Here is a 56247-nt window from a genome sequence, read left to right on the forward strand (position 1 = left end):
TTCCGGCGATGGCCGGCATTTTCACCCAGTTCAGTGATCAGAAGAGCTATGTCACCGAGGAGGCCGATCGTTTCATCTACGTGATCGAGCGGTGTCCGGTGTGCTGGGGGCGCAAAACCGATCGCCCGGTCTGTTACGCGGCCATCGGCCTGCTTCAGGAGGGCCTGCGCTGGGTCAGCGGGGGGAAGGAGTTCCGGGTAGAGGAGATCTCCTGTATTGCGATGGGGGATGACACCTGCTCTTTCGCGATTTACAAGGAGCCGATCGGTTGAGGGAAGCTATGGCAGGGCATGACGCCTCTCGGCGCGGGGGTGAGGATGAGCAGAGCCGCGACGCTGCTGATTGTCGAGGATGAGCTGGAGACCGCCAGCCTGCTGGAGACGTACTTCCGGGCCCAGGGCTATCAGGTGTTCACCGCCGCCTCCGGGGAGGAGGCGCTGTCGATGGCCCAGGCGCATCCGATCGATCTCATCGTGCTGGATATCCGGCTGCCGGATATCGATGGGTTTGAGGTCTTCCGGCAGCTGCGCGCCCATCGACGCACCCGGGAGATCCCGGTGATCTTCCTGACGGAGAAGCGGGAGCGGGAAAGCCGCCTGACGGGCCTGGAGATGGGCGCCTACGATTACATCCCGAAGCCTTTCAGCCTTCAGGAGCTGCGGGCGCACGTTCAGAACATCCTGCGCCGATCCCGGGCAGAGCCCGCAATGGACAGCCTCACCGGGCTGCCGGGCCGTCCGCTGATCCTGGATCATCTGAGGGAGCAGCTGGGGCAATCCGACTGGGGCGCTTTGTTGATCGGCTTGCACGGGCTAGAGGCCTTCGGAGAGCGCTATGGATTTGTGGCCCGGGATGACGCCATCCGCGCGGTGGGCCTTTTGCTCAGCGGCATCAATCATGAAAACGGGGATGCTTTCTTCCTTGGCCATGTAGGAGAAGGATGGTTCATCCTCATCGGGAGCCGTCATCAAGTCCGCGCCGTCGCCCCGCAGGCGATCGCCCGCCTGAAGAGCGCGTTGCCGTATTTCTACCCGCTGCAGGATGTGGAAGAGAAACCCGCCGATCTCCCCCTCTTGGGGATTGTCACGGCGCAGGTGGAGGGGACGGAAGGGCCCTTCCCCGATCCGGAGGCGGTGATCCGACACCTGCTGAAGGAGCGAGCGCCGCTCTCTTAGGATAAATGCCGCCGGCGGGCAGCGTATGACTTTCCCCGCCCAGGGCCTCTTCCGGAGACCCTCGCCTCCTCGAACTTCCGGGTGGGCCCGTGTTATGCTTGAAAGCCACAAGGGCCGAGCCCACTGAAGGGATCCCGAACCCAGGCAGGTGAATTCTGGAGGGGAATGGCGTTCCCTTGCCCTCGCGATCCTCGAAGGGATACGGCTCGGAATCTTACGCAAAGCACTTCTTGTGATAATAACGCATCCGGTTTCGCATCCCATCCTTGACCGGAAGCAGCTCGCTCAGCCGGATAGGCTGGCCGCAACGGTAGCAGATCCGCCGGGTGATCACGTCGACGATCGGCTCGACCTTCTTTTCTTCCTGCTGGGTTTTTTTGGTGGCCTTCGCCATCGGTGTTTCCTCCCGAAGGAAACAGGGTGGAGGATCTTCGGGGAACCCCTTCATCCCTTTCAGGCAAGGTGGAAATATGCCACGGGCTTTTCCCTTTGTCAAGCCGGAAATACGGATCCGGGTCCTCTCCCCGCATCTGGATGACGCGGCGCTCTCTTGTGGGGGGACCCTTCATCGGTTGCGCCGGGAGGGCCACCCGGTGGAGGTGATCACGGTCTTCGCCGGGGATCCGGTTCTCCCGTTGCCTCCTTTTGCGCAGGCCCTGCATGAGCTTTGGGGAGGCAGGGAGAACGCGATGGCCATGCGGCGGGCGGAGGATCAGGACGCCATGGCCCTCCTTCAGGCGATCCCGATCCACTGGCCGTTCCCGGATACAATCTACCGTCGAGATGCTCAGGGCCAGCCCCTCTGTCGGGGCCGGGAGGATCTGTTCCGCGCCCCGCATCCGGACGATGCGATCTGGATCGAACGCATTCAGGAAGCGCTGGCCGCCCTTTCATGGAAGGCGGGAGATCTGCTGCTTGCCCCCCTGGCCCTGGGTGGCCACGTCGATCATCGCCTGGTCCGGATGGCTGTGGAAAGCTGGGAGCGCCCAGGGGTTCTGCGGGGGTTTTATGAGGATTTCCCCTACGCGGAGTGGGAGGGATTCTCCGGCCTTCCCGGAGCCTTGCCCCATAGCGTGGAGCTGGCGGATGAAGATCTGGAGGTCAAAGCGCGGGCGATTCGGGCCTATCGCTCCCAGTGGCCGATCTTCTTCGCGGCCGAGGAGGAGATCCTGGAGCGCATCCGGGCCTATGCGTTGCGGGTCGGGAAGGGCGCCCCGGCGGAGCGCTTCTGGTTCCCGATGGGCTTCCCGCCCGTCGATCCATCCGGGATCGCCTAAGCCGGGGACCCCTCCTATCGATCCGCCTGGGCCGGTGGCAAGGGGAGGGGGGTGCGGGGGAGGCCATAGTAAGCCTCCAGGATCTGGCGGGCCATGGGGGCCGCGACGGCCGAGCCCTGGCCGCCGTGCTCCACCACCACCACGACCACCAGCTCCGGCTGGCCCGCCGGCGCATAGCATGCAAACCACGCGTGGGGCGGCCGCCCGGGGATCGTCTCCGCCGTTCCGGTCTTCCCAGCGACCGGAAACGGCATCCCCCGGAAGACCCAGGTTGCGGTTCCCCGTGGGTGGGTGGTGACGCCGAGGAGCCCCTGGCGGATCACGGCCAACGCCTCCTCGGAGATCGGCAGTCGCCCCTGCGCCTCTGGCGGGAATGTCTCCTCGGGTTGCCCAGGCGCCGGGCCGATTCGAAGCACCAGCCGGGGCCGGTAGAGGATCCCCCCATTGGCCACTGCCGCCAGCATCCGGGCGATCTGCAAAGGGGTGACCAGAAGGTCGCTCTGGCCGATGGCCATGTTTACGGCGTCCCCCACCGACCAGGGGCGGCCGCCCTGTTGCGTGCGCCAGGCCGCATCGGGAACCAGCCCAGCCTCCTCCGGCACACCCCGAATGCCCGTCGGTACCCCCAGCCCGAAGGCCCGCGCCATCCGCGGGACGATATCGGGATCTTGCTGGTAAAGGGCAAACCCGATCTGATAGAACGCAACGTTGCAGGAGACAGTTAATGCCGTGGGAAGGTCCACTAAGCCGTGCCCGCTCCGAAGCCAGCACCATTTCCGGTAGCCTGGCCCCAGGCCATCCCAGTATCCCGGATCCTGAAAGGTGCTGCCCGCGGTGAACCCGTGGGTGAGGGCGGCCGCCATCATCACGATCTTGAAGATCGAGCCTGGGGGATACAGGCCCTGGGTGGCCCGATTCAAAAACGCGCCAGGCGAGGGAAGTGGGCTGTTCGGCCCGAGCAGGGCGTTGGGATCGAAACCTGGACCGCTGACAAGGGCCAAGAGATCTCCATTGCGGGGGTCCATCACCACAACAGCCCCCGTTCGATCCCCGAAGATCTCCTCCACTTGGGCCTGAAAGCCCCGCTTGAGGGTGGTGGTAATGGAGCGGCCGGGGACGAAGGGGCGCTCGGCGATGAGCCGAGGAGCGGCGTTCTCCGTTCTGGCGGGCTGGATGAAGAGGCGCCCCCCGTGGATCCCCGCGAGATAGGGCTCTCCCCACGCTTCCAGCCCCATCCGTCCGACCCATTCGTCCCCTCGATATCCTCGGCGCCGCCAGGCCTCCAGTTCTTCGGCCGGGATCTTCCCCACGATCCCGACAGTCTGCGGCGCGACGCCGGCGTAGATCCGGCCGCTCCGGGGACGCAGCACCACCCCGGGGGTCGCCTCCAGATCCGCGGCGAAGGGCGCCAGGCGATCCGCGGGCAGCGTTAGGATCGGCATATACCAGTCCGGACGGCCGGAGGCATAGCGGGATCGGATGGTTTCCACTGGGAGCCCAGTCGCCCGGGCGAGCCGTTGCAGCAGGAGCCCCTCATCGGCGATTTGCCCGGGCACCACGCCGATCTCCACCCACTCCCCTTGCACGGCCAGGCTCTGGCCCTCGCGGTCATAAAGATTCGCCCGCTCCGGGATGATGTATTCCACCTGGAATCGCTCTCCCTCCTCCAGCGCGGGCCAGAGCAGCGCATCCCGCCACACGACCCGCCACCCCCCAGGAAGCAGCCGGAGCACCAGGCTCCCCTCCGCCTCCAGATCGCCGAACAGGGCCGTCTTCCAGCGGATCCGATAGCGGGCCTGAGCGGTTTCCCCTTCCCAGATCAGGGCAAGGGGCTCAATCTCCACGGTCTGGACACCGACCGTGTTCAGCGTATCCCGCCACATGGCGCGAAGCTCCTCCCGGGACAGGGCGGCTTGGGAAGCCGGAGTCAGAAGAGCCCACAGGGCGTCCGGATCCTCCCGCCGTAGCGCCTCCAGCGCGGCCGTGACGATCTCAGCCGGAGAGGGCAGGGGAGTGGGCGTGGGAGGCACCGGCGTGGGGGTCCGATCCGACCGTAGAACAGCCCGACACGCGCTCAGCCATCCGCCCAGCGCCGCGGGAAGCAACCGCAGCAGAAAAGCTCGACGGGTCCATCCGTTCATCGCCGGAAGGGAGGCAGCTGGCCTATCCGGAATGCGAAAGCCTTCCCCCAGGGAGGGGAAGTTGATCGTTCGTTGAGAGCGGAAGGCCCGGCGGCTGCCGCAGGCGTTCCGGGGAGATCGAAAGGGAAAGCCCAGCCCGCAGCGCCAGGACCTTGATCGCCCGCCACAGCCCATAGCGGGTCAGCGGTTCTCCCCGGTGATTCAGCAGTAGCGTCCGGATCGCGGGGTCGCGGATCAGGGCCGGGCGGCTGGCGTCCAGATAGCGCTGGAGGCAGCGGGCGACGATTTCCGACAGCTCGAGCCAGCGAGGGCCGCGGCGCCCGGGGATCCGCAGGCGTCCCCCCCTCAGATCCACATCCTCCACCATCAGGGCCACGGCCTGCCCGGCCCGCAATCCCAGGTGGCCGATGAGGGCCACGATCAGACGATCCCGCAACCCAAGGGGGGTCTCTGGGAGGGCCTCGGCCGTCTCCCACAAGCGTTGACGTTGATCCATCGAGAGGGGAAGACGGATCCGCCGTCGGGGGGAGTGCCATCGAAGGAGGAGGGCCGGGTTCTCCCGGATCATCCCTTCGCTTTCCAGGAAGCGAAAAAATGCCCGAAGGGCGGCGACCTTTTGATTCCACGTGCTGGGGGTCCATCCGCGCTGGGCTGTTGCCTCCTGGAGGAAGGCTTCCAGGAGCGAGGGGTGCGCCTCTGTCCACTGCGAGATCCCGCGGCTGTTCAGGAAGCGGGCAAGGGAGGAAAGAGTGTAACGATAGGCCTTCAGGGTGGAGGCGGAGACGGCCTCCGCCACCACCCACGCATCCAGGAAGCGGAGGATCCAGAACTCCAGTGTCTCCTGGGAGGGATCCATGGTCCGGGTCCTTCCTGTTGCCATCATGGCGCCTCGCTGGATTTGGGAGCGTGGAGGAGGCAGGATGGAAGCCGCCCTTTTGTCCTTGTCCTGCTTCCCCCATCTTTCCCGTCAGCGGCCTTCTCGGTCCTGAAACGCGCTCGCGGGACAATGGGGGAGCCTGATGGCCTCCCGGCTTTCAGGCGGGACGGCGATGGGTTCCCCATTCCGGCCCCGGGGGTCGATCCATCGGCTCGGAGCCGAGATCCTGGGCCCGCCCGCTCTCCCTCCGGGGGCCGATCAGCGGGATCAGCTGCATCAGGGCCTCCTCATCGTATTGCCGGTTCCCACATACATCACAGATGTAAGCGGGCATGTTCGGCACCACGATGAAGAGATCCCCGTGATAGCCGGCGTAAGGGATCCGACGTGGCCGCATATAACCGATCCGGCAGTTCGGGCACGGCCACATGGGAGCCTCCGGGAGCGCTGGGCTCATGCCTTTGGGCTCTCGTCCCCTGGGAGGAAAACGGACGGCAGCGCTTCCAGGATCGCGACGGTGGCGCTGGTTCCCAGGCGGCTGGCTCCGGCTTCCAGCATCGCGATGGCCTGCTCCGCCGTCCGGATCCCCCCCGCGGCCTTCACGCCGAAGGTGGGGCCCACCACCCGGCGGAGCAGGGCGACATCTTCTACCGTGGCGCCGCCCGGCCCGAAGCCAGTGGAGGTCTTCACAAAATCCGCGCCTGCCTCCACCGTCAGGCGGGCGGCCAGAACTTTTTCCTCTGGAGTTAACCATCCGGTCTCCAGAATCACCTTGCAGAGGGCGCCGGCCGCATGGCACACCGCGGCCACCGCCTGCAGGTCCGCCCGGACAGCGTCGATCTCCCCCGCTTTGAGCAGGCCGATGGGGAGGACCATATCGATCTCCCGGGCACCCTGGCTGAGGGCCAGGGTCGCTTCGGCGACCTTGATCGCGGTGAGGCTGGCGCCCAGAGGGAATCCTACCACTGTCGCCACCTTCACTGGCGTTCCAGCCAGCCGGGCGGCAGCCCGCGCCACGTAAATCGGATTCACACACACCGCCGCGCAGCCGTAGCGCAGGGCTTCCTCGCACAGCCGATCGATGTCCCCCGGCGTGGCCTCCGGGCGGAGCAGCGTGTGATCGATCCGCGCTGCCAGCGCCTCCCGGGTCCAGGCTGTGCGGACGTTCATGGTGTCTCTCCTTCGAAAGGGTTCCGGATCCATCCCCATTGGGAAGGGGGCCAGTAGATCAGCCAGGCCTTCCCGATAATGGCCGAGCGGGGAAGGGTTCCCCAGTTATGAGAATCATTCGAGGCGTTCCGGTTGTCGCCCAGGACGAAATACTCATCTGGCCCGAGGGTCACGGGCCCGTAGGTGTAAACCATGGGGCCCCGGATGTAGGGCTCCTCCAGGGGACGGCCGTCGATGAATACCTTGCCGTCCCGGATGGCTACGGTCTCCCCGGGGAGGCCGATGACGCGCTTGATGAAATCCCGGGAAGGATCGTGGGGGAAGCGGAAGACCACTACATCTCCCCGACGGGGCTGGCTGAACCAGTAGCTGACCTTGCTGATCAGCACGTATTCCCCATCGTGCAGATTCGGCTCCATGCTGGAGCCTTCGATGCGGAAACGGGCGGTGGCGGTGTTCACCAGCGCCATGGCCACCAGCACGATCAGCGCGGTCTCGATCCATTCGCGCAGGAAAGTCAACAGGGGGTGGACGCTCCGCTCCCGCATCGGTTCCGGCGGAAGCTCCGCATGTTCGATGAGAGATTCCATCGAATGCTCATCCATTCCCTTTCCTCCCTCCGGCGCATTATACGACGGCTTTCCTCGTCCTGCACAATCCAGGTTATAACGGTAGCGTGGCAACAGAGGGGGTCAGGGATGCGTTCCGAATAGGGGTTGCCCCGAGCTTCCATGAACAGGAGAAGTCCCGGGGGCTGGGAGGCCATGGAGCATCATCGTGTGGAGCCCTTTCCAGAGCGCTTTGTGGAGCGCATGCTGGCCTGGCTGGGGCCGGAGGCGGAGATCTTTCTCCAAGCGCTGGCTGGCCCCTATCGCGCCGGCCTTCGCGTGAATACCTTGAAGATCGATCCGGCGGCGTTCCAGGCCCGCTCTCCCTTCCCCCTTTCACCGGTCCCATGGTGTCCGGAAGGCTTCGTCATCGAGGATCCGGAGGCCCGTCCAGGCCTTCATCCGTATCACGCGGCCGGGCTGTATTACCTGCAGGATCCCTCGGCGATGGCGGCGGCGGTCCTACTGGATCCTCAGCCAGGGGAGTGGGTGCTGGATCTGGCGGCAGCCCCTGGCGGGAAGACCACCCACATCGCCGCGCGGATGCGCAACACCGGGGTCCTTGTGGCCAACGAGATCCAGCCTCGGCGGGCCTCGATCCTGGCGCTGAACGTGGAGCGCCTGGGGGTCATCTCCGCCATCCTGACCAATGAGTCCCCTCAGCGCCTGGCCGATCGGTGGGAAGGGCTGTTCGATCGCGTGCTGGTGGATGCACCCTGTTCCGGCGAGGGGATGTTCGCCCGGGATCCGGAGGCGATCCGGGCCTGGAGCGTGGATCGGGTGCGCCGCTCGGCTGCCCTTCAGAAGGCGATCCTGTTCGAGGCCGCTCGGATGGTGCGCCCCGGGGGCTGGCTGCTCTATGCGACCTGTACCTTCGCTCCGGAGGAGAACGAAGGGGTGGCGGATGCGTTTCTGAAAGCGCATCGGGATTTCGACCTGGTGGATCCGCCGCGCCATCCGGCCTTCGATCGGGGACGGCCGGAGTGGATCGCAGGGGGCGATCCTCGGCTGGCCCGGACGGTGCGGCTGTGGCCCCATCGCGGCCCAGGCCATGGGCACTTCTATGCCCTTTTCCGGCGCGCCGGGGAGGAGCGTCCCCATCGGCCGAAGCCTGAAGGCGATCTCCCGGGCCGCGCCCGGCGGGCTCTGAAGGCGTTCTGGGAAGCCACCATCGCCCGACCGCTTCCGGACAGCGGTTTGATTCTGCGGGAGGATCAGATCTACTGGACACCCATGGCCTCCGCATTATGGCGAGGGCTTCGGGTGCTACGGCCCGGATGGTGGTTGGGCCGGTTGCGGAAAGATCGGTTCGAACCGGACCATGCCCTGGCGATGGCCCTGCGCCCGGAAGAGGTTCATCAGGCCCTGGATCTGGCCCTGGAGGATCCCCGGGTCCCTGCCTATCTGCAGGGACATCCGCTGGAGGGGCCGTGGGAGGCGGGCTGGGTGCTGATCGCCCTGGAGGGGTTTCCGTTGGGCTGGGCCCGCGCCGAGCGAGGGCATCTCAAGAACTGGTATCCCCGACATCTGCGGGCAATCGGATGGTGGGAGGGGGCAGCCCGCTAGGGAGATCCCACTTCCTCCACGGAGACCCCGATGGCTTCCAGCCAGGCTTTCAGGGCATGGGCATGATCGGCTCGCACCATCAGGGTATGAGCATCCAGCAGGCGGATCCACGGGGCGAGCTCTGGCTCGTTCCATAGGGCCTCCAGGATCTCTGGACGGTCCATCCGCAGTAGGATGACCGGCTCCCAGCGCGCGCGGGGCGGATGCTCGCTCCACGTCAGGAGGCGGGCCAGCAGCCAAGCCGGCAGAGGGCCGCGGTGAACTAGCTGCAGCCGTTGCAGGATCTGGGGAAGGGTCAGGCCGGCCGCCCGCCCGGCGCGCAGAGAAGCCTCGGTGATTCGAAACCCTTCCGGAATGCGTTCGGTGAACGGCTCGAGCAGACGCTCCACTCCGGGGTGCGGGAACGGGCCGGTCCAGCGGAGGATCCCCGGAGGCTCGGCGATCACCTGGTGGCGCAGGTCCTCCGGTCGGAACCTGGTGACCCAGGGGCGGATCCCCTGGAGACGCCACGGGGCTTCCAGATTCGGAAGCGACTCTTCCGTCCACCCGAGGGAATCCCCCAGCGGGCGGAGGCGAGGCCCCCGGGGGAGCGGTTCGCCCATGGTCCGGATCACGGTCACCCGACGGTAGATCCGAATCTGGTGAAACCGCCGGTGCCAGTCCTCCAGGGACCGCCGGACGTTAGAGGGCAGGGGCTCGCCGCTGATCCCTTCCAGAAAGCGGATGATCCGCGGGATGTCCCATCCCTGCTGAAGTCCGCGGTAGATGGCCTCCCGGGAGATCTGATACACGGATATGGGATCTCCGGGGCTGGGATCCGCAAAGGCCTCCAGCGCGGCGAGGATGGATTCCGGCACCGGCTCGAAGACCAGGATGCGGAAATCCGGCTGGACGACCAGGCGACCCCTTTCCTCGGGGAGGGAGACCGGCTCCCCCACGCCCAGCATCCATGCGCCGAAGGGTGTAAGGCGCACTGCCTCCCATCGGCCGTCTGTATTTCCCCAATCCAGAAGGCCCAGCCAGTGCAGTGGCCACAGGGTGTCCGTAACCAGCCAGGCCTTCAGCCGGGCGGCCATCTCCCGGCCCGCCGGGGAAAGGGGTTCCGGGAGCCGGGTCGGCCGCTCCGGGAAGATCACGGCGAGCAGGCGAGGAAGGGGAATCCAGGATCCGGGCTCCTGACGCAGCGCCTGTTCCAGGCGAGCGCGCAGGGAACCCGGAGAGAGCATCCCGTGGTTTGGGAGATCCTCGGGTTCTTCACCTTTCCACACGCGGAAGGCGGCCAGGGCCCGATCAAGCGCTCCTTGCTCCCAAAACGGATGCCGCAGATCCAGCATCAGCGTCGCTCCATGCGTTCGAAGCACGCCCATTCGCTCCAGCAGTTGCTGAAGGAAAGCGAGATAGGTGGATTCCTGAGCGGGCTCCTCCTGTCCCAGCCACCGCTGTAGTTGCCGCACCCAGCGGATGGGCAGACGTCCTTCACGGGTCAGAGTGATTTCGGGGAACCGTCGCAGGAAGCGGCCGAAGCGTCCCAGATCCCGTCCCAACCGCATAGGGGAAGCCGGGATCACTCGGGAAGGTGCCAGCGGCTCAGGAGAGGGAAGCGCTTCGGCCACCTCAACCGGCAGAATGGCCTCCCCTTGGGGAAGCGGGGAGCGGATGGGGCGGCCAGCAGAGTGCCAGTAGATCAGGCCGGAGGCGGCGAGATGGATTGCGAGGGTTTCGAAAGGGATCCTTGGCGTGCCGCCACACGTGATCTCATATAAAATCAAAAAGGCCAGAGCTGGCATGGCGCCTCCAGCTCGGCGCAGCCCTTCGATCAGGGCGTGACCCTCTGGCGGGAGTTGAGCCCAGAGCGCCATAAGGCGATCCCGATCGCCGAGCCGACCCACCAGATCGTCACCGACAACGGGCATCCCCTCCACGGGCCAGCCCTGCCGATGGAGGATCTCCGCCAGCAGTGCCGGATCATAATGACGCACGACTTCCCATAACCGCATGGCCAAAACCCTGTCCCTCCCCCCAGGGCCCGCGGGCGGGCGCGGGGGGCGATGACCAAAGTAAGGTCAGGGAACCTTAACGATAGCGGTATGATCAAAGGAAACTCGATGGAATGCAGGACTCCGGGAAGAGGCGAACCTTATGGAAACCCAGCGGCTGGGTCCCATACAAACCCCTTCCCTTCTGAGAGCGGGCGAGGTCCTGCAGGGACGATACCGCATTGAACGGGTGCTCGGCACAGGAGGGATGAGCACCGTCTATCTGGCCCTGGATCTTCGCTTCTCCCCGGTGCGCCGTCTCTGTGCGATCAAAGAGATGATCAGCCACATCCCAGATCCCCGGATGCGGGCGCTGGCGCAGCAGAGCTTTGAGCGGGAAGCGGCCCTCCTGGCCACCCTCAGCCATCCCGCCATCCCCAAGATTTACGATTACTTTGTAGAAGGCGAGCGCAGCTACCTCGTCATGGAGTATATCCCAGGACAGGATCTGGAGACCCTCCTGCGGCACACGGAGGGGATGCTGCCGGTGGAGGATGTGGTGAACTGGGCGCTCCAGATCTGCGATGTGCTCCACTATCTTCATTCCCAGCAGCCGCCCATCATCTTCCGGGATCTCAAGCCCTCCAACATTATGGTGGATTCCTATGGGCGGGTGTTCCTGGTGGATTTCGGGATCGCCAAGGTGTTCCAGGTCGGGCAGCGGGGGACAATGATTGGGACAGAGGGCTATAGTCCGCCGGAGCAATATCGGGGCGTGGCCGATCCCCGCACGGACATCTATGCCCTGGGGGCCACCTTGCATCACCTGCTGACGCGTCAGGATCCGCGCCTGGAGCCCCCGTTCTCTTTCCACGAGCGCCCGATTCGTCGGATCAACCCGGCGGTCCCGGAGGCCATCGCCCAGGTGGTCATGCGTGCCCTGGAATACGATCCGGAGCGCCGGTTCCAATCGGCCCTGGAGATGAAACAGGCATTGCTGGCGGCGATGGGGATGCGGACGTCTGCGCATTCCATGGCCCCTCGGGCAGTTCCATCCAGGAGCGCGCCGTATCGGGTGAAGTGGACCTTCGTCTGTGAGGATGAGATCCGTTCCCGCCCGGTGGTCGCGGGGGGGATCGTCTTCGTGACCTCTTATGATCACAACGTATATGCCATCTCGGCGGAGGATGGAAGGCTCCTCTGGAAGTTCGCGACGGAGGGCGGCATCGGCGGCGCTGTGGCGGTCGCCTCCGATCGGGTGGTGGTGGGCTCGCTGGACCACCGGCTCTACGCCCTGCGCGCGAAGGATGGTGAGCTTCTATGGGCGCTGGAGCTGGGCGGGCCGATCTATACGACGCCGCGGATCGCCGCCGGCCTGGCCTTCCTGGGCGCCGATGATGGAATTTTCTACGCGGTGGATCTGGATAGCGGCCGGGTGGTCTGGAAGACGACCTGGAGCGCCCCGATCCGGTCATCGGCTGGTCTGTATGGGGAGACGCTGGTGATCGGCAGCGAGGATGGCGGGGTGTATGCCCTGGATCTCCAGGGTCGTCTTCGTTGGCAGTTCGTGGCCCGTCGGGGGGTAACCGCCTCGCCCTGGGTGGACGAAGAGCTGGTCGTGGTAGGATCGTGGGACTGGCACGTGTATGCACTGGATGCCCGGACCGGATGGGCGATCTGGCGATTCCGAACCGGGAAGCCGGTGCTTTCCTCCCCCGTGGTCTCGGAAGGCGTGATCTATGTGGGATCGGCGGATGGCTTTCTCTATGCCTTGAATGCCCGGACGGGGAATCCGGTCTGGCGATTCCAGACCGGTGGGCAGGTCAATGCTCCTCCCTTGGTGCGGGAAGGCCGGGTCATCGTGGGAGCAACCGATGGCTGCCTGTATGGGATGGATGCGCGCAACGGGAAGGCCCTCTGGTCCTTCCAGACCGGCGGTCCGATCGTCTCCGCCCCGGAGTGGTGGGAGGGGATTCTCTTTGTCACTTCCATGGACTATCGAGTTTACGCGTTAAGTCTTGATTAAGCAGCCCCACCCTGTTCGGGGAGTAAGCATCGGTCCGCGATTCCTTCATGGGATGAGGTAAACCCTCGCCGGATAGGAGAAGGGCCAAGGCATGAAATGGCTCAAGCGCCTTTTCCAGCGATCAGAAGTCAGGGAGGTCGATCGATCAGCGCCTGCGGGGATTCCGGCGAACCGGTCCGACTCGGAGCGGCGGGCTTCCATCCCGCCGGCGGGGGAACCGAGGGGAGGAACCCTGCCGCTTCCCCCCATGCCCGTCCAACGAGCCGGGGGGTTCCGTCTTGGCTGGGCTACGGATCCAGGCCTGGTTCGGCCCAGCAATGAGGATGCGATTCTGATCATGCACCTCGGTTACCAGGGCTCCCGGGAGCTGTTGCCCCTGGGTCTGTTCCTGGTCGCGGATGGGATGGGAGGGCATCGGGGGGGCGAACAGGCCAGCGATCTGGCTGTCCGGGAGATCGCCCGTTATCTGACCACCCGCCTTCTGATCCCTCATCTGGCCCATCGGGGCCCGGACCTTCCGGTTAAAGAGTTGCTGGAGGAGGCCTTGCAGGCCGCCAACGCCCAGATCCTCCAGGCGGTGCCGGGAGGCGGGACAACAGTGGTGGGAGCGCTGGTGATCGGAGAGAGCGTGCATCTGATCCATGTGGGAGACAGCCGCGCATATCTGGTCTGGCCGGATCGGCTGGAACAGCTCACGGAGGATCATTCCCTGGTCCAGCGGATGATCTCGTTGAAAGAGCTGAGCGAGGAGGAGGCCGCAGGGGTTCCGCGAAACGTCCTCTATCAGGCGCTGGGGCATCCCAGCCGATTGAATCCGGGCTATCGCCGCGTTTCCCTTCCCCAGGATGCGTGGTTGATGCTGTGCACGGACGGATTGTGGGGGGAGGTGCCGGAGGACCGGATCCTGCAGGTCATCTGGGAAAGCGCCTCCCCGCATGAGGCATGCTACCGGCTGGTTCAGGAAGCGAAGGCCGCGGGCGGCCACGATAACATCTCTGTGATCCTGATCGGGCGATGAGTGTTCACGACGAGTTCGTGGACTACTACGCGATCTTAGGCATCTCCCCCTCTGCGAGTGTGGAGGAGATCAAAAAAGCATACCGGGCGCTGGTGCGGAAGGTCCACCCGGACGTGCGGCCTGAGGTGGGGACCTCTCTGTTGTTCCGCCTGATCCACGAGGCATATTCCGTGCTATCGGATCCGGAGCAGCGGGCGGAATATGACCGGCGCTGGCAGGCGCGTTGGGGAAGCCGGGGAGCATTCCTCCGGTTCCGCCTTCTGTTGAGTCGTCCTTCTCTGCCTGTCCTCTCCACCGCGCAGATTCTCTATGCGCTGCTTACGATAGAGCCCTCTCGGCCTCATCCGATGGCCCGCCAGCCGCTTCATCTCTGTCTGGTGATCGATCGTAGCAATTCGATGAGAGGGGAGCGGCTGGAGCAAGTGAAGGCCGCCGCGCTGGAACTGGCCAGCCAGCTGGGGCCTGATGACCGCCTGGCGGTGGTGGCCTTTCACAATCGGGCAGAGGTGATCTGGCCCTTGAGCCCAGGGGGGGAGCGTCACCGGCTTTCGATGCGGCTGGAAACGCTGAGGGCGGAAGGAGGAACGGAGATTTACCAGGGACTTCTCCTGGGGTTCCAGGAGCTTTTCCGCGCCCGCCAGGCGGGTGTCCATTCCCACCTGATCCTCCTCACGGATGGCCGGACCTACGGGGATGAGGACCGATGCCGGACCCTCGCGGATCAGGCGCGGGAGGTTGGGATCGGCATCAGTGCCTTTGGGATCGGGGAGGACTGGAACGACGCCCTGCTGGATGAGATCGCCGCCCGCAGTGGGGGGGTCTCGGGTTACATTGCCTCGCCGGGAGAGATCCGCCGGCGCTTTCTGGAGCATCTCTCGGGATTACGGAATCGTTACGCGGAGGACGTGCGGCTGATGGTGGAGCCCGCAGAGGGCGTGCTGGTGACTGCCCTGTACCAGGTCACGCCGGAGCTTCGGGTCCCGCCGCGGGAGGATTCCTGTTGGTATCTGGGGGCGTTGCATGCTTCCCGTCCGATTCAAGCGTTGATCGAGTTCACCCTCCCGCCGCTGGAGCCGGGTTTCCTGGAGGTGGCTCGGCTGAGGGCCCAGGTTCGCATTCCGGGGAACCCGCCACACCTCGATGAGGCCGAGTTGTTCATTCAGGCCCATGCTCTCCCCGAGGAGCCGCTGATTCCCTCGCCGCCCGAGCCGGTGCTGGAAGCCTTATCTCGCGTAGTGATCTATCAGATGCAGGAGCAGGCCTGGGTCGATGTTCAGGCTGGGAGATGGGTGGAAGGTGCCCATAAGCTTCAACAAGTGGGCACCCGTTTGCTCGAACTGGGGGCGAAGGACTTGGCGCGGGAAGCGCTGGTGGCGGCCACCCGCCTGCTGCAGGGCCCCTCCGTTTCCAGAAGCCGGCAGCTGGCCTTAAAATACGGGACGCGGATGCTGATGCTTCCGCCGCCCGAGCCGGGAGGGACGCCATGATCGAATGTCCACTATGTGGCCGGAAATATCCCGTCGGCGCGCTGTTCTGCTCGGAATGCGGGGTCTATCTGCTCACCGGTGGGCCGTTGCGCACCGAGCCGCTCCCGGAGGGCGTGTCCCTTCCAGCGGAATGGCCGGCTGAATCCCCTTCAGCGGGGGATGTCGGTCCGCAGCGCCTGGTGCTTCAGGTGCTAAGTTCCGGTCGCCGCGTGGTGCTCCGTCCCGATCAGGAGGTCCTGGTGGGGCGGCTGGATGTGGGCCGGGGGATCTTCCCCCAGGTGGATCTGACGCCCGATGGGGGGCTGGAGGGTGGGGTTTCCCGACGTCACGCGCGTATCTTTTTTCAGGGCGACCGGTTCTATATCGAGGATCTGGGGAGCACGAATGGGACATATCTAAATGGGAGCCGATTGGAGCCCTACACCCCCCATCCGCTGGGGGATGGGGACGAGCTGCGTTTGGGGCAGATCCTCATCCGGGTGGGATTCCTGTAGCCCCGCCATGGCGGATCGTTCGCGGAGCGGGGGGAACACCAGCCTGGTATGGTTGGGAGAGGAGCATGCGATGGGGTATACAATCCTGATCCATCTGGTCAACTCGGATCCGATTCTGGCGGAGGTCGAGCGGCTACCGGAGCCTCAGGATCAGGTCCTGATCTGCACCAACGTCCGTCTCCGGGATGGGAAGGAGGTGCATTACATTGATCCGGAGGCCGTACAGGTGATCATCCCATGGCATCGGATCTCCTTTGTGGAAGTCCTGAGCTCGCGCGAAGAGGTTGAGATCATCAGCTTCGTGCGGGAGCGTTGAGATGGCGCCTGTTCCTATCCGGTCCGAGACGTCGGAGCGCCGGCGGATCCTGATCGTGGATGACGAGGCGCGGGTGCGGCAGTTCATCCGCCTGAACTTAGAACTGGAAGGCTTCGAGGTCTTCGAGGCCTCCAATGGCCTGGAGGCCTTGGAAAAGGTCAAGGAGTTGCTCCCGGACCTGGTGATCCTGGACGTGATGATGCCGGAGCTGGATGGCTTTGAGACCCTGGCCATGATCCGGGAGGTGAGCACGGTCCCGGTGATTATGCTCACCGTTCGGGCGGATGAAGCGGACAAGGTGCGAGGGCTGGAGCTGGGGGCGGATGATTACGTGACCAAACCCTTTTCCCCCCGTGAACTGGTGAGCCGGATCCGGGCGGTCCTGCGGCGGGTGGATACCCCGGCCACGGCCGGGGGAGCGATTCGGATCGATGATTACCTGACCATCGATTTCAACCGCCGGGTGGTCATCGCCGGGGGAAGGGAGATCAAGCTGCGGCCGACGGAGTGGCGGCTGCTGTATCACCTGGTGAATAACGCGGGCCGGACGCTGACCCATGAGAGCTTGCTGGCCAAGGTGTGGGGCTACGAATACCGGGATGAAACCCATTACCTCCGACTGTATATCAACTATCTCCGTCAGAAGATCGAGCCGGACCCCTCGCAGCCGCGCTACATCCTGACCGAGCGAGGGGTGGGATACCGGTTTGTGGATTTCCGGGGTGGGGAGCTGGAGCGGCTCAAGCAGCGGGCGGCGGAGCGTTCCGGGGCTTAACAATGAGGTTCACGCGGCGAACGGTGTGTTATAATTAAATTGCGGGGCGTGGCGCAGCCAGGTTAGCGCACCACGTTTGGGACGTGGGGGTCGTCGGTTCGAATCCGACCGCCCCGACTGCATGCGGGCGTAGCTCAGAGGGTAGAGCGTCTGCCTTCCAAGCAGAAGGTCGCGGGTTCGAGTCCCGTCGCCCGCTCCTGGATCACGCGAAGGCGCTTCCTATGCTCTTTCGTCTTATCCGGTGGGCCCGTAGCTCAACGGCAGAGCAGCCGGCTCATAACCGGTCGGTTGCAGGTTCGAATCCTGCCGGGCCCACAATCTCCTCACGGTTCCCCGTGGGAAGCCGTAAGCCCCTTCCGGGCTCTTCGATTCTGGTCCCTTCGAACAGGGGCGCTCCTTTTCCTGGATCTTTCGCCAAGCGGGGGAGTATCCTGACTTCTGCCAACGCCATACCCATATGCAGGGTATTATCCGTTTGCGCTAAACTAAACCAGGGAGGGTGCTATGCCTTTCGGAACCTTTGTCGATCAAATTCCTAACCCGGTTTTCATCATGATCCACCTCGTCTTCCTCCTTGTCGCCTTGTGGTTTGCATACCAATGTTATCGAAGCAGGTACACGCTTGCCTCCTTCGGTTTTTTGATGTATGCAATCTCACAATTTTCGTATATTTTATACCATATCAATGTCACGGTGATCATGTTTTCTCACACTTTAGCGGAGGTTTTTAATTTCCTGGGATTTGTGAGTTTGTTTATGGCGATGGGCCAGGCCTGGGTGGCCAGTCGGACGAGGCCATAGGGGAGAGGGGTCAAGCGGTGATTTGATTCAAGGCAGATTGCAAATAACGCTGGTAGGTGCTGAGGGAGAGGTCCGGGCGCTCGGCGATCCGCTCCTGAGATCCGAGGGGTTTGATGTAAGTGAAGTGAAGGGCCTGATATTTGTGGGCATCTTTGGGGGAGGCCTGCAGCCGGCGGGCAGCCTCGAGCAGCATTTGGTGAAACCAGTGTTCAGCCAGAGAGGCCGAGCTCTCTCCCTCATAGAGAGCGATCTATCCGAGCAGCTGATGATGTTCCGATGGCGTCGCATGATCATCGATGAAGAATGCGTCCTCAGCAGCCCAGCGGATCCGCAGCTCCACAAAGAAGGGTCGAAGGATCGGATGCCGTCGATGCAAATAGATATACTCGACGAGAAGTCCGAGGCGCGTCGGATCCTGAAGCTCGCTCACAGGAAGATCGCTGGAGGGCAGGGCAAGCGCCCCCACCGCTCCTCCCAGTCGGACGGCCCACGAACCATTGTTGTCGCTCGTTTCGAATTAAACCCTTGAGATTTTTGTTCCTTCTATCTATACTCAGGCGGAGCGATGGGGAGCGAGACTGTGACTGCTTTTATGTTATCAAGGCTTCGGAGAGCGGTCAGCCTTTTGGCGAAGTTCCGGCTGGGGAGATCGATTGAGGCGTGCTAGCGGAGGAGCCGGAAATGCATTATCATTGAGGGCGAATCAGGCTTAGGAGGTGCTCCATGGAGCGACCCTGGTATCGTTTTTATGACCCGCGCACCCCCCGTTCTTTAACGTATCCCCCCATTCCCTTCTTCCGCTTCCTGGAGGATTCCGCTCAGCGGTTCCCCGATCGTCCGGCTCTGATCTTTAAGCCTGCTCATCCAGGGTTTGCGGGGAGCGCCATGACCTATCGGGAGCTCAACGAGCTCTCCGACCGCCTGGCGGCCGCGCTCTACCATGAGCTGGGGGTGCGGAAGGGCGATCGGGTGGCCATGATTATGCCCAACATCCCCCAGTTTGTCATTGCCTATTTCGCGATCCAGAAGATCGGTGGCATCGTGGTCGCCACGAACCCGATCTACACCCCCCGGGAGCTGGAATATCAGCTGGCGGACTCCGGGGCGACTTTGGCGATCGTCCTCAGCCGGATCTACGAGCGGGTGAAGTCGGTTCAACCCCGTACCTCGGTGCGCCGGGTGGTGGCCGTTCACATCAAGGAATATATGAGTCCGCTCCTTCGGATCCTCTACACACTGACCCGGGAGCGCAAGGAAGGGGATCGAGTGATGTTGCGGGATGACGACGTGTGGTTCCAGGATCTGTTGCGGCGTTATCGGCCAGACCAGCGGCCGGCGGTGGATGTGGGGCCGGAGGATGTGGCGATCTTCCAGTATACGGGTGGGACCACCGGCCTCTCGAAGGGGGCTGTGGCTCTCCATCGTAATATTGTCGCCAATGTCCTCCAAGTTCGGGCGTGGGATCCGGAGATCCGGGAGGGCCAGGAGGTGGTCATGGGGGCTCTGCCCCTCTTCCATGCCTACGGAATGATCGTGGCCATGGGTCTGGCCATGCAGTGCGGCGCCACCCTGGTTCTGGTGCCGAACCCGCGGGATCTCCCCACCCTCCTGGATGGGCTACAGCGCTATCGGGTGACCATGTTCCCGGGGGTGCCGACCCTATACAACGCCATCAATAACCATCCGGATGTCAAGGCCGGCAAATACAATCTGCGCACCATCCGAGTGTGCATCTCCGGCGCCGCGCCGCTGCTTCTGGAGATCAAACGCCGCTTCGAGGAGATCACCGGGGCGAAGCTGGTGGAGGGCTATGGTCTCTCGGAGGCGCCTACGGCCACCCATTGCAATCCGCTCTATGGTGTGAACAAAGAGGGCAGCATCGGTATCCCCCTTCCCGACGTGGACGCGAAGATCGTCAGCCTGGAGGATGGGGTGACGGAGCTGCCGCCTGGGGAGATCGGAGAGCTGGTCCTCCGGGGCCCACAGGTGTTCCAGGGCTACTGGAACCGGCCGACGGAGACGGAGAACACCCTGCGAGAGGGCTGGCTCTACACGGGCGATATTGCCCGCATGGATGAGGATGGTTATTTCTACATCGTGGATCGGAAGAAGGAAGTGATCAAGCCGGGCGGCTATCAGGTGTGGCCGCGGGAGGTCGAGGAGGTCCTGGCCCAGCATCCCAAGATCAAAGAGGTGGCCGTGGCGGGGATTCCGGACCCTCACCAGGGGGAGGCGGTCAAGGCATGGGTGGTGCTCCACGAGGGTCAGACGGCCACGGTGGAGGAGATCCGGGAATGGTGCCGGGACAAGCTGGCGCCTTACAAGATCCCACGCTTCATCGAGTTCCGAAATGAGCTTCCCAAGAGCATGGTAGGCAAGGTCCTGCGCCGAGTGCTGGTGGAGGAGGAGCGGGCCCGGGGCCAGCCGGCCGAGTAAAAGCGAACCGCTGACGCGGGTGGAGATCGACCTCGTGAGGCGCTGGGTGCCAAGCGTCGACCGATGCCGACGCGAGAATCATCTCCCGGCCGGCGCAGGTCGGCCAGGGGTATGTCGAGGGCCTTCGACACCCAGGCCTTATCGGGAGGTCCTCAGGGCGTTTAGAATGGTCCGTATGGCCTCTGAGGCCATGGGGGGGTGTTGGATCAGGGTGAGGTTGTGCTCCACGTGGACGGCCCGGCTCATGCCGACCAGGGCGGTGGTGATTCCGGGCGTGGAGCGGACGAACTGGAGGGCGCTCTGGGCTTCGGAGAGGCCCTCAGGGAAGAGGCGTCGCAGCCATAGCGGCCAGCTCCGGAGCAGGCGCCCCTGCATCAGGGAGGCGCTGGCCCACACGGTGATCCCCAGGTCCTCCGCCACCTCCAGCACTGTTCCCCATTCCTCGCCCCGCCGCTGGTTCCTCCGGAGGGCCGCCTCCGGCATCGCCAGGTTGTAAGGCAGTTGCACGAACCGGAACCGATGATCCTGCCCGCCGACCTCCCGGGCGATGGCTTCCACCTCTGCCAGGGAGAGCGCCTCCGGCGCAGGCGCCCGGTAGGCCGTCCAGGTGGCGGTCCCGTAGAAGCGAATCCAACCCGCGGCGGCGGCTTCCTCCAGCGCGGCGAAGGCCGCCCGCAGGCGCCTTGGAAACTCCTCCCTGGAGACAGCGGCGAGCTGTTCCTCCGGGTTGTGGATGAAATATACATCAATAGTTTCCAGCCCCAGGTTGCGCCGGCTCTGCTCCAGCTGATGGCGGAGATATCCCGGGGCAATGCAATGGCCGTTGACGAAATCCTCCGGCCGCGCGATCCCAGTCTGCAGGAAGACCTCCTCGATGTAGCGCCGCGGATCCGCTGGCCAGTCCCCTTCATAGGGGACATATCCCCCCTTGGTGGCGATGACCAGCTCCTCCCGGCGGAAACCATGGGCGAACAGGCGGCGAAGGGCCTCGCCCACGCAGCGCTCGCTGCGCTGGAAACGGTAGTTGATCGCCGTGTCGATGACGTTGCACCCGGAGGTCACGGCGCAGACGATGGCCTCCACATACCGGGTGTCGGTCTCCGGGTCGGGGTGGCCCAGATAGGTGCCGATGCCGATGGAGGACAGCCATAGCCCCTGAGCCGGGCGGAAGTGGCCGGGGGCCGCCCGATCCTGAAAACGGGCTCCATAGGCCCGTGTCCCCTCCGACGTTGCCCATCCGGGGATCATCGCGGATCTCCTGGGGAGGGGGACTTTCAGGAACTGGGAGAGAAAGAATTTCCCCCTCTCTCCTTCCCCCCGCCCTTTGAGCCTCGGGGAAAGGGCAGAAAATGGGCCGGGATGGCCCGCTCCCTCCCGCTCTTCGGGAAATTCAGCGGCGGTAACGCCTGTCCTATGATTCAAGGGCCCGCCGCAGCTCGGCTGCGTGCTCCCGCTCGTGATTCCCCAGATGATAAAACATCTGCTCCACCGTCATCATCGCTCCGATGGCGTGCTGGCCTTCGACGTCCAGCTGCTCTTCCCTCAGGGAATCGAGGAGCTGGAGCAGGGCCTGGCGGGAGGCCTCCAGATCCTTCAGGATCTCCTCGACGCGCTGGTTCTCCCGCTTCTGAACCTGGCGCTCGTTCCAGAAGTCCAGGTTGAAGCCCTCGGGCATATAGCGTTCCCCGGCCAACACCCGCTGGATGCGGGACATCTGGCCGATCTCCGCCGCGGCCAGATGGGCCAGGACCTGACGGGCGGTCCACTTTCCGTGTTCGCCCTGGACCGGCTTCTCCCAATCGGATTCCTTTAGTTGGGAGACGACCGCCAGCACTTCTGCTCGCGTCTGCTCCAGATGGGTTCGGATCGCTGCTTTGCGATCGCTCATAGATGCCTCCTGGTGGTTTGTGGGATGGCCGGAAAAATGGCGGACATGCGGGATCGTCCCTTGGGGGCGTAGCGAGGGCTAACGCCGGTTGATGCGGCGCCTACCGGCGAGAGCGGATTCCGGCTTCCGGGATGGCTCCGTGGCCATCCAGAGGAGCTCGGCGCCGAACAGCATGGTCCCGAACAGGAGGAGCCAGTCCCATCGTAACGCGCGCTGGAGGAAGAGCATGGCGAGGGCGGATGCCCACAGCGCCCCCCATCCGCTACGCCGCCAGACCCGCTCCAGCATCCGCCGGAGGTTATTTTCATCGAGCCCCCCCGTGTTGAAGCGTCGATGGAGGAATGCCACAGGGAACCAAAGCATTCCCCATGTGGCCAGTCCCAGCCCGATGGTGACCAGCAGGCGGGCCGGCGACTGGTCTGGATACAGCCGCCAGATCGTGAATATCACCAGCGTCCAGCCCAGGGCGATGGCGCTCAGGGCCAGTAGGGCATGGCGTTGTCGCGTCATAGTCTCCTTTTTCCTGAAAGGATCTCGTCCGGCTCCTGGGCTCTGCGGGAAGTGGGATAGTCCTAAGAGCTCCCGGAAGGAGCCTGCAGCGAGCCGGTTTCGATCCCTCATTCCACGTTGGAGATGGTCTCATAGATATGGGGGAACGGAGGGACAGGCGTCTCCTGAATGCGCACGGCACGGGCCAGCCAGCGCTCTGCTTCCGTTAGGCGCTCTTCATCGTTTGCGTGCACGGTGAAGAGCGGCTCTCCCTGACGCACGAAATCCCCCACCTTCCGATGCACCAGGATCCCAACAGCGGGATCTACGGGCTCTCCCTTCTTCATTCGCCCGGCGCCTAGGGCGACGGATGCCATGCCGATTTCATAGGCCCGCACCTCCGCCAGGTAACCCTCCGCCGGGGCCGGGATCTCGCGAATCAGCCGGGCGCGCGGAAGCTGCTCGGGATCCTCAATTTGGCGGAGATCTCCCCCCTGGGCGGCGACGAGGGCTCGGAATTTGGCCCAGGCCGCTCCGGAGGCGAGGATGGCTTCCGCCTGCCGGCGCCCTTCCTCCAGATGGGCCACGCACCCGCCCAGATACAGCATATGGGCTGCGATGATCAGGCAGTGCTCCCGAAAATCCGGAGGCCCATCATCTTGAAGGGTGGCGATGGCCTCCTTCACCTCCAGAGCGTTGCCCACTGCTTCCCCCAGGGGCTGGTTCATATCCGAAATCACCGCCACCACGCGGCGCTGCAGCGCGGTGCCGATCTCGACCATCTGCCGAGCGAGGGCGCGGGCCTGATCCAAGGTCTTCATGAAAGCGCCGTTGCCGACCTTCACATCTAGGACGATGGCGTCAGCTCCCACAGCGATCTTCTTGCTCATGATGGAGGCGGCGATCAGCGGGATACTGGGGACTGTTCCAGTGACATCCCGCAGGGCGTAGAATTGGCCATCGGCAGGGGCCAGATCCGCGGATTGCCCGCAGAGGACCGCGCCGACCCGGCGCAGCTGTTCCCGGAACTCTTCCACGGTGAGCTCCACTCGAAACCCTCGAATGGATTCGAGCTTATCGATGGTTCCCCCGGTGAACGAAAGGCCGCGGCCGCTCATCTTGCCCACCGGGAGGCCGGCGGCGGCCACCAGGGGCACCACTACCAGGCTCACCTTGTCCCCCACGCCGCCGGTGGAGTGCTTATCGACCACCACCGGGGCGATGTCGTGGAGATCCAGCACCCGTCCCGAGTAGGCCATGGCCAGGGTGAGCTCTGCCGTCTCGCGGGGCGTCATGCCCTGGAAGTAAACTGCCATCAGAAAGGCGGCCGCCTGATAGTCCGGGATCTCCCCGCGGGTGAATCCTTCGACGAAAAACCGGATTTCCTCCGGCGTGAGCTCATGTCCGTCCCGCTTCTTTTCGATAATAGCGACAGCGCGCATGGGAGGCCTCGCGGAAGGGGATCTCCGATTTCTATCTTAACCCACGTCTGGCCGTATCAGGCAACCCGGTTTGTTTCGTTTGCCATCATCCGGGTTCGTGGGCAGAATCAGCGGAGGAGTGAGGGCATTGCCCAGGGGGTGGAGGGATGGGGGAGAGAAGGATCTACCTGTTGGATCCGCGGCGGTATCGCCCCGAGGTCATCGCGGTGGCCTTCGCGAAGACCAGCCGCAGCCCGGAGCCCTTCGATGCGATCGCCGAGAGCCTCAGCGAGGAAACCGCCTCGCAGTTCCACGAAAAATGGGTCGTCGGCTATGGCCATGCTTCAGTGGCGGAGCACGCCGTTCTTCATATCGCTTTCGAGAATATCTCTCGCCTGGCCGCCGAGGCCATCGAGGGGGTCCGTCTGGCTTCCTTCACGGAGAAATCCACCCGTTTTCAGGTCCTGGACCGGGGATCGTTCTATGTGCCGCCGGAGATCGCTGCCTCTCCCTTCCGGGACGCCTACTGTGCGGTGGTGGGGCAGCTTTTCGAGACCTATCACGCCGCCCTGGAGCCGGTTGGGCGGGTGGTGGAGGCGTGGTTCCCGCGCCGTCCTGAGGAGAGCGAGAAGGCGTATCGCACCCGATTGCGCATCCGGGCGATGGATGTCTGCCGGTATCTGTTGCCCACCGCCACCCTGACCAACATCGGGATGACCGTCAACGCCCGGGCCCTGGAGCACGGGCTCCGCAAATGGCTCTCGCATCCCCTCGAGGAGGTCCGCGAGATCGCCCGCGCGGTGAAAGCCGCGGCCCTTCAGGAAGTCCCCACCCTACTCAAATACGCAGAGCCAAATGCGTATTTGCAGCACAGCACAGCCCGCTTGCGGGAGTGGGCGCAGGCTCTCCCGGAGGGCCCGGTTCCCATGGATGGGGTCCGCCTGGTGTCCTGGGATCCAGAGGCGGAGGTTCGGCTGATCGCCGCCTGCGTGTATCGATTTCGAGCGGTGAGCTTCGAGGAGGCCCTGGCGTGGGCGCGGGGGCTCCGTCCGGAGGACCGGCAGAGGATCCTGGAGGATGCCCTGGGCGGCCGAAGTCCCTTTGATATCCCGGTGCGGGAGCTGGAGCACATTGTGTATACCTTTGACTGCCTGATGGACGAAGGGGCCTATTACGATCTCAAGCGCCATCGGATGATGACCCAGACCCCTCAGGCCCTGACGGCCGCCTACGGCTACGCGATCCCGCGGGCTGTGGAAGAAGCGGGGATAGGGGCGCGATATCGGGCTGCGGTCGAGAGGGCGATGGCGTTGTGGGAGGCGATGCGACCGGTTGTCGGTGAGGCGGCGGCCTACGTGCTGCCGAACGCAGTCTACCGGCGGGTGCTGATGACCATGAACCTGCGGGAGGCTTATCATCTATGCCGGCTGCGGGGCGGGCCCAACGGCCATTTCGCCTACCGCTACATCGCCATGCGGATCTATGAGGCGATCCGTGCGGTGCATCCCACGCTGGCGGCCTATATGGGATGTGAGGGTTATCCTTCCTCCGAGGAGATCGCTGCCCAGTTCGGGGGTGTTGCGTATCAACGGGAAGCCCGGGCGTGTGAAGGTCGAAGGGCTCCGGCTCTTCCCGGGGGTTCCGGGTCCTGAGGGGCTATCCGAGGCGGCCCTGGCCCCCCATCCCCGGGGATCCACCGCCCGGCTTCTGGGGTGCGGTTCCCACAATTTCTTCAATGGGGAGGCGTCCATGTCCGATCCACGCCTTCAAGCGCTGGAATATGTGCGGCGGAACCGGGATCGGTTCCTGGAGGATCTGAAGGAATTCCTTCGGATCCCCTCGGTCTCTACGGATCCGGCCCATCATGCCGATGTCCGGCGGGCTGCGGAATGGGTGGCCGATCGGCTGCGGGAGGCCGGGGTGGAGCGTGTGGAGGTCCTTGCCCCTGGGGGGCATCCTGTGGTTTACGGGGAAGCTCATGCAGAGCGGCCGGAGGCTCCGACGGTCCTGGTCTACGGCCATTACGATGTGCAGCCGCCTGATCCGTTGGATCTGTGGGAGAGTGGGCCCTTCGAGCCGACGGTGCGGGGCGAGAACCTTTACGCCCGGGGCGCTTCGGATATGAAAGGGCAGGTGATGGCCTCCATCGCGGCTTTTGAGGCTGTCGCTCACTCCGGCCCTCTTCCGGTTCACGTGAAGTTTCTGATCGAAGGGGAGGAGGAGATCGGCTCCCCCAGCCTGCCGGCCTTCATCGAGCGGAACCGGGAACGCCTGCAGTGCACGGTCTCCCTGAACCCGGATGCCGGGATGATCGCGCCGGATCTGCCGACGATTACCTACGGACTGCGGGGCCTGGCCTACTTTGAGCTGCGGGTTTACGGGCCGGCCCATGATCTGCACTCCGGCCTCTACGGCGGCGTGGTGCACAACCCGGCGCAGGCCCTCTGCGAGCTCATCGCCGGCATGCACGACGCGGAGGGCCGGGTGACGCTCCCGGGGTTCTATGATCGGGTGCGCCCTTTGACGGATGAAGAACGGGCGGAGCTGGCCCGACTGCCGATGGATGAGCGCTTCTATCTGGAGATGACCGGGGCACCCGCCCTGTGGGGGGAGACCGGTTATACCCCGATCGAGCGCATCGGCGCGCGGCCCACGCTGGAGGTGAACGGTCTCCTCGCTGGGTTCACCGGCCCGGGAGCGAAGACGGTGTTGCCGGCTTATGCGATGGCCAAGATCTCCATGCGGCTGGTGCCGGATCAGGATCCGGAGGAGGTCTACCAGCAGTTGTTGCGCTACCTGGAATCCCATGCCCCGAAAACCGTGCGCTGGGAAGTGCTCCGCATGGCGGGGGTGCGGGCCTCCCTGACCGACCGGAACCATCCGGCGGTGCAGGCTCTGAGCCGCGCCCTGGAAGCCGTATGGGGTCGACGCCCTCTGTTCAAGCGGGAGGGGGGAACCATTCCCATCGTCACTCAGCTCAAGGAGATCCTGGGGGTGGAATCGGTGCTGACCGGCTTCGGGTTGCCCGATGATCACTACCACGCCCCGAATGAGAAGCTGCACTTGCCCACCTGGTCTCGGGGGATCGAGGCGCTGGTGCATTTCTTTTATAACTATGGGGAGCGATGAAACGAGGGGCGGCCCCGCATCCGCACCCGAGGGTGGCCTGCCGCCCCAACCCGCGTCGCCGCGGAAGCCGCTCCTACAGGCGGCTCATGCCCCCCGGATCATCCCTCATGGATCTCCCAGCGGAAGACCCATCATGGAGCAACCGGAGCCGGTAGCCTGGGATGGCATGTCTTTCTTCACGGGGCATCCTCACCACAAGGCCCCGGCCGATTTTGGGCCGGGGCCTGTCTGCTCCGCACGCAGGCCTCTTTCGGGCGAGGCGCTACATGTTGCGGGCATTGTAGCCGGGACCCTCCTTATAGAACTTATAGTTGAAGGGGATGTCTTCCCGGAGATTGACCACCTCGCCTCCTTTGGCCTCGTAGCGCTCGATGTCCCCCGGGGCGCGCATGATCACACGGACCTGGCCAGGCTTCATCGTGTAGGCTTCGGGAACCTCGTCCTCGGGGAAGATCGCCTCATAGGGACACTCTGGAACGCAGGCACCGCAATCGATGCAGGTGTCGGGATCGATGTAATACCAGGGCCACTGGTCTTCAGGCTTGCCGGGGACGATGCACTCGACCGGGCAGACCTGGGCGCATGAGCCATCGCGCAGACACAGGCTGGTGATGATATGCGTCATCGCTTCCCTCCTGAAAAGGGTTTCGGCTTCCGATCGGATGAGCCGCTCGATCCCTTCCACCCCTCTTTGGGGACATTGGGTTCAGAAAACACAAAGCCGTTCCCGCCCCAGCGGTTTGAGGCCATTCTATCCCAGGGAGGATGGCCCTGTCAATACCTCTGATGCGGGGCTTGGATCTGGAGGGCGAGGGGCCCCTTCCCGGGATGGGGGAACTATGTTTGCGAGGGGCATGCGCCTTCAGTGCCCCGTCCCCGCGGGAGCTCCACCAAGGGAAGCCTCACCCATGGGCCTCAGCGGTTCATGGCCTGCAGGGCCCACTCTGCGTGCTCCCGGAGCATCGGATCCTCATGTTCCCGCCAGATCTGGATCTGGGGCCTCATCGTCTGGGCCCGCAGGTTCCCAGCGATCACCAGGGCGTTGCGCACTAGCCCGCGCCATTTGGCGCGGCGGATAGCGCTGCGGCGGAATCGGGCCCGGAACGCTGTCTCATCCATCTGGAGAACCTCTTCCAGCCGTATTCGGGCGATTCCCTCCCGGGGCTGGAAGGCCGGCTCTCGGGTCGGCTGGGCGAATCGCCGATTCCAGGGGCATACCTCCTGGCAGATATCGCATCCGAAGAGCCAGTCTCCCATCGCGGGGCGTAGATCCTCCGGGATCCCCTCCCGCCGCTCAATGGTCAGATACGAGATACAGCGCGCCGCCTCCAGGGTGCGATCGGGCCGGATGCATCCGGTAGGGCACGCGTCGATGCAGCGGGTGCATGTCCCGCAGTGATCGAAGGGGAAGGGCGGATCGGGTTCCAAGTCCAGGTCAACCAGGAGAACTCCCAGGACCAGATAGGAGCCGAGGCGGGGATGGATCAGCATGCTGTTCTTTCCGATCCATCCCAATCCGGCCTGCACAGCCCAGGCGCGCTCCAGCACGGGCCCGGTATCGACGTAAATCTTCCCTTGGACGGGCCGGCCGGCTTCCCGGTTCAGGAACGCCAGAAGCGCGCGAAGGCGCTCCGCGAGAACCTCGTGATAATCGTCCCCCCAGGCGTAACGGGCTACGCGGCCGCTCGGCGGATCCTCCGGTGGGGGATGTTCTCCCGCGTAATAGTTCATGGCCCCGACGATGACCGAGCGGGCCTCCGGCCAGAGATTCCGCAGATCCCGACGCTTCTCCACCGCATCGGGATGGGTGAGGTAAGCCATGGTCGCCGCGCGGCCGGCCTGGACCCACGCTTCGTAGCGGTCCGCCGAAGGGGTGGGCCCGGCCCGGGCCACCCCCACGAGGTCAAACCCGAGGGTTTGCGCATAGGCTTTCAGACGGGCTTTCAAGTCCATGGATTCTTTCACCACAGGGGAGAGAAATGGCCCGCCCTTCGAGGTCCGTGAACGGCCGATCATGTTGCGAAGGGCCGTGGAGAGAGATCCGGTTCGGATGCCCCTGTAAGTGGAATCGTGCTATCGGGTCCGGGAAAGCAGCGACCAGGCGAGGTCCCGCAGGGCCTCCCCATAGGGATGTCGGAGCCCCGCGCGCTCCAGGGCGGCCATTGCCTGCTGGGTGAAACCGGCGGCCATGGTCTCCGCTTCGGCGCGGGCCCCACTGTGCTCCAGATCTTGAAATAGGACCTCCAGAGGGGTTTGGGGATCGCGGTAGCGTTCCGCGAACTCCGGGATCCGTTCCATCGCCAGGATCACGGGAAGGGTCTTCTTCCGCATCCGCAGATCATCGGCAGCCGACTTGCCCGTCACCGCGGGATCCCCCCAGATTCCCAGGAGGTCGTCCTGGATCTGAAAGGCCATTCCCAAGGCTTCCCCGAAGGCCTCCAGGTCCTCGGCGGGGCGACCGGCGAGGCGCGCGCCGATTCCGGTGGCCGCCCGCAACAACGCGGCGGTCTTTCCTCGGATCATCTCCAGGTAGGCCTCGACGGATACATGGGGCATCCCTTCAAACAATAAATCGAGGTGCTGCCCACGGGTCAGCATCAGGCAGGCCGCATCGAAGCATTCCGCCACCTCCAGGATCTGTTCCGCGGGCACGCCCCGCTCCCGGAGCCGCCAGAGGGCCTGATGGGCGATGGTGAACAGGGCATCGCCGGCGTTGATGGCCTGGGCGATCCCCCACAGGGCCCACACGGTGGGGCGGCCCCGACGGGTTTCGCTGCGATCCTGGATATCATCGTGGATCAGGGAGAAGTTATGGAGGAGCTCGATCGCCGCGGCCGCTGGTAACGCCTGGGTGGGATCGCCGCCGCAGGCCGCGCAGGCCAGCAGGCAGAGCATGGGGCGAACCCGCTTTCCGCCATCCTGCCGCGCCGGCTGGAGCTGCATATCCACCCATCCGAGGTGATAGGCAAGCATCCCGTAAAACAGCCGCTCGGAGGGATGAGCGGGCTCCCCCACAGCGGCTCGCATCTCCTCCTCCAGCAGGGGCATCCACTCGCTGAAAAATGCTTCCCATGCGCCCATGCGGTCGCCTCAAAGGTCGTTCGGTTTGCGAGGATGGGGAGGCAGGCCTCGTATATCTCTCTCCCTTACCCGTGAACGGGCCACGCCACGGGTGGGCCTCTGGCGCCGAGAGGTCGAATTCATTCGACGCCTGTTGCCCCGACTTTCCGCCCCCATGCTTTCATCCGACCTCCATCAGCGGGACCAAGCGAAGGGACTCCAGATTCCGGGCGCCCACGCAGAACATGGCGATCCGCAGCTGGCGGGTGAGGATCTCAATGGTTTCCACCACGGCCTCCACGGAGACCGCGGCCGCCCGCAGGAACGGCCCGGCCATCCCGGCCAGGGAAGCCCCCAGGGCCAGGGCCTTGGCCACCTCTACCCCATCCCGAATCCCCCCGCTGGCGATGATCGGCAGATGGGGCGCGCCCCGTCGGGCCATCCGGATGGCCTCTACCGTAGGGATCCCCCATTCCCGGAAGGCCGCCGCCACCTGGCGGTGCACCTCATCAGGCGCCCGATGCATCTCCACCTGGCTCCATGAGGTCCCCCCGGCCCCCGCCACGTCGATGGCCGCCACTCCGGCTTCCGCGAGGAGTCGGGCGATCTCCTCCGAAATCCCCCAGCCGACCTCCTTGACCACCACCGGGACCGGGAGGGCCCTGCACACGGCTTCGATTTTCCGCAACAACCCGGCGAAGTTGGTATCTCCTTCGGGTTGGAGGGCTTCCTGCAGAGGGTTTAAATGAAGGATCAGCGCATCGGCCTCCACCAGCTCGACCGCCCGCCGGCAGTGATCCACCGTATAGCCATAGTTCAGCTGCACCGCCCCCAGGTTGGCGAAGAGAAGGATATCCGGGGCATAGCGACGAACCTGGAAGGTAGGCAGCAGTTCGGGGTGTTCCAGGACAGCCCGCATGGATCCCAGCCCCATGGCGATGCCGCGGGCTTGGGCGGCCTCGGCCAGGTTTCGGTTGATCCGGGCGGCCTCCTCCGTGCCGCCGGTCATGGAGGAGATCAGCAACGGGGCGTTCAGGGGCTTCCCGAAAAAAACGGTGGAAACATCCACCTCCTGCAGGTCCAGCTCGGGCAGGGCCCGATGGATGAAACGCAACCGTTCAAAGCCCGCGGTCAGCTGTCCGAAGCTGACGTCCTCTTCCAGGTTGATGCGGATGTGATCGGCTTTTCGCTGCGGGATCCCCGACACTGGCTGAAACCTCGTTTTGTAACAGGGTTTGCCGTTCGGTGTTTCTTAGTAATGGGAATTACGTCGATGCCTTCCGATCCGGAAGGCAAGCTCCAAGCTCCATGGCGGGTGTGGCCCTTGCCTGGTCCAGAGTCCAGTTTATAAGGCGAAGGAGCTCTCTGGCAAAGGGCGCCGGGTGGGCGGTGAAGCCGTTCCTCCGGTCGCCGGGATGAGATCCTCTCCCTTCCCGTGCGGCTTCACGGCGTGGGCGCCCGGACAGGAGAGCGAGGTCCTGGCCGTCCGCCATCGCCGGATGCTTTCGGGGCGCTTCCTTGACGTTCCCTGCGGGTCAAGTAGAATGCTAACCAAACTCTGGCCGGGAGGTTTTCCAATGAGCACTGTCTTTGAACAGGTGCGGGAGGTCATTGTGGAAGTGTTGGGCGTGCCGCCGGAGAAAGTGACGCCGGAAGCCCGTTTCCGGGAGGATCTGGAGGCCGATTCCCTGGATCTGGTGGAGCTGATCATGGCCCTGGAGGAGCGGTTCGGAGGTGAGATCTCCGATGAGGATGCACAGAAGATCACCACGGTGGGCGAGGCGGTGACCTACATCGAGAAGCATATGGTGAAGTGATCGGCTTCCCCTACCTGGATCCGGGCGGGACAAGGGTCGGGCTTGCGGGCCCGCATGGGTTTCTCTGGAATGATTCGCCAGGCGGAAAGCTGCGCGTGAAAGTACGCGTAGCTTTCTGTTTGTCCGGGCGCAAACCTCACGGGGGCTCCGAGGTCTTTGCCCGCGGCCTGGAGGGCGATGGGGAGCGAGGCGGAAGATCGAAAAGATCGATGGGAAGCCGGACGGGTTGTCTTCAGTGGCTGGGCCGGCTCGGAAAGGCTCCCCAAAGGAGATCCGCCGGTGGTCCTTGAGGATCGGATCCGGCCGGATTTGCCTGGGGGTGGGATATCGGCTAAAGGTGGGGGGGGAGCATCTGGAAAGGAGGTTTCCATGACCTCAGGCGGAACGGCCCCGGTCATCCGGGCGCCCCGGGGGAAGACGTTGACATGCCGGAACTGGCAGATCGAAGCCGCCTATCGCATGATTCAGAACAATCTGGATCCTGAGGTGGCGGCCGATCCCGCGAATCTGATTGTCTACGGCGGCCGCGGCAAGGCCGCCCGCAACTGGGAATCCTTCTACGCCATTCTGGAGTCCCTCCGCAACCTGGAGCCCGATGAAACCCTCCTAGTGCAATCCGGCAAGCCTGTGGCCATCTTCCGCACCCATGAGCTTGCCCCCCGTGTCCTGATCGCCAACAGCAATCTGGTTCCCCACTGGGCCACCTGGGAGGTCTTCGATGAGCTGGAGCGCAAGGGGCTGATCATGTTCGGCCAGATGACGGCCGGCGCCTGGATCTACATCGGCACCCAGGGGATCCTCCAGGGGACCTATGAGACGCTGGCGGCCTGCGCCCGAACCCATTTCGGGGGCAGTCTGAAGGGGAAGTGGGTGCTGACAGCCGGGCTGGGGGAGATGGGCGGTGCCCAGCCCCTGGCGATCACCATGAATGAGGGGGTGGGCCTGATTGTGGAAGTCGACCCGCGCCGGGCGCGGCGCCGCCTGGAGCACGGGTTTCTGGATGAGATCGTGGAGGATCTGGAGGAAGCGCTGCGCCGGGTGGAGGAATACCGCAAGGCCGGGCAGGCTCGCTCCGTCGGGCTGCTGGGCAATGCCGCCGAGATCTTTCCCGAGCTGGCCCGCCGGGGCATTATCCCGGATGTGGTCACCGATCAGACCCCCGCTCATGATCCTCTGATGTATATCCCCAAAGGCCTATCGGTTTTCGAGGCGGAGGAGCTCCGGGCGAGGGATCCCCAGACCTACATCCGGCGGGCGAAGGAGAGCATGGCGATCCATGGGGAGGCTATGCTGGCCTTTCATCGGGCGGGGGCGGTGGTCTTCGATTACGGGAACAATCTGCGCCAGCAGGCTTATGAGATGGGTGTGAAAGATGCCTTCGCCTATCCGGGCTTTGTGCAGGCTTACATCCGGCCGCTGTTCTGCGAGGGGAAGGGCCCCTTCCGCTGGGTGGCCCTCTCGGGGGACGCGGAGGATATCTACCGCACGGACCAGGCGATCCTGGAGCTGTTCCCTGAGAACGAAAGCCTTCGCCGCTGGATCCCCATGGCCCAGAAGCGGGTGCGGTTCCAGGGGCTGCCCGCCCGGATCTGCTGGCTGGGCTATGGGGAGCGGGATCGGGCCGGGCTGTATTTCAACGAGCTGGTCCGTCGGGGCGAGCTGAGCGCGCCCATCGTGATCGGGCGGGATCATCTGGATGCGGGCTCGGTGGCCAGCCCAAACCGGGAGACCGAGGGCATGAAGGATGGCTCTGATGCCATCAGCGACTGGCCGATCCTCAACGCTCTGCTCAACGCGGTGGCCGGGGCGACGTGGGTGGCCTTCCACCACGGCGGTGGCGTCGGCATCGGCTACAGCCAGCACGCCGGGATGGTGGTGGTGGCCGATGGGACGAAAGAAGCCGAATGGCGCCTGGAGCGGGTGCTGCGGACGGATCCGGGCCTGGGTGTGGTGCGCCACGCCGACGCCGGCTACGAGAAAGCGATCGAAGCCGCCCGCCGGCACGGGATCAAGATACCGATGCTTCGGTGAAGGGAAGCGATTCGGATCGATGCCGTTCGCCCCGGATGGAGCGGTTGGGCTGGACCCAGGTGGCTCATGGCGGTCGCCTTCGGGTCGCCTTCGATAGAGACGCCATCCGGGCCAGGAAGCTTCCGGGACGAAGCCGGGCGGCGCTCGCAGGCGATAACGGGCCTCGAGGGGGCCGAGGGGCCCCTGGGGAGACTCGGCAATGAGCAGCCAGCGCACAAAGCGCTGCGGGCGGCTGATTGCCAGCTGGAAGATGGGATCCGGAGGCAACACGAAGGGACATGCCGTCCCGGCGCGGGCAATGAGGCGGTAGGCCGGACGGTCATCCGCTAGCACGCTCCCGCAGGGCCAGCGGGCCAGATGTCCAGCGATTTCCTCCTCGACCCCATCCGCCGCTGAAGGTTTTCCTTCCCACAGCGCAGCCCACCAGCGCGCCCGCTCGCCATAATGGCCGAAGAGCCCATCGGTTCCCAGCTGAAGGAGGGCCAGCCCTATGAGCAAGATCCCCCAGCGGGGCGGAGTCCGTGCGGGGATCCCGGATAGAGCGAAGAGCGCTCCCAGGGACCACACGCCCACCATCAGGAGAAGGGGGATCCGATAGGCTGGAAGCCGTCGGGGCTGCCAGCGCGTGATGAGAACGCCGACGCCGATATAGATATGACCGGGAGTGCTTCCCTGGGAAACGCGGAACGGATGGCGAAGTCCGCTGCGCAAATCCTGTCGGAGTGCGCAGCGCCCGCTGACTAATCGGCGATGGAGGGGTGGGGAGGTATACAGTGAAGAGGATGGCTCAGCGATTTCCAGCGGAGGAGGCTCGTCCATGCGGGTGGATCTACTGATCCGTCACGCGGCTCAAGTGGTCACCCCACAGGGGCGACGGCCGGCGCGGGGGGCGGCCATGGGCCATCTGGAGATCATCCCCGACGGCGCCGTGGCGGTCCGGGATGGCCGGATTGTGGCCGTGGGCCCCACGGTGGCTGTGGAAGCTTCGGCCATGGAGGCCGTGGAGGTCCTGGAAGCCCGCGATCAAACGGTGATCCCCGGCCTGGTGGATCCCCATACCCATCTGGTCTGGGCGGGCGATCGGGTTGCGGAGTTTGAGATGCGCCTGAAGGGCGCCACGTATCTAGAGATCCTCCAGGCCGGCGGTGGGATCCTTTCCACGGTGCGGACCACCCGCGCGGCTTCTATGGAACAGCTGATTGCCGAGACCCGGGGGCGCCTAGATCGGATGCTGCTCCATGGCACCACTACGGCGGAGGCCAAGACCGGGTATGGCCTGGAATGGGAAACGGAGCGCCGCCTCCTGGACGTCCTTCACCACCTTAACGGCCTCCATCCGCTGGACCTGGTCCCCACGTTCCTGGGCGCCCATGCGGTTCCTGAGGAATACCGGTCGGATCCGGGAGCCTATGTTGAGCGGTTGATCGAGGAGATGCTGCCTGCCGTGGCGGCCCTCCGTTACCCGACGGACGGCCCGTGGTGTCCCCCGTGGGTAGATGGGCGGGCGGCCTGGTTCTGCGATGTGTTCTGCGAACGGGGAGCCTTCGATCTCGGGCAAACTCAGCGCATCCTGGAGGCGGCCCGGCGTCTGGGGTTCGGCCTCAAGGTGCATGCGGACGAGTTCGAGCCGGCCCTAGGGGCGACGCCCCTGGCGGTCTCTATGGGGGCGATCAGCGTGGATCACCTGGTGAGCACGCCGCTGGAACATCTGGAGATCCTCGCCCGCTCCGAGACCATCGGGGTGGTCCTTCCGGGCACCCCATTCGGGCTGGGAACAGGCCATTACGCCCCCGGGCGGGCGCTGATTGATCGGGGGGGCGCATTGGCCCTCGCCACAGATCTGAATCCGGGGACCTCATGGTGCGAGTCGATGCCGATGATGATGGCCCTGGCGGCCCGCTATATGAAGCTCACCCCGGCGGAGGCGCTCACGGCGGCCACCCTGAACGCGGCCTGCGCCATCGGCCTGGGCCATGAAATCGGCAGCCTGGAGCCGGGCAAGCAGGCCGATATCGCACTGGTGGACACGCCGGATTACCGGCATCTGGCCTATCGGTATGGGGTCAATCTGGTTCGCACAGTGATCAAGCGGGGGCGGATCGTCGTTCAGGATGGGGCCCTCCGGATCCCTGGCGGTTGAGCCGTCATCCCAGGATCTCATCGATCCCCACTGTAAGCCCAGGGATGAGAGCCGGGCTGATGGTCTCCCCCCGGTGGACGATGTGGAGCTCCCGGTAGCCCTGGGGGGAGGGCTGGCGGTAGATTTCGACGTGCGCTTCGGTTAGGTCTACGAGCCAGGCTTCGGGGATGCCGTGGCGGGCGTAGAGGGGGATTTTGACCGTGCGGTCGTAATCGGCGGAGGTTTCGGCTACCTCCACGATGAGGAGGACGTCCTCCGGCCCGGGGTGGGCGGAGGCGTAGAAATCCGGGCGGTAGCGGAGCAGGGCCACATCGGGCTGAGGCTCCGAATGCCGCCCCAGGCGAATGGGATCCTGAGCGCTGACGATGGCGCGTTCCCCCACGGCTCGATCCAGGAGCCGGACGAGGCGCTTCACGCAGGCGGCGTGACGGCTACCGATGGGGCTCATGGCGATGAGCTCCCCCTCGATGAGCTCGACGCGATCGTCTTCGGAGAGGATGCCGACCTCGGCCATGCGGTGATATTCCTCCACGGTGAACAGGCGTCGCTGCACCTGAACGCTCATCGCGTTCCTCCCGATGTTCTATGCCAGGAGATCCTCCACAGCGATCGTCAGCTCGGGCAGGGCGGTGGGGTGGAGCGTTTCGCCGCGCCGGAGGGTTCGGGCTTCTTGGTAGCCCTGGGGGGAGGGCTGGCGGTAGATTTCGACGTGCGCTTCGGTTAGGTCTACGAGCCAGGCTTCGGGGATGCCGTGGCGGGCGTAGAGGGGGATTTTGACCGTGCGGTCGTAGTCGGCGGAGGTTTCGGCTACCTCCACGATGAGGAGGACGTCCTCCGGCCCGGGGTGGCCGGAGGCGTAGAAATCCGGGCGGTAGCGGAGCAGGGCCACATCGGGCTGAGGCTCCGAATGCCACCCCAGGCGGATCGGGTTCTGAACCCAGACGATGCCCCGATCTTCGATCCTGGAGAACAGGACAGTGAGCCGGGCGACCGCCGCGGCGTGACGGCTACCGATGGGGCTCATGGCGATGAGCTCCCCCTCGATGAGCTCGACGCGGTCGTCTTCGGAGAGGATGCCGACCTCGGCCATGCGGTGATATTCCTCCACGGTGAACAGGCGTCGCTGCACCTGAACGCTCATCGCGGATCTCCGGATGCGGGCCGCTGGCCTGGTTTGCTTTCAGACTAATCCGGGGGCTGGGATTTCGTCAAACGAAGAGGATCGATCTGACCGCGCAGGGTGGACCCCGCCGCCTACGCCCCGTTTCGGGTTCGGCTCTCCGAAAGGATTGCCGAAACTAAGGATGGTGAGATCGATGCGTAGGATGAGCGCCTCTCGTCTTCGATTCTGGACATTCCCGCGAACCTGCCCTATCTTTGAAGAGGACGTTTTCCCGGCCCTCGCTCCTGGATGGACGGGATGGCCGGGGAAAGCGGTGGAAACCTGGAGCCTCCCCGGTTTCTTCCCACACCACCCCGGAGGATAAGGAGTGCCATGACCATCGGCCAGCGGATTCCGATGCGCGACGGCCATCTGAAAGTGACAGGGCGTCTGAAGTTCGGCGCCGACCTGTGGCTGCCGGATCTTCTGTATGCCCGCCTGGTCCTCAGCCCCTACGCCCACGGCCGCATCCGGCGGATCGACCCCTCCCACGCGCGGGCCGTTCCCGGGGTGGTCGCCGTGTTGACGTCGGCGGACCTTCCCGGGTTTCAGCGGGAGCCGGAGAGCCACGCGCGGGCGCTGCTGGCCTGGGAGCGGGTGGTGTATTACGGCCAGCCGGTGGCGGTGGTACTGGCGGAGAGCGAGGCGGCGGCGGCCGATGGGGCCGCTCGGGTGGAGATGGAGATCGACCCGCTTTCCGCGGTCGTCGATCCGCTGGAGGCGATGTCCGAAGAGGCCCCACGGATCTGGCCGGGCGGCCGCCCGGGAGTGCGGGCGGACGCCGGAGCCCATGCAGCGGACGTCGGGGGCGCCGGGGCGGAGCGGCCGGCCCAACCCGGTAACATCTCTGATCACGTCCGCTATACCCGTGGTGACGTCGAACAGGGATTCCGGGAAGCCGATCTTGTCCTGGAACTCACCTACCGGACGTCGGCCGTCCATCAGGCTTACATCGAGCCGCACACCACGACAGCGGCCCTAGATCCAGCCACGGAGACGCTTACTATCTGGACCAGCACCCAGGATCCCTTTGGGGTGCGGGAAGAGGTGGCGGATTTCCTGGGCTGGCCGGAGAACCGGATCCGGGTGGTGCCGATGCCAGTGGGCGGTGGCTTCGGGGGGAAGTTCACCCTGCTGGAGCCCCTTGTGGCCGCCCTCGCGGTTCATCTCCGTCGTCCGGTGCGGTTAACGCTGACCCGTCAAGAGGAGTTCCTCATCGGGACGCCGGCCCACGCTTCCATCATCACCCTGAAAACCGGGGTGAAGCGGGATGGGACGCTGACGGCCCTCCAGGCCCGGGTGATCTTCGACGCGGGGGCCTTTCCGGGCTCGCCCGCTCGCATTGCCGCGAACCTGCTTGGGAGTTTCTATCGCTTTCCCCATTACGAGATCGAGGCCGTTGAGGTGTTGACCAATAAGCCCGGGGTCGGCGCGTATCGGGCGCCCGGCGCCCCCCAGGCCCTCTTTGCCTTGGAATCCCAAATGGACGAGATGGCTCGGCAGCTGGGGCTGGACCCGCTGGAGTTCCGGTTGCGGAATGTAATGGAGGAAGGGGATGAATTGCCCAGCGGGAAGCGCTACGGCCCCATCGGCCTGCGGGCGTGCCTGGAGGCCCTGCGGGAACATCCTTTGTGGCGGGAGCCGCGCCGGGAGCCTGGCGAAGGCGTCGGGCTGGCGGTGGGCGGCTGGCATGGCGGCCTGGAGCCGGCTGCGGCCATGTGCCACGTGGACCGCGATGGGGTGGTGCGCATCTATGTGGGTGCGGTGGACCTGCAGGGCACGCATACGGCGATGGCCCAGATGGCTGCGGCGATCCTGGGAGTGCCGGTGGAGCATGTCCGCATCCTCCAGGGCGATACCGATATGGCTCCCTATGCTGGGGCCAGCGGGGGCAGCAAAACCACGTATACAGTCGGCCTGGCCGTGCAGCGGGCCGCGGAGGAGGCCCGACAGCAGATCCTGCGGATCGCTTCCGAACACCTGGAGGTCGCCCCGGAGGATCTCGAGATCCGCGATGGTCGAATCTATATCCGGGGGGTTCCCGAGCCCCGCATGACCCTCGGGGAGGTGGCGGCCCTTTCCCAACGCTTCGGTGGGAAGTTCGAACCGGTGGTCGGCCGTGGCTCCTCCGCTCAGACCGAACAGGCCCCCGGCTTCGCCGCCATGTTGGTCCGGGTGCGGGTGGATCCTGAGACAGGCTACGTCACCGTGCAGGAGGCTGTGGTGGCCCAGGACGTGGGACGGGCGATCAATCCCCTGCTGATCGAGGGTCAGATGCACGGCGGTGCGGCCCAGGGCCTGGGCTGGGGCCTGTGGGAAGCCCTCCGATATGATGCGAACGGGGTCGCCCTCACTGCCTCCTTCATAGATTATGCGCTTCCGAACGCGACGGAGGTTCCGCCGATCGAAACGCAGATAGTGGAAGTGCCCAGCCCGCATGGCCCCTTCGGGGCTCGAGGGGTAGGAGAGCCGCCGGTGGTGCCCGGCGCGGCGGCGGTGGCTAACGCCATCCGGGATGCGGTTGGCGTCCGGATCACGGAGCTGCCCATCACCCCGGAGCGGCTGTGGAACGCCCTGACGGCCCGGATGATCGCTGAGACCCGCCTCCGGCATGAGTGGGGGGATCCATCATAAATGATGGGTCTGTTCGTGGGCTGACCATCCCTAGCTGACCGATCTGCGAGAGAGAGCGGATATCCCATTTGCAGGAGGGGCGTATGGGCGTTGAGACGCTGCGGAACTACATCGGCGGTGAGTGGGTGGCCTCGGCGACGGAGAACTTCCTTGAGGTTCGCAATCCGGCCCTGGACGAGGTCATCGCCCGGGTGCCGCTTTCCACCCCGGAGGAAATCGAGCGTGCGGTTGCTGCCGCTCAAACGGCTTTCGAGACCTGGCGTCGCCTTCCCCTCCAGACCCGAGCCCGCTATTTGCTCCGTCTGCGGGATTCGGTGGAGCGGCATTTCGATGACCTGGCCCGCACCATTGTCCAGGAGCACGGGAAGACCTTGGAGGAAGCCCGGGGCGAGATGCAGCGAACCCTGGAGAACATCGAAGCGGCCGCTGGGATGTTCGCCTCGTTGATGGGCTATCACACCCCGCAGATCTCCGATGGGATCGATGAGGAGTGCATCCTGGAGCCAGTGGGTGTCTTCTGCTGCATCGCGCCCTTCAATTTCCCTGCCATGATCCCCTCCTGGTTCTTCCCCTATGCCCTGGTGGCCGGAAATACCTACATTGTCAAGCCCTCCGAGGTCTGCCCGATCACCCAGACCCGTCTCTTTGAGCTGATCCATGAGGTCGGCTTCCCGCCGGGGGTGATCAACATGGTCCACGGTGGGAAGGAGGTGGTGGACGCCTTGCTGGCCCATCCGGGGATCGCCGGCGTCTCTTTCGTGGGCTCCACGCCGGTGGCGAAACATGTCTACGCGACCGCCACCGCCCACGGCAAGCGGGCTCAGTGCCATGGCGGCGCGAAGAACGCCCTGGTGGTCATGCCGGATGCCGATCTGGAGCGCGCCGTTCCGGCGATCCTCTCTTCCGCCTTCGGGTCGGCGGGGCAGCGCTGTCTGGCGGGCTCCCTGGTGATCGCCGTGGGGGAAATCCACCGGCCACTCACCGAGGCCCTGGTGGAGGGCGCCTCCCGCATCCGGGTGGGCTACGGGCTGGAGGAGGGCGTGCAGATGGGGCCGGTGGTCTCTCGCAAGGCGCTGGAGCGGATCCACCGTTACATCGAAATCGGCCTGCGGGAGGAGGCGGACCTCGTTCTGGACGGCCGGGGGATTCGGGTGCCGGGGTATCCGAACGGCTATTTCATCGGGCCGACGATCTTCGACGGCGTGCGGCCGTCGATGACCATTGCCTGCGAAGAGATCTTCGGCCCGGTGTTGGGGATCATCCCGGCGCGGGATCTGGAAGAGGCGCTGGCGATCATTAACGGCTCATCCTACGGGAACGCCGCCTCGTTGTTCACCCGTGATGGGAAGGCCGCCCGGGAGTTCAAGCTGCGGGTGCGGGCCGGCAACGTGGGGATCAACATCGGGGTGGCCGCCCCCATCGCCCCTTATCCCTTCGCGGGGCAGAAGCAGTCGTTCTTCGGCGATCTCCACGGCCAGGGAATGGACACCCTCTATTTCTTCACGGATCGCAAGGTGGTCATCACCCGCTGGTTTTGAGCTGGGCGGCTCGCCACCCTCCCGCCGGTTGCTTTCCGCCCTTCCCGCGATCATTCCGACCGGAGGAGCGCCATGATCGTGATCTCGAAGGGCGCCAGGCCCAGCTCGCGGAGCGCCTCCTCCCCGCCTTCCTTCCGGTGGGTCGAAAAGAGGCACCGTCCCCAGTTCGGGAGATCAATGTTCACACGCGCCGGGCCCTCCCCCATGTTCATCGCCACCAGGCACGCTTGGCCGTCCTCCGGAAGCCAGCGCAGGAAGACCAGCGCTTCCTCCGAATCCTCGGCCAGGGCGACGTATTCGCCGGCCAGCAGGGCGGGCGTGCGCTGCCGCAGATGGATGAGGCGCCGGTAGAAAGCGAGCAGCGAGCCCGGATCCTCCACCTGATCGGCCACGTTCACCCCTTCCTGATAGTTCGGGTGCACCGGAAGCCACGGCGCCACCCCCGGTGGGCAGAAGCCCGCGTTCGGCGCCCGGGACCACTGCATCGGGGTTCGGCACTTGTCGCGGCCGAATTGGGCCCCGCGGACTACCGCCTCCTCATGGGGCGTTCCGAACAGCTCCCGCTCCACGTGATACCACCAGCGGCCCAGGGGATCCTTGAATTGCGCGAGATCGGTGAGGATCAGATCCCGCATGCCGATCTCTTCCCCATAGTAGAGGAACGGCGTCCCGCGCAGCGTCAGCATCAGCGCTGCGGCGATCCGGGCAATTTCGAGATCGTGTCGGCCATCCCCGTATCGGCTGAGGACGCGGGAGAAATCGTGGTTGCCCATGGTGTTGCACGGCCAGGCCCCTGCTGGCATGCCGCTCAGCCGCTCCCGCTGGTTCGCGCGCACCACCGCCGGCGTCAGACGCGGGGCTTTCATCAGTGGGAAGTTGAACACCAAGTGCAGCTCGTCCTCCCCATTCCCGTAATATGCCAGGTCCTCCGTCTCTCCTACCAGGACCACATCCCCATACGTGTTGACCAGAGCGCGCAGCTCCCGCATCAGATCATGGACCTCGGGCAGATCTTCCTGATAGCGGAACATCTCCTGTCGGATGCGCCACAGGCGCTCTCGCTCTGCCTCATCCGAAGCGGCATTCCATGCCTTTAGCCACTCCGGGTAGCTCATGGGCGCGTTTTGATCCGGGAGCGCGGGGTCCTCGAAAATCGTCCCCACTGCATCCAGGCGGAAGCCGTCCACCCCCATATCCAGCCAGAAGCGGACGACATCGAACATGGCCTGCTTCACCGCTGGATTCCGCCAGTTCAAATCCGGCTGCTCCTTGAAGAAGAAGTGATAGTAATACTGGCCGGTCCGCGGGTCGTATTCCCAGGCGGAGCCTCCGAAGATCGAATACCAGTTATTGGGCGGCCCGCCGTTCTTCCCATCGCGCCAGATATACCAGTCCCGCTTCGGGCTGTCCCGCCCGGCTCGGGATTCCTGAAACCATGGATGCTGGTCCGAGGTGTGATTGAGGACCAGATCCAAGATCACCCGGATGTGGCGGCGGTGGGCTTCATCCAGAAGGCGGCGGAAATCCGTGAGGGTGCCATATTCCGGCGCCACGTTCATGTAGTCCGCCACATCATAGCCCCAATCCACCAGGGGGGAGGGATAGTGAGGACAGAGCCAGATAGCTTCGATCCCCAGATCCTGGAGGTAATCCAGATGGCGGCGGATCCCCTCCAGGTCTCCGATGCCATCCCCGTTCGCGTCGGCAAAGCTGCGCGGATAGATCTGATAGAACACTGCCTTCTGCCACCACCGGAGCTCCCGCATGGAAAACCCTCCTGTGGTATGGAATGCTCCATCAGGGGATGGAGTTGCTACCCGCGAGTCGATGCCGTTTCGTCAACAGCACGGTGCCAGCGCGTGCGGTATCCCTCTGATCGGGATTTCCGACGCGCGTTGGCGAGTAGGCGCCATACAGAAGGAAGATTTTAAAGGGGCCGGCGGGAATGGGCAATTTCGCCGACGGCAGTATAGGGAGCAATGGCCGCGGGCGGTGGCGAGTTCATGCTTTCCGGAACAGGCCCACCAGGTGGATGCGCCATCCGCGAAGCGGGGGCCAGGCTGTGAGCCGCTCGTAGAGCGCGGCCAGGGCGAACAGCAGCGGATGGAAGGCCATATACGTGGGATCCTCGACCGCAAACCAGGCGATCTCCTGCAGGCCGGCTTCGCGAAGGAGGCGGCGCAGCTTCCCGGGGGTATTAGCGCGATAGAAGGTCGGAAAGATGTCCTGGGGGGCGCGGCCGTAAAGCCGCTGCACCAGAGCAGGCCGCCATGGCGGAGGGATCCAGCGCCCCAAGATCATCAGGGGATGGCGCACGTTCGGGGTCAGCAGGAGGAGATGGCCTCCAGGCTTCAGGGCGCGAGCCATTTCCTGAAAAGCCCGCTCCGGTTCCGGGAGGTGTTCGATCACCCAGGTGCAGAGGATCAGATCGAAGGCGTCCCCCACGAACGGCAGCGCTTCCAGCCGGGCCTGAACGCGAAGGGAGAGAATCGGGTTCTCCTGCAGGGAGGGGAAATCCCGGTCTATGCCGACCGCCAGGCCTACCCGATCCTGAAAGCGACCCAGGACCCCGAACCGGCCGCATCCAGCGTCCAGCGCCCGGATGGCCGGGGCGAGGAGCGGCTCCAGCAGGGCGTTGAAGACCTCCCCGGCAGGCCGCCAGCCCCGCCGTTGCGCCCGATAACGAGCCCGATAGATCTCCTGACGGGAGAGATCCAGCATCGGGAATGGGATACGGCGCGGAGAAGACCGATCGTTTCTTCGGCTTTCTTTTTACATCCAGAGGTCTGGGTGGGGAAATCGACAAGGGGAGGGATGGGCGGGGCGTAACGAAGGGGATATCTGCCCCGATCGCATTCCAGGGCCCTGGAAGAGTTTCCCCGTATGCTTGGCGGGGCGAAGGGAGGCAGGTAAAAATGGAGAGCGAGGACGCATCTTCCCCTGGGGGGAGCGGGCATGGACGCATGCATCTTCTGTGCCATCGTAGCGCGCCGGCAGCCGGCGGAGATCCTCTACGAGGACGAGCGCACGATGGCCTTCCTGGACATCAACCCGGCGAATCCGGGTCACACCCTGGTCATCCCCAAACGCCATGCGGAGACCATCTTTGAGATCGACGAGGAGGACGCCGCGGCCGTGATGCGCACGGCGGTCCGGGTAGCCCGGGCGATCCGTCAGGCGCTGGCCCCGGATGGCCTGAACCTCGTGCAGAGCAACGGGCGGGCCGGCGGGCAGGAGATCTTCCATCTGCACGTGCATGTGATCCCCCGCTGGGTGGGGGATGGGCTGCGGCTGGCCCGGCCGCCGGTGGTGCGCCGGGAGCGCCCGCTCCCTGAGGTCGCGGCGGAGATCCGTCGGGCGCTGGGAGGGTAAATGGGCGCTTCCATCCCGCTGGAAGCAGGGATCTCTGGGCTTTTCAGGGCACCTTGCATGTCCTATCCACCGATCGCTTTGATTCTCTTTGGTGCCAGCGGCGACCTGGTCTGGCGCAAGCTGGCCCCTGCCCTCTTCGACCTCTACCGCGACGGCTGGCTGCCGGCGCGCTGGGCGATCATCGGCATCGCGCGCAGCGCGATGGACGATATGTCCTTCCGTGCCCGTCTTCTGGACGGCGTCCAGCGCTTTGCCCGCCATCGCCCGGATGAATCCGCCTGGATGAGCTTCGCGGAACGCCTTTTCTATCTGCGGGGCGATTATGATGACCCCGCCCTCTATGCAGCCCTCGGCCAACGGCTCCAGACCATGGATGGCGCGGACCCGGAGGCGACCCATCATATCTTCTATCTGGCAGTTCCTCCGGGCGTCACGGAGACCATCGTGGACCATCTGAGCGCGGCCGGCCTGGTGCGGGATCGTCGGCGCCACCGCGTGGTGATCGAGAAGCCCTTCGGCCACGATCTCCCTTCCGCCCGCCGGCTCAACGCCCGCTTGCGCCAATTCCTGGAAGAGGATCAGATCTACCGCCTGGATCACTACCTGGGCAAGGATACCGTCCAGAACATCCTGGCCCTGCGCTTCGCCAATGCCTTCTTCGAACCCGTATGGAACCGCCAGTATATCGATCACGTGCAGATCACAGTCGCCGAAACCGTGGGGGTCGAGCACCGGGGCGGTTACTACGACCAGATCGGCGCCCTCCGCGATATGGTCCAAAGCCACCTCCTCCAGCTCCTTTGCCTGATTGCGATGGAGCCCCCGGTCTCCCTCACGCCGGAAGAGATCCATCACAAGAAGCTCGAGGTGCTGCGGGCTATCCGTCCCATTTCGATGGATCAGGTGGATATTTACGCGGTGCGCGGCCAGTATGGGCGGGGCCACCTGGCCGGAGAGGAGATCCCCGCCTATCGCGAGGAGCCCGGAGTGGATCCTCAGTCGAACACCGAGACCTACGTGGCCCTCAAGCTCTTTGTGGACAACTGGCGCTGGCAGGGGGTCCCTTTCTACCTGCGCACCGGCAAGCGCCTGCCGGTCCGGGCCTCGGAGGTCTCCATCACCTTCCGCCCGGTGCCCCATCGGGCGTTCCCCGAGTCCGCTGTTCGCTCCTGGCAACCCAACCGCCTGATCCTGCGCCTGCAGCCCGCAGAAGGCGTCCTCTTCCGCTTCCAGGCCAAAGTCCCAGGCCCGGTGATGCGGCTACAGCCGGTGGATATGCATTTCCTGTATGAGGAGATGTTCGGAAATCGTCCGCCGGAGGCGTATGAAACGCTGCTCCTGGATCTCATCCGCGGGGACACCACCCAATCCCTGGAGGCGGCGTGGGTAGAGGCTGCCTGGGAGGTGATCCAGCCTATCCTGGAGGCCTGGGCGGCCCGCCCGCCTTCGGATTTCCCCAACTACCCGGCCGGCACCTGGGGCCCGCCGGCGGCGGAGGAGATGATCGCCCGGGACGGCCGATCCTGGAATCTCCCTACCATCCTGGATCCCGTGGGAGCGACGCCCGGATGATCCGCGTCTTTCCCGATGCGGAGGCGCTGAGCCGGGCCGCGGCGGCCCTTTTCGCCCGCGCCGCGCAGCGCGCCGCCCGACTCGCCGGACGGTTCGTCGTGGCCCTTGCCGGGGGCCAGACGCCCCGTCGGGCCTATGAATGGCTCACTCGCCCGGAATGCCGGGAGGCCGTTCCCTGGGAGGCGGTGCACGTCTTCTGGGGGGATGAGCGCTGCGTGCCCTTCGAGGATCCCCGGAGCAACGCCTGGCTGGCGCACGAGGCCTTGTTGCAGCATGTTCCTATTCCATCCCACCAGATCCATCCCATCCGATGCGAGGGGGATCCGGAGGAGGCCGCCGTCCGCTATGAGGCCCTGCTGCGGGCGTTTTTCCGGGAAGCCCCCCCGCGGTTCGATCTGATCCTTCTGGGCCTGGGGGAGGATGGCCATACGGCTTCTCTTTTCCCTTTTCATCCAGCGGTGACGGAGCAGCGGCGCTGGGTGGCCGCAGTGCTGGAGGCGGATCCCCCGCGGGTGACCCTGACGCTGTCGATCCTGAACCAGGCGCGTCGGGTGGTCTTCCTGGTGACTGGGGCGCGCAAGGCGGAGATCCTGCGGGCCGTGTGGGAGGGACCTTTCGATCCCCTCCGCTGGCCCGCCCAGGGGGTCCGCCCGGGCCCCGGGCGGATCCTGTGGATGGTGGACGCCGAAGCGGCGGCCGGGCTTTCCCAGATCTGGTAACCATCGGCCGACCTCATCCTGGGGGCTGCGGCGGACGCTGAGGGATCCCCATGCACGGGCCAGATCGCGCAGCGGAATCCTGCATGGCGCGGAAAGCGGCCGGCCTCATCCTCAAACCTGGGTGCTGCCGCTATAATCAAAGCCAAGCCTTCATGGAGGAATCCAACGATGACGCGCGCGCTGGATTTCCCCACGCGGATCGAGATGGTGCGGGCGCGGGAGATCCTGGATTCCCGCGGCCACCCGACGGTGGAGGTGGAAGTGCGCCTGGCCGATGGGACCATAGGGCTGGCGGCGGTGCCCTCCGGGGCGAGCACCGGCGCCCATGAGGCCTGGGAGCTCCGGGATGAGGACCCCGCCCGCTACCTGGGCAAGGGGGTCCTCCGGGCCGTTGAGAACGTCAACAGCCGGATCGCCGAGGAGATCGTGGGGTGGGATGCCCTGGATCAGGTCGGGATCGATGAGGCGCTGATCAGCCTGGATGGCACCGAGAACAAGCGGGAGCTGGGGGCCAACGCCATCCTGGGTGTCAGCCTGGCGGTGGCCGTGGCCGCCGCCCGCTCCGTAGGCCTTCCCCTCTATCGCTACCTGGGGGGCGTGGAGGCGCGGGTGCTCCCCGTGCCGATGATGAACATCCTCAACGGCGGCAAGCACGCCGATGACTCGGCGGATCTCCAGGAGTTCCTCATCCTCCCGGTGGGTGCCCCTTCGTTCTCGGAAGCCCTGCGCTGGGGAGCAGAGGTTTATCATCATCTGAAGAAGGTCCTCAAAAAGCGGGGTTACAGCACCAACGTGGGGGATGAGGGCGGCTTCGCGCCCAACCTGCGGTCCAACCAGGAGGCCGTTGAGCTGATCCTCGAGGCCATCCAGGTGGCCGGGTATGCGCCGGGCGATCAGATCGCCCTGGGGCTGGACGCGGCGGCCAGCGAGCTCTATCAGGACGGCGTTTATGTCCTTCGCAAAGAGGGGCGGACGCTGCGGGCTGTGGAGCTGGTCGAGCTATATGCCCGCTGGGTTGAGGAATATCCCATCGTTTCCATTGAGGACGGGATGGCGGAGGATGATTGGGAGGGGTGGCGGCATCTTTCGGAGCGCCTGGGGGATCGGATCCAGCTGGTGGGGGATGATCTCCTGGTGACCAATGTGAACCGTATCCGCCGCGCCATCGCCCAGCGGGCATGCAATGCCCTGCTGTGCAAGGTGAACCAGATCGGCACCCTCACCGAGGCCATCCGGGCGGCGCGGCTGGCCCAGCGGGCGGGCTGGGGGGTGATCATCTCCCATCGCAGCGGGGAGACGGAAGACACCTTCATCGCGGATCTCGCGGTGGCGCTGAATGCCGGACAGATCAAGACCGGAGCGCCATGCCGGAGCGATCGGGTCGCCAAATACAACCGGCTGTTGCGCATTGAGGAGGAGCTGGGGGAAAGCGCGCAGTATGCCGGCCGCTCCGCCTTCCCTGGCTGGGCTTCCCGGACGGAGGGATGAGCGCAGCTTATGATCCATTCTCGGAGCCCACGGGGCCCGTGGGGGCGCTGAAGAAGCCCTACTGGGCCCCATGCTTTTCTGAGCCCTTTTAGGTCCACGGTAAGGATCGATAGGACCTCACCGGAGATAAGGACCGATTTGCTCAATGAATCGCTGGCAGCCGTCGATCCGCTCCCAGAGCGAATATAAGCCGGTTCGATCCACCAGCGCATTTTCATGGACGAGGATGTCGCGCCAGCCTACCATTCCCCAGGCCCCTCATCGGAACATCCATCTCCCCATCATAACCCAGCTGGCTTCCCGCGAGGTCTCCCCCCGACGCGCCTTGACAAAATCCGTTCCCTTATTAGGATTGCCAGCTGCCCACCTTTTTCGGAGGAGAGCCTCAATGAGCGCTGAAACCGTTTCCCGGATCCGCCAGGCGATGGAAGCCCGCCGCGAGGAGATCCTGCGCTTCTTCTTCGATATCGTGGCCATCCCCAGCTCCGACGCCCAGCTCCGGGCGGTGGGGGAGCGGGTGGCGGAGGAGATGGCCCGCCTGGGCTTTGAGGAAATCGGCTTCGATGTCATGGGCAACATCCGGGGGCGCATCGGCCATGGCCCCCGCGTGCTGGTGTATGACAGCCATCTCGACACCGTCGGGATCGGGGATCCCGAACAGTGGGCCTGGGATCCGTTCCGGGGCCGTCTCGAGGGGGATCGTTTCTATGCCCGGGGATCGTGCGATGAGAAAGGATCCACCCCCGGGATGATCTACGGCCTGGCCATCGCCCGGGACCTGGGGCTGCTGGAGGGCTGGACGGTTTATTACTTCGGGAATATGGAAGAATGGTGCGACGGGCTGGCCCCCAATGTCTTCGTCGAGGTCGATCCGAAGGTCCGGCCCGACGCAGTGGTCATTGGGGAGCCCACGCGCCTGCGGGTCTATCGGGGCCACCGGGGGCGGGTGGAGCTGAAGGTGGTGGCCAAGGGGCGCAGCGCCCACGCCGCCTCCAACTGGCTGGGGGATAACGCGATCTACAAGATGCTGCCGGTGATCGCTGCGATCCGCGATCTGGATCCCCATCTGAAATCCCATGACTTCCTGGGCCGGGGCACCATCACGGTCACCATGATCGAAAGCCGCACCCCGTCGATCAACGCCGTCCCCGATGAGTGCGCCATCTATATCGATCGCCGGCTGACGTTCGGGGAAACCAAAGAGGAAGCGCTGGGCCAGGTCGAGGCGTGTATCCCCCCCGAGCACCGGGAGGCGATCCGGGTGGAGATCCTGCAGTATGCGGATCCCAGCTACACCGGCTTCCGGTATCCGGTGGAGAAATACTTCCCGGCCTGGGCGCTGGAGGAATCCCATCCTTTGGTCCAGGCGGGTCAGGCGGCCATTGAGGCCCTCTGGGGGGAGCGGCGGCCCACCGGGAAATGGGATTTCTCCACCAACGGCACCTACTGGGCCGGGAAAGCCGGCATCCCCAGTATCGGCTTCGGGCCGGGGGATGAAACGTATGCCCATCGGGTGGACGAGCATATCTCCCTGAGCGAGGTGGTGGAGGCCACGGCGTTCTATGCGCTGTTCCCCTCCATGCTCCAGCACTATCTCTCTTAGCGAGCGACGGATCTCCCTTCGCCTTTCCCCATGGCTTGAAAGGCCTCCGGGAGAGGCGAGCCCATTCGGGAAGCACGCAGGGATTGTTTCCATGGAGTGAGCGAGCTTCTATAACTCCAACGGGATGCGATCATCACAAAATCGCTCAGGAGGCTTCTCATGCAAACCCATCTGCGCGGCCGTGACGTCATCAGCGACCTGGACCTCTCCGTGGAGGAGGTCCAGACGGTGCTGGAGGTGGCCTTTGATCTGAAGATGAAGCAGGCCATGGGGATCCCCCATCGCTATTTAGAGGGGAAGACCATGGCCATGCTGTTCTTCTACAGCAGCACCCGTACCCGCGCTTCCTTTGAGGCGGGCCTGGCCCAGCTCGGCGGGCATCCCGCCTTCATCGAATCCAAGACCACCCAGATCGCCCACGGGGATACCGCCAAGGAGATCGGGGAGATCTACGGACGCTACTTCGACGCCATCGCCATCCGCCACGTGGACTGGGGGGTGGGCAACCGCTACATCACGGAGGTGGCTCGCTACAGCCGGGCGCCGGTCCTCAACATGCAGTGCGATATCTACCACCCCTTCCAGATCCTCGCCGACCTCATGACCCTGGTGGAGAAGAAAGGGCGGGATCTGCGGGGGAAGAAGATCGCCGTCACATGGGCCTACGCGGCCAGCTATCAGAAGCCCCTTTCCGTCCCTCAATCCCTCATCCTGCAGCTGACCCGCTTCGGGATGCATGTGGTTCTAGCCCATCCGCCCGAGTTCAAATTGATGCCGGACATTGTGGAGCAGGCGCGGGAGAACGCCCGACGCTTCGGCGGGGCCTTCGAAATCACCGACCGCATGGATGAAGCTTTCCGGGATGCCGATGCGGTCTACCCCAAGAGCTGGGGATGCTGGCTGACCACCACCGATCCGGAGGAAAGCGCCCGCATCGCCCGCAAGTATCAGGACTGGATCGCCGACGAGCGGCGGATGCAGCTGGCCCGCCCGGATGCCATCTATATGCACTGCCTGCCTGCGGATCGCGGCCTGGAGGTCACCGATGCGGTGATCGACGGCCCCCAGTCCGTGGTCTACGATCAGGCGGAGAACCGCCTGCATGTTCAGAAAGCCGTCATGGCTCTGGTCATGCGCTGAACCCCACCCCGGAGGTCCTGATGCGTCTGCAACCCGGACTGGCCGTTGTGGCTGTGGGCGGCAACTCCCTGATCAAGGGGCCAGACCGCATGACCGTCCCCGATCAGTATGAGGCTGCCCGCGAGACCATGGTCCACATCGCGGAGATGATCACCCAGGGCTGGCGGGTGGTCATCACCCACGGAAACGGCCCTCAGGTGGGCTTCATCCTCCGGCGCAGCGAGCTCGCCCTTCACGAGCTCCACCCAGTCCCCCTGGACGCCGCGGATGCCGACACCCAGGGGGCGATCGGCTACATGTTCCAGAAGGCGCTTTACAACGAGTTCCGGCGTCGGGGGTTGAACCGGCTGGCGGTGACGGTGGTCACTCAGGTGCTCGTGGATCGGAACGATCCCGCCTTCCAGAATCCCACCAAGCCGATCGGCTCCTGGATGGACGAGGCAACGGCTCGACGGCGGGCGGCAGAACAGGGGTGGGTAGTTCGGGAGGACGCCGGCCGGGGGTGGCGGCGGGTGGTCCCCTCGCCTCGCCCCCGGCGCATCATCGAGCTGCCCGCCATCCGGGCGCTTCTGGAGGATGGCTTCGTCGTGATCGCCGTGGGCGGCGGCGGCATCCCCGTGGTGGAGGATGAGCAGGGGGATCTGGTGGGGGTGGAGGCGGTCATCGACAAAGACTTGGCCAGCGCCCTCCTGGCAATCGAGCTGCGAGCCGACCTCTTCCTCATCTCCACCGCCGTGGAGAAGGTGGCCCTGGATTATGGGAAGCCGACCCAACGCTGGCTGGACCGGCTGTCCGCTTCGGAGGCCCGCCGTCACCTGGCCGAAGGGCAGTTCCCCCCGGGCTCGATGGGGCCCAAGATCGAAGCGATCCTCCAGTATCTGGAACGCGGGGGGAAGGCCGCGCTGATCACCGATCCGCCCCATATCCCGGCGGCCTTGCGCGGCGAAACCGGCACATGGTTCATTCCAGATTGAGCCGGCCGCCCACCTCACGCCTCCCCAGGCCTCCACTCCTACACGCAGCCGTAGTCCCGAAGCCGGCGCTCCAGCTCCTCTCGATCCCCCTCCGGATGGAGGGATCTCTCCCGTTGGTCAGACCAGGCCCCTCAAGCCTCCGGTCGGGCCCTTTGAGATTATCATTGGGAGAGGGAAGGCCAGCTCCTCATCCCCTTTTCCGGGAGATGCCGTGTCGGAGATACGCTTTCAGCGCATCGGCCTGGTCTTTCACCCCCAGCGGGCCCATGCCCGCGGCCTGGCGGAGGCAGTGGCGGCACACCTGCGAGAAACCGGACGGGAGCCCGTGCTGGTCTCCTCGGAGGAGCTGCACGACGGCCCATGGATTTCCGGCTGGGACCTCGCCCTCACGTTCGGCGGGGATGGGCTGTTGCTGCGCGTCGCCCGCTATGCCGCGCCCGCCGGCGTGCCCATCCTGGGGATCAACCTGGGGCGGGTCGGGTTCCTGACGGAGATCCCGCCGGAGGAGTGGCTGGAGCAGCTGAGCCAGGTGTGGAAGGGCCATTACTGGGTGGAGCACCGGCTCATGCTGGAGGCCTACTGGATCCGGGAGGATCATCGTCGGGGGCCCTTTTACGCTCTGAACGATGTGGTGGTCGGTCGCATGGGCCTGGGGCGCATCGTGCGGGTTCGGGTGGAGATCGATGGGCGTTACTTCACGACTTATGTGGGGGATGGCCTGATCGTGGCGACGCCGACCGGCAGCACCGCCTATGCCCTGGCCGCCGGTGGCCCCATTCTCCCCCCCGAGCTGAAGAACATTGTTCTGGTCCCCATCGCCCCCCATCTCAGCCTGGATCGGGCTGTGGTGCTGGATGAAGGCGTTCGGCTCACCCTCACCGCGCACACGGAGGGCAAAGCCGCCTTCACCATCGATGGGGCCGGGGATGAGCCGATGGCGGAGGGAGATCGGGTGGAGATCGCGGCGGCGCCGTTCAGCGCACGCTTCCTCCGGCTTCGGGACCGCTCATATTTCTACCATCTCCTGGCAGCCCGTCTTCGGCGCATGGTCGCGGATGAAAACACCTCCTGATCTCCCCCTGGGACGCTCTTTGTACCCGCTATCATTCTTTCAGGAGAGGAAGCCATCTCAGAGGGGGCCTATGGATGATCTGGGCTACTGGCTGGCGTTCAATCGGGTGATGGGGATCGGGCCGGCGCGCCTGCGGGCCTTATTGCAGTATTTCGGGAATCTGCGGGCGGCGTGGGAAGCGGACGAGGGGGCATGGCGGGCCGCCGGGCTGGATCAGCGCACCATCCGGAACCTGAGGGAGGCGAAGCGACGGCTCCATCCGGATCAGGAGCGGGAGCGGCTGGAGCGGTCAGGAGCGAAGGCCCTCACGTGGGAAGATCCCGCCTATCCCCTGCTGCTGCGCCGCATCCCGGATCCGCCGCCGGTGCTCTTCCTCCGGGGCCATCTCACTGAGGCGGATCGATGGGCGCTGGCCATCGTAGGGACCCGCCGGCCGACGGCCTACGGGCGGCAGGCGGCGGAATGGTTCGCCGGGGAGCTGGCGCGATCCGGGATCCCCATTGTCAGCGGGCTGGCCCGGGGGATTGACGCCATCGCCCATGAGGCCGCGCTGAAGGCGGGCGGGCGAACCATAGCGGTGTTGCCGTGTGGGGTGGATCGCGTGTATCCCCTGGAGCATGCCCGTCTGGCGTCGCGGATCATGGAGCGCGGGGCGCTAATCTCCGAGCTCCCTCTGGGGGCGCCGGCCGAGCCGGGGAACTTCCCGGCCCGGAACCGATTGATCAGCGGCCTGGCGGTGGGCGTGCTGGTCGTGGAGGCCGGGGCGACCAGCGGGGCGCTGATCACGGCGTCCCATGCGGCGGATCAGGGGCGAGAGGTCTTTGCCATCCCGGGAAGCATCTTCTCCCCGGCCAGCCAGGGAACCAACCGGCTGATCCGAGAGGGAGCGACCCCGGTGACTTCCCCGAATGAGCTTCTGGAAGCCCTCAACTGGTCCACGGCGGCCCAGCAGGTGGAAGCCCAGCTTCAGCTGCCTGCGGATCCGACCGAAGCGCGCCTGCTGGAAGTGCTCAGTCGGGAGCCGCAGCACATCGATGACATCGCGCGGGCGGCCGGGCTGCCGGTGGCGCAGGTGAGCAGCGCGTTGACGATGATGGAGCTGAAGGGGATGGTCCGTCATCTCGGCGCCATGCATTACGTGCGCGCGTGATCGGGAAGGCGCATGCGGGAGATCCGACTCCGGGCCTCGCATAGGGCGCATGGCTCTTGACCGCAAGCTGCCGCCCATGCTACATGCTTATATTACATAAAATTTAGGGAGGGAGCCATGTGTGGACCGCAGGTCTACGAGGCGATGACTCGGGCCTGGAGCCGCCGGGATTTCCTCAAAATGATGGGCGGCGCAATGGCCGCCGCGATGCTCCCTGCTCCACGCCTAACGGTCTGGCCCTGGCTGACTGTGGAGATCCACGGCGCGCGCGAAGGCAACCTCGTTTCCTTCACCCTCACCGTCCGCAACCTCACCGAGGAAACGATCTCCGACCTCTATATCGCCGGCCACGTCCCCCGCAACGCGGATTTCGTCGCTGCCACAGCCACCCCCCCGCGGGCATGGTTCCGGGGCTTTGAGGCAGAAGGCGGGGACCTCCAGTCGGCGGTCTGGCTGGCGGAGGCGATCCCCCCCAAAGGCACTCTGGGACCCTTCGGCTATCAGGTGGCCCCCCATCCCGCCGCTACCCTGGTGAGCGCCCACGGGTTCGTCTCCTGGCAGAAGCCCGCTTACGGCGAGGCCGCTTCCGCCCCCGTCGGCGTGATGGTGCGGACCGCTGTCCGCGTCTTCCAGCGCAAGGTGGATCTTACCTATGTGCAGAACCCCCGCTTCCCGATCTGGCCCGGCGCCCCTCGGCTGGAGATCGAGAACGTCTTCAACCACGCGCAACACGGCTTCTACGCCAACCGCTGGCGCATCTACGAGCACCATGGCACCCACATGGACGCCCCGGTTCACTTCGGGAAGAACGCCCTGACGATCGAGCGGCTCCCGGCAGAGGTCCTGGTCGCCCCCGCGGCGGTTATCGACATCCGGGACCGGGCGCGGCGGAACCCGGACGCCCAGCTGACTCCCGATGACATCCGGGCCTGGGAGCGGCGTTACGGGCGGCTGCCGGACGGCGCGGTGGTGTTCATGTGGAGCGGATGGGGAGCCCGGGTGGATGATGAGGCGGCTTATCGGAACATGGATGCCCAGGGGGTGATGCACTTCCCGGGCTTCCACCCGGACGCAGCGGAGTTCCTCCTGAAGGAGCGTCACATCGTCGGCATCGGGGTGGATACCCTGAGCCTGGACTACGGGGCCTCTCGGGATTTCAAGACGCACTACACCATCCTCCCCGCCAACAAGTGGGGGCTGGAGAACGTCGCTAACTTGGGCCGCATCCCGCCCGCGGGGGCGATGGTCTTCGTCGGCGCCCTGCGCATTGAAGGCGCCTCCGGAGGTCCGGTCCGGCTGATCGCGGTATGGTGAGGAGCGCGGGGAGCATGGCGGCAGGGACGCGGCGTGGCTGCGCCCCTGCCATCTATATTTCCGAAGGAGGTTGCCATGGCGGTGAAGGAGTTGGTTGCGGATATCCGTCATCTCAGCGGCGAGGTGTATTATCCTTCCCCCGAGGTCCTGGAGCGCGCCTACATCAAAGATTACCCTTCCCTCTACCAGCGGGCGATGCAGGACCTCGAGGCGTTCTGGGCTGAGCGTGCGGAGGAGCTGGACTGGTTCCGAAAGTGGGATCGTGTCCTGGATGACAGCGGGAAGCCCTTCTACAAGTGGTTCGTGGGCGGCCAGATCAATATCTGCTACAATGCGGTGGACCGCCATATGAAGACCTGGCGTAGGAACAAGGTGGCCCTCTACTGGGAGG

At 65.1% G+C, this 56247-nt stretch carries 51 protein-coding genes and 3 tRNA genes (2 of these 54 running past the window's edge); 32 read left to right on the forward strand and 22 right to left on the reverse strand.

Features of this window, described 5'->3' with window-relative positions; genetic code table 11:
* Positions 1 to 272, forward strand: partial view of a V4R domain-containing protein gene (locus ACFMO3_RS08685; RefSeq protein WP_376790017.1) — the final stretch only. 358 nt of this gene lie to the left of the window's left edge; only the last 272 of its 630 coding nucleotides appear in the window; its start codon lies beyond the left edge, outside the window; its stop codon occupies positions 270 to 272.
* A gap of 45 nt (positions 273 to 317) precedes the next feature.
* Positions 318 to 1175, forward strand: a complete 858-nt coding sequence (locus tag ACFMO3_RS08690; protein ID WP_376790018.1) for a response regulator — start codon at positions 318 to 320, stop codon at positions 1173 to 1175.
* Positions 1176 to 1389: 214 nt separating this feature from the next.
* On the opposite strand, the gene ACFMO3_RS08695 is transcribed toward ACFMO3_RS08690, so the two are convergent.
* Positions 1390 to 1569: a hypothetical protein gene (locus ACFMO3_RS08695; protein WP_322800545.1), complete on the reverse strand. Its 180-nt coding sequence runs from the start codon at positions 1567 to 1569 to the stop codon at positions 1390 to 1392.
* A 76-nt stretch (positions 1570 to 1645) separates the two neighbouring features.
* On the opposite strand from ACFMO3_RS08695, the gene ACFMO3_RS08700 reads away from it, so the two are divergent.
* Complete coding sequence (locus tag ACFMO3_RS08700; RefSeq protein WP_376790019.1) at positions 1646 to 2452, forward strand: PIG-L deacetylase family protein; 807 nt, start codon at positions 1646 to 1648, stop codon at positions 2450 to 2452.
* A 14-nt stretch (positions 2453 to 2466) separates the two neighbouring features.
* Here the strand turns inward: ACFMO3_RS08700 and ACFMO3_RS08705 are convergent, their stop codons facing one another.
* The 5 genes from ACFMO3_RS08705 to lepB form a co-directional block, all read right to left on the reverse strand.
* Positions 2467 to 4593, reverse strand: coding sequence for a penicillin-binding transpeptidase domain-containing protein (locus ACFMO3_RS08705; protein WP_376790020.1), 2127 nt, complete (start codon positions 4591 to 4593; stop codon positions 2467 to 2469).
* A 22-nt stretch (positions 4594 to 4615) separates the two neighbouring features.
* A complete protein-coding gene (locus ACFMO3_RS08710; RefSeq protein WP_376790021.1) occupies positions 4616 to 5449 on the reverse strand; it encodes a tyrosine-type recombinase/integrase in 834 nt (277 codons plus the stop codon).
* A 178-nt stretch (positions 5450 to 5627) separates the two neighbouring features.
* Complete coding sequence (locus ACFMO3_RS08715) at positions 5628 to 5900, reverse strand: YgiT-type zinc finger protein (RefSeq protein WP_376790022.1); 273 nt, start codon at positions 5898 to 5900, stop codon at positions 5628 to 5630.
* 23 nt (positions 5901 to 5923) lie between these two features.
* The gene (gene deoC / locus ACFMO3_RS08720) at positions 5924 to 6640 is read right to left on the reverse strand and encodes a deoxyribose-phosphate aldolase (protein ID WP_376790023.1); all 717 of its coding nucleotides are present in this window, start codon (positions 6638 to 6640) and stop codon (positions 5924 to 5926) included.
* Positions 6637 to 7245, reverse strand: a complete 609-nt coding sequence (gene lepB, locus ACFMO3_RS08725) for a signal peptidase I (protein WP_376790024.1) — start codon at positions 7243 to 7245, stop codon at positions 6637 to 6639. Before lepB ends, deoC begins: the two co-directional genes overlap by 4 nt.
* A gap of 159 nt (positions 7246 to 7404) precedes the next feature.
* On the opposite strand from lepB, the gene ACFMO3_RS08730 reads away from it, so the two are divergent.
* On the forward strand, positions 7405 to 8814 hold the full coding sequence (locus tag ACFMO3_RS08730; protein WP_376790025.1) for an RsmB/NOP family class I SAM-dependent RNA methyltransferase: 1410 nt from the start codon (positions 7405 to 7407) through the stop codon (positions 8812 to 8814).
* Here ACFMO3_RS08730 and ACFMO3_RS08735 read toward each other — a convergent pair.
* Positions 8811 to 10811, reverse strand: coding sequence for a helicase-associated domain-containing protein (locus tag ACFMO3_RS08735; protein ID WP_376790109.1), 2001 nt, complete (start codon positions 10809 to 10811; stop codon positions 8811 to 8813). The genes ACFMO3_RS08730 and ACFMO3_RS08735 overlap by 4 nt on opposite strands.
* Before the next feature lie 142 nt (positions 10812 to 10953).
* Here ACFMO3_RS08735 and ACFMO3_RS08740 point away from each other — a divergent pair, with 142 nt between their 5' ends.
* The 9 genes from ACFMO3_RS08740 to ACFMO3_RS08780 all read left to right on the forward strand — a co-directional run bounded on the left by ACFMO3_RS08740 (position 10954) and on the right by ACFMO3_RS08780 (position 17221).
* The gene (locus ACFMO3_RS08740) at positions 10954 to 12816 is read left to right on the forward strand and encodes a PQQ-binding-like beta-propeller repeat protein (RefSeq protein ID WP_376790026.1); all 1863 of its coding nucleotides are present in this window, start codon (positions 10954 to 10956) and stop codon (positions 12814 to 12816) included.
* 337 nt (positions 12817 to 13153) lie between these two features.
* Complete coding sequence (locus ACFMO3_RS08745; RefSeq protein WP_376790027.1) at positions 13154 to 13834, forward strand: PP2C family protein-serine/threonine phosphatase; 681 nt, start codon at positions 13154 to 13156, stop codon at positions 13832 to 13834.
* Positions 13831 to 15321, forward strand: a complete 1491-nt coding sequence (locus ACFMO3_RS08750; protein ID WP_376790028.1) for a VWA domain-containing protein — start codon at positions 13831 to 13833, stop codon at positions 15319 to 15321. Before ACFMO3_RS08745 ends, ACFMO3_RS08750 begins: the two co-directional genes overlap by 4 nt.
* Positions 15318 to 15815 carry an FHA domain-containing protein gene (locus ACFMO3_RS08755; RefSeq protein WP_376790029.1) on the forward strand — a complete coding sequence of 166 codons (498 nt, stop codon included), beginning with the start codon at positions 15318 to 15320 and terminating at the stop codon, positions 15813 to 15815. Before ACFMO3_RS08750 ends, ACFMO3_RS08755 begins: the two co-directional genes overlap by 4 nt.
* Positions 15816 to 15885: 70 nt before the next feature.
* Positions 15886 to 16131: a hypothetical protein gene (locus ACFMO3_RS08760; RefSeq protein ID WP_376790030.1), complete on the forward strand. Its 246-nt coding sequence runs from the start codon at positions 15886 to 15888 to the stop codon at positions 16129 to 16131.
* A 1-nt stretch (position 16132) separates the two neighbouring features.
* Positions 16133 to 16906 carry a response regulator transcription factor gene (locus ACFMO3_RS08765; RefSeq protein ID WP_376790031.1) on the forward strand — a complete coding sequence of 258 codons (774 nt, stop codon included), beginning with the start codon at positions 16133 to 16135 and terminating at the stop codon, positions 16904 to 16906.
* A gap of 42 nt (positions 16907 to 16948) precedes the next feature.
* Positions 16949 to 17023, forward strand: a tRNA-Pro gene (locus ACFMO3_RS08770).
* A 6-nt stretch (positions 17024 to 17029) separates the two neighbouring features.
* Positions 17030 to 17102 (forward strand) — tRNA-Gly (locus ACFMO3_RS08775).
* Between the two features lie 47 nt (positions 17103 to 17149).
* Positions 17150 to 17221: transfer RNA gene (locus ACFMO3_RS08780), tRNA-Ile, on the forward strand.
* A 496-nt stretch (positions 17222 to 17717) separates the two neighbouring features.
* On the opposite strand, the gene ACFMO3_RS08785 is transcribed toward ACFMO3_RS08780, so the two are convergent.
* Both ACFMO3_RS08785 and ACFMO3_RS08790 read right to left on the reverse strand, forming a co-directional pair.
* A complete protein-coding gene (locus tag ACFMO3_RS08785; protein ID WP_376790032.1) occupies positions 17718 to 17900 on the reverse strand; it encodes a hypothetical protein in 183 nt (60 codons plus the stop codon).
* 57 nt (positions 17901 to 17957) lie between these two features.
* Entirely contained in the window at positions 17958 to 18173 is a 216-nt protein-coding gene (locus ACFMO3_RS08790) for a hypothetical protein (protein ID WP_376790033.1), read from the reverse strand.
* 257 nt (positions 18174 to 18430) lie between these two features.
* Between ACFMO3_RS08790 and ACFMO3_RS08795 the strand changes: the two genes are divergently transcribed.
* Positions 18431 to 20143: a long-chain fatty acid--CoA ligase gene (locus tag ACFMO3_RS08795; protein ID WP_376790034.1), complete on the forward strand. Its 1713-nt coding sequence runs from the start codon at positions 18431 to 18433 to the stop codon at positions 20141 to 20143.
* Positions 20144 to 20281: 138 nt separating this feature from the next.
* On the opposite strand, the gene ACFMO3_RS08800 is transcribed toward ACFMO3_RS08795, so the two are convergent.
* The 4 genes from ACFMO3_RS08800 to ACFMO3_RS08815 all read right to left on the reverse strand — a co-directional run bounded on the left by ACFMO3_RS08800 (position 20282) and on the right by ACFMO3_RS08815 (position 23962).
* The gene (locus ACFMO3_RS08800) at positions 20282 to 21391 is read right to left on the reverse strand and encodes an aldo/keto reductase (protein ID WP_376790035.1); all 1110 of its coding nucleotides are present in this window, start codon (positions 21389 to 21391) and stop codon (positions 20282 to 20284) included.
* Positions 21392 to 21554: 163 nt separating this feature from the next.
* Complete coding sequence (locus tag ACFMO3_RS08805; protein WP_376790036.1) at positions 21555 to 22031, reverse strand: DinB family protein; 477 nt, start codon at positions 22029 to 22031, stop codon at positions 21555 to 21557.
* A 78-nt stretch (positions 22032 to 22109) separates the two neighbouring features.
* Positions 22110 to 22541: a hypothetical protein gene (locus ACFMO3_RS08810; protein WP_376790037.1), complete on the reverse strand. Its 432-nt coding sequence runs from the start codon at positions 22539 to 22541 to the stop codon at positions 22110 to 22112.
* Between the two features lie 107 nt (positions 22542 to 22648).
* Positions 22649 to 23962 (reverse strand): thymidine phosphorylase, encoded by a 1314-nt coding sequence (locus ACFMO3_RS08815; protein ID WP_376790038.1) that lies wholly within the window; start codon positions 23960 to 23962, stop codon positions 22649 to 22651.
* A 146-nt stretch (positions 23963 to 24108) separates the two neighbouring features.
* Between ACFMO3_RS08815 and ACFMO3_RS08820 the strand changes: the two genes are divergently transcribed.
* Entirely contained in the window at positions 24109 to 25593 is a 1485-nt protein-coding gene (locus ACFMO3_RS08820; protein WP_376790039.1) for an FAD-dependent thymidylate synthase, read from the forward strand.
* A 97-nt stretch (positions 25594 to 25690) separates the two neighbouring features.
* Positions 25691 to 27070, forward strand: coding sequence for a dipeptidase (locus tag ACFMO3_RS08825; RefSeq protein WP_376790040.1), 1380 nt, complete (start codon positions 25691 to 25693; stop codon positions 27068 to 27070).
* A 262-nt stretch (positions 27071 to 27332) separates the two neighbouring features.
* On the opposite strand, the gene ACFMO3_RS08830 is transcribed toward ACFMO3_RS08825, so the two are convergent.
* The 4 genes from ACFMO3_RS08830 to fni form a co-directional block, all read right to left on the reverse strand.
* Positions 27333 to 27695, reverse strand: a complete 363-nt coding sequence (locus tag ACFMO3_RS08830) for a ferredoxin family protein (protein ID WP_376790041.1) — start codon at positions 27693 to 27695, stop codon at positions 27333 to 27335.
* A 290-nt stretch (positions 27696 to 27985) separates the two neighbouring features.
* Entirely contained in the window at positions 27986 to 29023 is a 1038-nt protein-coding gene (gene queG, locus ACFMO3_RS08835; protein WP_376790042.1) for a tRNA epoxyqueuosine(34) reductase QueG, read from the reverse strand.
* Between the two features lie 120 nt (positions 29024 to 29143).
* Positions 29144 to 30151, reverse strand: a complete 1008-nt coding sequence (locus ACFMO3_RS08840) for a polyprenyl synthetase family protein (RefSeq protein WP_376790043.1) — start codon at positions 30149 to 30151, stop codon at positions 29144 to 29146.
* Between the two features lie 160 nt (positions 30152 to 30311).
* Positions 30312 to 31337: a type 2 isopentenyl-diphosphate Delta-isomerase gene (fni, locus tag ACFMO3_RS08845; protein WP_376790044.1), complete on the reverse strand. Its 1026-nt coding sequence runs from the start codon at positions 31335 to 31337 to the stop codon at positions 30312 to 30314.
* 370 nt (positions 31338 to 31707) lie between these two features.
* Between fni and acpP the strand changes: the two genes are divergently transcribed.
* From acpP to hutI, 3 genes are all read left to right on the forward strand, one after another.
* Positions 31708 to 31947, forward strand: a complete 240-nt coding sequence (gene acpP / locus ACFMO3_RS08850; RefSeq protein WP_376790045.1) for an acyl carrier protein — start codon at positions 31708 to 31710, stop codon at positions 31945 to 31947.
* A gap of 369 nt (positions 31948 to 32316) precedes the next feature.
* The gene (hutU, locus tag ACFMO3_RS08855; RefSeq protein WP_376790046.1) at positions 32317 to 33978 is read left to right on the forward strand and encodes a urocanate hydratase; all 1662 of its coding nucleotides are present in this window, start codon (positions 32317 to 32319) and stop codon (positions 33976 to 33978) included.
* 817 nt (positions 33979 to 34795) lie between these two features.
* Positions 34796 to 36118 carry an imidazolonepropionase gene (gene hutI / locus ACFMO3_RS08860; RefSeq protein ID WP_376790047.1) on the forward strand — a complete coding sequence of 441 codons (1323 nt, stop codon included), beginning with the start codon at positions 34796 to 34798 and terminating at the stop codon, positions 36116 to 36118.
* A 4-nt stretch (positions 36119 to 36122) separates the two neighbouring features.
* Here the strand turns inward: hutI and ACFMO3_RS08865 are convergent, their stop codons facing one another.
* On the reverse strand, positions 36123 to 36683 hold the full coding sequence (locus ACFMO3_RS08865; RefSeq protein ID WP_376790048.1) for a Uma2 family endonuclease: 561 nt from the start codon (positions 36681 to 36683) through the stop codon (positions 36123 to 36125).
* A gap of 18 nt (positions 36684 to 36701) precedes the next feature.
* On the reverse strand, positions 36702 to 37259 hold the full coding sequence (locus tag ACFMO3_RS08870; protein WP_376790049.1) for a Uma2 family endonuclease: 558 nt from the start codon (positions 37257 to 37259) through the stop codon (positions 36702 to 36704).
* Between the two features lie 354 nt (positions 37260 to 37613).
* On the opposite strand from ACFMO3_RS08870, the gene ACFMO3_RS08875 reads away from it, so the two are divergent.
* Positions 37614 to 39914: a xanthine dehydrogenase family protein molybdopterin-binding subunit gene (locus ACFMO3_RS08875; protein ID WP_376790050.1), complete on the forward strand. Its 2301-nt coding sequence runs from the start codon at positions 37614 to 37616 to the stop codon at positions 39912 to 39914.
* 83 nt (positions 39915 to 39997) lie between these two features.
* Positions 39998 to 41452: a CoA-acylating methylmalonate-semialdehyde dehydrogenase gene (locus ACFMO3_RS08880; RefSeq protein ID WP_376790051.1), complete on the forward strand. Its 1455-nt coding sequence runs from the start codon at positions 39998 to 40000 to the stop codon at positions 41450 to 41452.
* A 50-nt stretch (positions 41453 to 41502) separates the two neighbouring features.
* On the opposite strand, the gene ACFMO3_RS08885 is transcribed toward ACFMO3_RS08880, so the two are convergent.
* Together ACFMO3_RS08885 and ACFMO3_RS08890 are read right to left on the reverse strand one after the other, a co-directional pair.
* Positions 41503 to 43218, reverse strand: a complete 1716-nt coding sequence (locus tag ACFMO3_RS08885) for an alpha-glucosidase (protein ID WP_376790052.1) — start codon at positions 43216 to 43218, stop codon at positions 41503 to 41505.
* 235 nt (positions 43219 to 43453) lie between these two features.
* Positions 43454 to 44173 (reverse strand): methyltransferase domain-containing protein, encoded by a 720-nt coding sequence (locus tag ACFMO3_RS08890; RefSeq protein WP_376790053.1) that lies wholly within the window; start codon positions 44171 to 44173, stop codon positions 43454 to 43456.
* Positions 44174 to 44407: 234 nt separating this feature from the next.
* Between ACFMO3_RS08890 and ACFMO3_RS08895 the strand changes: the two genes are divergently transcribed.
* The 4 genes from ACFMO3_RS08895 (at position 44408) to eno (ending at position 48603) form a co-directional block, all read left to right on the forward strand.
* The gene (locus ACFMO3_RS08895) at positions 44408 to 44824 is read left to right on the forward strand and encodes an HIT family protein (protein WP_376790054.1); all 417 of its coding nucleotides are present in this window, start codon (positions 44408 to 44410) and stop codon (positions 44822 to 44824) included.
* Positions 44825 to 46396 (forward strand): glucose-6-phosphate dehydrogenase, encoded by a 1572-nt coding sequence (zwf, locus tag ACFMO3_RS08900; protein WP_376790055.1) that lies wholly within the window; start codon positions 44825 to 44827, stop codon positions 46394 to 46396.
* Positions 46393 to 47115: a 6-phosphogluconolactonase gene (gene pgl, locus ACFMO3_RS08905; protein ID WP_376790056.1), complete on the forward strand. Its 723-nt coding sequence runs from the start codon at positions 46393 to 46395 to the stop codon at positions 47113 to 47115. The genes zwf and pgl overlap by 4 nt, the downstream gene beginning before the upstream one ends.
* 168 nt (positions 47116 to 47283) lie before the next feature.
* A complete protein-coding gene (gene eno / locus ACFMO3_RS08910) occupies positions 47284 to 48603 on the forward strand; it encodes a phosphopyruvate hydratase (protein ID WP_376790057.1) in 1320 nt (439 codons plus the stop codon).
* Positions 48604 to 48720: 117 nt separating this feature from the next.
* Here the strand turns inward: eno and ACFMO3_RS08915 are convergent, their stop codons facing one another.
* Entirely contained in the window at positions 48721 to 48849 is a 129-nt protein-coding gene (locus tag ACFMO3_RS08915; protein WP_376790058.1) for a hypothetical protein, read from the reverse strand.
* 142 nt (positions 48850 to 48991) lie between these two features.
* Between ACFMO3_RS08915 and ACFMO3_RS08920 the strand changes: the two genes are divergently transcribed.
* The 7 genes from ACFMO3_RS08920 to acs all read left to right on the forward strand — a co-directional run.
* Complete coding sequence (locus ACFMO3_RS08920; protein WP_376790059.1) at positions 48992 to 50206, forward strand: YgeY family selenium metabolism-linked hydrolase; 1215 nt, start codon at positions 48992 to 48994, stop codon at positions 50204 to 50206.
* Between the two features lie 159 nt (positions 50207 to 50365).
* Positions 50366 to 51346 carry an ornithine carbamoyltransferase gene (locus tag ACFMO3_RS08925; RefSeq protein ID WP_376790060.1) on the forward strand — a complete coding sequence of 327 codons (981 nt, stop codon included), beginning with the start codon at positions 50366 to 50368 and terminating at the stop codon, positions 51344 to 51346.
* A gap of 20 nt (positions 51347 to 51366) precedes the next feature.
* Positions 51367 to 52320 (forward strand): carbamate kinase, encoded by a 954-nt coding sequence (gene arcC / locus ACFMO3_RS08930; RefSeq protein WP_376790061.1) that lies wholly within the window; start codon positions 51367 to 51369, stop codon positions 52318 to 52320.
* Between the two features lie 211 nt (positions 52321 to 52531).
* Complete coding sequence (locus ACFMO3_RS08935) at positions 52532 to 53392, forward strand: NAD(+)/NADH kinase (RefSeq protein ID WP_376790062.1); 861 nt, start codon at positions 52532 to 52534, stop codon at positions 53390 to 53392.
* 70 nt (positions 53393 to 53462) lie between these two features.
* Positions 53463 to 54542 (forward strand): DNA-processing protein DprA, encoded by a 1080-nt coding sequence (gene dprA / locus ACFMO3_RS08940; protein WP_376790063.1) that lies wholly within the window; start codon positions 53463 to 53465, stop codon positions 54540 to 54542.
* 117 nt (positions 54543 to 54659) lie between these two features.
* Complete coding sequence (locus ACFMO3_RS08945) at positions 54660 to 55856, forward strand: cyclase family protein (RefSeq protein ID WP_376790064.1); 1197 nt, start codon at positions 54660 to 54662, stop codon at positions 55854 to 55856.
* Positions 55857 to 55931: 75 nt separating this feature from the next.
* A protein-coding gene (gene acs / locus ACFMO3_RS08950) for an acetate--CoA ligase (protein ID WP_376790065.1) crosses the window boundary here: on the forward strand, positions 55932 to 56247 show its start. 1598 nt of this gene lie beyond the right edge of the window; the window shows 316 of its 1914 coding nt (coding positions 1–316); it begins with the start codon at positions 55932 to 55934; the stop codon falls past the right edge of the window.

Source organism: Thermoflexus sp. (genome assembly GCF_042408815.1).
Taxonomy (GTDB): Bacteria; Chloroflexota; Anaerolineae; order Thermoflexales; family Thermoflexaceae; genus Thermoflexus.

Excerpts from the sequence above, each read along its gene's own strand:
- ACFMO3_RS08690 (WP_376790018.1), top strand. The coding sequence starts at position 318 with ATGAGCAGAGCCGCGACGCTGCTGATTGTCGAGGATGAGCTGGAGACC.
- ACFMO3_RS08695 (WP_322800545.1), bottom strand. The coding sequence starts at position 1,569 with ATGGCGAAGGCCACCAAAAAAACCCAGCAGGAAGAAAAGAAGGTCGAG.
- ACFMO3_RS08700 (WP_376790019.1), top strand. The coding sequence starts at position 1,646 with ATGCCACGGGCTTTTCCCTTTGTCAAGCCGGAAATACGGATCCGGGTC.
- ACFMO3_RS08705 (WP_376790020.1), bottom strand. The coding sequence starts at position 4,593 with ATGAACGGATGGACCCGTCGAGCTTTTCTGCTGCGGTTGCTTCCCGCG.
- ACFMO3_RS08710 (WP_376790021.1), bottom strand. The coding sequence starts at position 5,449 with ATGGATCCCTCCCAGGAGACACTGGAGTTCTGGATCCTCCGCTTCCTG.
- ACFMO3_RS08715 (WP_376790022.1), bottom strand. The coding sequence starts at position 5,900 with ATGTGGCCGTGCCCGAACTGCCGGATCGGTTATATGCGGCCACGTCGG.
- deoC (WP_376790023.1), bottom strand. The coding sequence starts at position 6,640 with ATGAACGTCCGCACAGCCTGGACCCGGGAGGCGCTGGCAGCGCGGATC.
- lepB (WP_376790024.1), bottom strand. The coding sequence starts at position 7,245 with ATGGATGAGCATTCGATGGAATCTCTCATCGAACATGCGGAGCTTCCG.
- ACFMO3_RS08730 (WP_376790025.1), top strand. The coding sequence starts at position 7,405 with ATGGAGCATCATCGTGTGGAGCCCTTTCCAGAGCGCTTTGTGGAGCGC.
- ACFMO3_RS08735 (WP_376790109.1), bottom strand. The coding sequence starts at position 10,811 with ATGCGGTTATGGGAAGTCGTGCGTCATTATGATCCGGCACTGCTGGCG.
- ACFMO3_RS08740 (WP_376790026.1), top strand. The coding sequence starts at position 10,954 with ATGGAAACCCAGCGGCTGGGTCCCATACAAACCCCTTCCCTTCTGAGA.
- ACFMO3_RS08745 (WP_376790027.1), top strand. The coding sequence starts at position 13,154 with ATGCACCTCGGTTACCAGGGCTCCCGGGAGCTGTTGCCCCTGGGTCTG.
- ACFMO3_RS08750 (WP_376790028.1), top strand. The coding sequence starts at position 13,831 with ATGAGTGTTCACGACGAGTTCGTGGACTACTACGCGATCTTAGGCATC.
- ACFMO3_RS08755 (WP_376790029.1), top strand. The coding sequence starts at position 15,318 with ATGATCGAATGTCCACTATGTGGCCGGAAATATCCCGTCGGCGCGCTG.
- ACFMO3_RS08760 (WP_376790030.1), top strand. The coding sequence starts at position 15,886 with ATGGGGTATACAATCCTGATCCATCTGGTCAACTCGGATCCGATTCTG.
- ACFMO3_RS08765 (WP_376790031.1), top strand. The coding sequence starts at position 16,133 with ATGGCGCCTGTTCCTATCCGGTCCGAGACGTCGGAGCGCCGGCGGATC.
- ACFMO3_RS08785 (WP_376790032.1), bottom strand. The coding sequence starts at position 17,900 with ATGCTGCTCGAGGCTGCCCGCCGGCTGCAGGCCTCCCCCAAAGATGCC.
- ACFMO3_RS08795 (WP_376790034.1), top strand. The coding sequence starts at position 18,431 with ATGGAGCGACCCTGGTATCGTTTTTATGACCCGCGCACCCCCCGTTCT.
- ACFMO3_RS08800 (WP_376790035.1), bottom strand. The coding sequence starts at position 21,391 with ATGATCCCCGGATGGGCAACGTCGGAGGGGACACGGGCCTATGGAGCC.
- ACFMO3_RS08805 (WP_376790036.1), bottom strand. The coding sequence starts at position 22,031 with ATGAGCGATCGCAAAGCAGCGATCCGAACCCATCTGGAGCAGACGCGA.
- ACFMO3_RS08810 (WP_376790037.1), bottom strand. The coding sequence starts at position 22,541 with ATGACGCGACAACGCCATGCCCTACTGGCCCTGAGCGCCATCGCCCTG.
- ACFMO3_RS08815 (WP_376790038.1), bottom strand. The coding sequence starts at position 23,962 with ATGCGCGCTGTCGCTATTATCGAAAAGAAGCGGGACGGACATGAGCTC.
- ACFMO3_RS08820 (WP_376790039.1), top strand. The coding sequence starts at position 24,109 with ATGGGGGAGAGAAGGATCTACCTGTTGGATCCGCGGCGGTATCGCCCC.
- ACFMO3_RS08825 (WP_376790040.1), top strand. The coding sequence starts at position 25,691 with ATGTCCGATCCACGCCTTCAAGCGCTGGAATATGTGCGGCGGAACCGG.
- ACFMO3_RS08830 (WP_376790041.1), bottom strand. The coding sequence starts at position 27,695 with ATGACGCATATCATCACCAGCCTGTGTCTGCGCGATGGCTCATGCGCC.
- queG (WP_376790042.1), bottom strand. The coding sequence starts at position 29,023 with ATGGACTTGAAAGCCCGTCTGAAAGCCTATGCGCAAACCCTCGGGTTT.
- ACFMO3_RS08840 (WP_376790043.1), bottom strand. The coding sequence starts at position 30,151 with ATGGGCGCATGGGAAGCATTTTTCAGCGAGTGGATGCCCCTGCTGGAG.
- acpP (WP_376790045.1), top strand. The coding sequence starts at position 31,708 with ATGAGCACTGTCTTTGAACAGGTGCGGGAGGTCATTGTGGAAGTGTTG.
- hutU (WP_376790046.1), top strand. The coding sequence starts at position 32,317 with ATGACCTCAGGCGGAACGGCCCCGGTCATCCGGGCGCCCCGGGGGAAG.
- hutI (WP_376790047.1), top strand. The coding sequence starts at position 34,796 with ATGCGGGTGGATCTACTGATCCGTCACGCGGCTCAAGTGGTCACCCCA.
- ACFMO3_RS08865 (WP_376790048.1), bottom strand. The coding sequence starts at position 36,683 with ATGAGCGTTCAGGTGCAGCGACGCCTGTTCACCGTGGAGGAATATCAC.
- ACFMO3_RS08870 (WP_376790049.1), bottom strand. The coding sequence starts at position 37,259 with ATGAGCGTTCAGGTGCAGCGACGCCTGTTCACCGTGGAGGAATATCAC.
- ACFMO3_RS08875 (WP_376790050.1), top strand. The coding sequence starts at position 37,614 with ATGACCATCGGCCAGCGGATTCCGATGCGCGACGGCCATCTGAAAGTG.
- ACFMO3_RS08880 (WP_376790051.1), top strand. The coding sequence starts at position 39,998 with ATGGGCGTTGAGACGCTGCGGAACTACATCGGCGGTGAGTGGGTGGCC.
- ACFMO3_RS08885 (WP_376790052.1), bottom strand. The coding sequence starts at position 43,218 with ATGCGGGAGCTCCGGTGGTGGCAGAAGGCAGTGTTCTATCAGATCTAT.
- ACFMO3_RS08890 (WP_376790053.1), bottom strand. The coding sequence starts at position 44,173 with ATGCTGGATCTCTCCCGTCAGGAGATCTATCGGGCTCGTTATCGGGCG.
- ACFMO3_RS08895 (WP_376790054.1), top strand. The coding sequence starts at position 44,408 with ATGGACGCATGCATCTTCTGTGCCATCGTAGCGCGCCGGCAGCCGGCG.
- zwf (WP_376790055.1), top strand. The coding sequence starts at position 44,825 with ATGGGCGCTTCCATCCCGCTGGAAGCAGGGATCTCTGGGCTTTTCAGG.
- pgl (WP_376790056.1), top strand. The coding sequence starts at position 46,393 with ATGATCCGCGTCTTTCCCGATGCGGAGGCGCTGAGCCGGGCCGCGGCG.
- eno (WP_376790057.1), top strand. The coding sequence starts at position 47,284 with ATGACGCGCGCGCTGGATTTCCCCACGCGGATCGAGATGGTGCGGGCG.
- ACFMO3_RS08915 (WP_376790058.1), bottom strand. The coding sequence starts at position 48,849 with ATGGTAGGCTGGCGCGACATCCTCGTCCATGAAAATGCGCTGGTGGAT.
- ACFMO3_RS08920 (WP_376790059.1), top strand. The coding sequence starts at position 48,992 with ATGAGCGCTGAAACCGTTTCCCGGATCCGCCAGGCGATGGAAGCCCGC.
- ACFMO3_RS08925 (WP_376790060.1), top strand. The coding sequence starts at position 50,366 with ATGCAAACCCATCTGCGCGGCCGTGACGTCATCAGCGACCTGGACCTC.
- arcC (WP_376790061.1), top strand. The coding sequence starts at position 51,367 with ATGCGTCTGCAACCCGGACTGGCCGTTGTGGCTGTGGGCGGCAACTCC.
- dprA (WP_376790063.1), top strand. The coding sequence starts at position 53,463 with ATGGATGATCTGGGCTACTGGCTGGCGTTCAATCGGGTGATGGGGATC.
- ACFMO3_RS08945 (WP_376790064.1), top strand. The coding sequence starts at position 54,660 with ATGTGTGGACCGCAGGTCTACGAGGCGATGACTCGGGCCTGGAGCCGC.